Annotated in this window: 48 protein-coding genes, 3 tRNA genes and 3 pseudogenes (2 of these 54 cut by a window edge); 15 read left to right on the top strand and 39 right to left on the bottom strand. The window is 72.6% G+C overall.

Annotated elements, in window-relative coordinates:
* The 4 genes from ACIRPK_RS05695 to hrcA all read right to left on the bottom strand — a co-directional run.
* Positions 1-2,883, bottom strand: partial view of a PDZ domain-containing protein gene (locus ACIRPK_RS05695; protein ID WP_403033477.1) — the 5' portion only. Its footprint begins 309 nt before the window's first position; 2,883 of the gene's 3,192 nt are visible here — the first part of the coding sequence; the start codon lies at positions 2,881-2,883; the stop codon falls past the left edge of the window.
* 461 nt (positions 2,884-3,344) lie between these two features.
* Entirely contained in the window at positions 3,345-4,094 is a 750-nt protein-coding gene (locus tag ACIRPK_RS05700) for a 16S rRNA (uracil(1498)-N(3))-methyltransferase (RefSeq protein ID WP_403033480.1), read from the bottom strand.
* Positions 4,095-4,133: 39 nt separating this feature from the next.
* Positions 4,134-5,273, bottom strand: a complete 1,140-nt coding sequence (gene dnaJ, locus ACIRPK_RS05705; RefSeq protein WP_184919616.1) for a molecular chaperone DnaJ — start codon at positions 5,271-5,273, stop codon at positions 4,134-4,136.
* 57 nt (positions 5,274-5,330) lie between these two features.
* On the bottom strand, positions 5,331-6,362 hold the full coding sequence (gene hrcA, locus ACIRPK_RS05710; protein ID WP_403033483.1) for a heat-inducible transcriptional repressor HrcA: 1,032 nt from the start codon (positions 6,360-6,362) through the stop codon (positions 5,331-5,333).
* Positions 6,363-6,583: 221 nt separating this feature from the next.
* Between hrcA and htpX the strand changes: the two genes are divergently transcribed.
* Positions 6,584-7,501: a zinc metalloprotease HtpX gene (gene htpX, locus ACIRPK_RS05715; protein ID WP_403033486.1), complete on the top strand. Its 918-nt coding sequence runs from the start codon at positions 6,584-6,586 to the stop codon at positions 7,499-7,501.
* A gap of 15 nt (positions 7,502-7,516) precedes the next feature.
* Complete coding sequence (locus ACIRPK_RS05720) at positions 7,517-8,095, top strand: hypothetical protein (RefSeq protein ID WP_403033488.1); 579 nt, start codon at positions 7,517-7,519, stop codon at positions 8,093-8,095.
* 3 nt (positions 8,096-8,098) lie between these two features.
* Here ACIRPK_RS05720 and ACIRPK_RS05725 read toward each other — a convergent pair whose 3' ends face one another.
* Positions 8,099-8,776 (bottom strand): hypothetical protein, encoded by a 678-nt coding sequence (locus ACIRPK_RS05725; protein ID WP_403033491.1) that lies wholly within the window; start codon positions 8,774-8,776, stop codon positions 8,099-8,101.
* Between the two features lie 148 nt (positions 8,777-8,924).
* Here ACIRPK_RS05725 and ACIRPK_RS05730 point away from each other — a divergent pair, with 148 nt between their 5' ends.
* Entirely contained in the window at positions 8,925-9,755 is an 831-nt protein-coding gene (locus tag ACIRPK_RS05730; protein ID WP_403033493.1) for a DUF3097 domain-containing protein, read from the top strand.
* Here ACIRPK_RS05730 and ACIRPK_RS05735 read toward each other — a convergent pair.
* The 3 genes from ACIRPK_RS05735 to ACIRPK_RS05745 form a co-directional block, all read right to left on the bottom strand.
* Complete coding sequence (locus ACIRPK_RS05735; RefSeq protein ID WP_403033496.1) at positions 9,743-10,306, bottom strand: Uma2 family endonuclease; 564 nt, start codon at positions 10,304-10,306, stop codon at positions 9,743-9,745. The two genes, ACIRPK_RS05730 and ACIRPK_RS05735, sit on opposite strands and share 13 nt — an antisense overlap.
* Before the next feature lie 79 nt (positions 10,307-10,385).
* Positions 10,386-11,615 carry a radical SAM family heme chaperone HemW gene (gene hemW, locus ACIRPK_RS05740; protein ID WP_403033497.1) on the bottom strand — a complete coding sequence of 410 codons (1,230 nt, stop codon included), beginning with the start codon at positions 11,613-11,615 and terminating at the stop codon, positions 10,386-10,388.
* A 56-nt stretch (positions 11,616-11,671) separates the two neighbouring features.
* A complete protein-coding gene (locus tag ACIRPK_RS05745; RefSeq protein ID WP_403033499.1) occupies positions 11,672-13,567 on the bottom strand; it encodes an AMP-dependent synthetase/ligase in 1,896 nt (631 codons plus the stop codon).
* Between the two features lie 282 nt (positions 13,568-13,849).
* Between ACIRPK_RS05745 and ACIRPK_RS05750 the strand changes: the two genes are divergently transcribed.
* Both ACIRPK_RS05750 and ACIRPK_RS05755 read left to right on the top strand, forming a co-directional pair.
* On the top strand, positions 13,850-15,583 hold the full coding sequence (locus ACIRPK_RS05750) for an ABC transporter ATP-binding protein (RefSeq protein ID WP_403033501.1): 1,734 nt from the start codon (positions 13,850-13,852) through the stop codon (positions 15,581-15,583).
* 74 nt (positions 15,584-15,657) lie between these two features.
* Positions 15,658-17,556: an ABC transporter ATP-binding protein gene (locus ACIRPK_RS05755; RefSeq protein ID WP_403033744.1), complete on the top strand. Its 1,899-nt coding sequence runs from the start codon at positions 15,658-15,660 to the stop codon at positions 17,554-17,556.
* A gap of 145 nt (positions 17,557-17,701) precedes the next feature.
* On the opposite strand, the gene ACIRPK_RS05760 is transcribed toward ACIRPK_RS05755, so the two are convergent.
* Entirely contained in the window at positions 17,702-18,787 is a 1,086-nt protein-coding gene (locus tag ACIRPK_RS05760; protein ID WP_403033504.1) for an EamA family transporter, read from the bottom strand.
* 61 nt (positions 18,788-18,848) lie between these two features.
* Between ACIRPK_RS05760 and ACIRPK_RS05765 the strand changes: the two genes are divergently transcribed.
* From ACIRPK_RS05765 to ACIRPK_RS05775, 3 genes are read left to right on the top strand one after another with little or no spacing between them, the layout of a single operon-like run.
* Entirely contained in the window at positions 18,849-19,355 is a 507-nt protein-coding gene (locus ACIRPK_RS05765; protein WP_403033507.1) for a MarR family winged helix-turn-helix transcriptional regulator, read from the top strand.
* A 21-nt stretch (positions 19,356-19,376) separates the two neighbouring features.
* Positions 19,377-20,270 carry a sigma-70 family RNA polymerase sigma factor gene (locus tag ACIRPK_RS05770; protein ID WP_403033510.1) on the top strand — a complete coding sequence of 298 codons (894 nt, stop codon included), beginning with the start codon at positions 19,377-19,379 and terminating at the stop codon, positions 20,268-20,270.
* 55 nt (positions 20,271-20,325) lie between these two features.
* Complete coding sequence (locus tag ACIRPK_RS05775; RefSeq protein WP_403033513.1) at positions 20,326-21,399, top strand: NAD(P)/FAD-dependent oxidoreductase; 1,074 nt, start codon at positions 20,326-20,328, stop codon at positions 21,397-21,399.
* A 51-nt stretch (positions 21,400-21,450) separates the two neighbouring features.
* Here ACIRPK_RS05775 and lepA read toward each other — a convergent pair whose 3' ends face one another.
* Positions 21,451-23,322, bottom strand: a complete 1,872-nt coding sequence (gene lepA / locus ACIRPK_RS05780; protein ID WP_403033516.1) for a translation elongation factor 4 — start codon at positions 23,320-23,322, stop codon at positions 21,451-21,453.
* A gap of 188 nt (positions 23,323-23,510) precedes the next feature.
* Between lepA and ACIRPK_RS05785 the strand changes: the two genes are divergently transcribed.
* The 3 genes from ACIRPK_RS05785 to ACIRPK_RS05795 all read left to right on the top strand — a co-directional run bounded on the left by ACIRPK_RS05785 (position 23,511) and on the right by ACIRPK_RS05795 (position 25,240).
* Complete coding sequence (locus ACIRPK_RS05785) at positions 23,511-23,816, top strand: antibiotic biosynthesis monooxygenase family protein (RefSeq protein ID WP_403033519.1); 306 nt, start codon at positions 23,511-23,513, stop codon at positions 23,814-23,816.
* 135 nt (positions 23,817-23,951) lie between these two features.
* Positions 23,952-24,209, top strand: coding sequence for a 30S ribosomal protein S20 (gene rpsT / locus ACIRPK_RS05790; protein ID WP_057238597.1), 258 nt, complete (start codon positions 23,952-23,954; stop codon positions 24,207-24,209).
* A 287-nt stretch (positions 24,210-24,496) separates the two neighbouring features.
* Positions 24,497-25,240, top strand: a complete 744-nt coding sequence (locus ACIRPK_RS05795) for a hypothetical protein (protein ID WP_403033522.1) — start codon at positions 24,497-24,499, stop codon at positions 25,238-25,240.
* Between the two features lie 18 nt (positions 25,241-25,258).
* On the opposite strand, the pseudogene ACIRPK_RS05800 reads toward ACIRPK_RS05795, so the two are convergent.
* The 3 genes and pseudogenes from ACIRPK_RS05800 to holA all read right to left on the bottom strand — a co-directional run.
* Positions 25,259-25,954, bottom strand: a pseudogene (locus ACIRPK_RS05800) (VWA-like domain-containing protein); the annotation flags it as partial.
* 4 nt (positions 25,955-25,958) lie between these two features.
* A pseudogene (locus ACIRPK_RS05805) lies at positions 25,959-26,707 on the bottom strand (AAA family ATPase); the annotation flags it as partial.
* A 99-nt stretch (positions 26,708-26,806) separates the two neighbouring features.
* The gene (gene holA, locus ACIRPK_RS05810; protein ID WP_403033525.1) at positions 26,807-27,802 is read right to left on the bottom strand and encodes a DNA polymerase III subunit delta; all 996 of its coding nucleotides are present in this window, start codon (positions 27,800-27,802) and stop codon (positions 26,807-26,809) included.
* Positions 27,803-27,891: 89 nt separating this feature from the next.
* On the opposite strand from holA, the gene ACIRPK_RS05815 reads away from it, so the two are divergent.
* Positions 27,892-28,149, top strand: a complete 258-nt coding sequence (locus ACIRPK_RS05815) for a hypothetical protein (RefSeq protein ID WP_403033747.1) — start codon at positions 27,892-27,894, stop codon at positions 28,147-28,149.
* 160 nt (positions 28,150-28,309) lie between these two features.
* Here ACIRPK_RS05815 and ACIRPK_RS05820 read toward each other — a convergent pair whose 3' ends face one another.
* The 9 genes from ACIRPK_RS05820 to ACIRPK_RS05860 all read right to left on the bottom strand — a co-directional run bounded on the left by ACIRPK_RS05820 (position 28,310) and on the right by ACIRPK_RS05860 (position 39,861).
* On the bottom strand, positions 28,310-28,930 hold the full coding sequence (locus ACIRPK_RS05820) for a hypothetical protein (RefSeq protein WP_403033527.1): 621 nt from the start codon (positions 28,928-28,930) through the stop codon (positions 28,310-28,312).
* A gap of 49 nt (positions 28,931-28,979) precedes the next feature.
* Positions 28,980-31,439 (bottom strand): ComEC/Rec2 family competence protein, encoded by a 2,460-nt coding sequence (locus ACIRPK_RS05825; protein WP_403033530.1) that lies wholly within the window; start codon positions 31,437-31,439, stop codon positions 28,980-28,982.
* Complete coding sequence (locus ACIRPK_RS05830) at positions 31,436-32,212, bottom strand: helix-hairpin-helix domain-containing protein (RefSeq protein ID WP_403033533.1); 777 nt, start codon at positions 32,210-32,212, stop codon at positions 31,436-31,438. Before ACIRPK_RS05830 ends, ACIRPK_RS05825 begins: the two co-directional genes overlap by 4 nt.
* Before the next feature lie 103 nt (positions 32,213-32,315).
* Positions 32,316-33,161, bottom strand: a complete 846-nt coding sequence (locus tag ACIRPK_RS05835; RefSeq protein ID WP_403033536.1) for a DegV family protein — start codon at positions 33,159-33,161, stop codon at positions 32,316-32,318.
* A gap of 59 nt (positions 33,162-33,220) precedes the next feature.
* Entirely contained in the window at positions 33,221-33,922 is a 702-nt protein-coding gene (locus tag ACIRPK_RS05840; protein WP_403033538.1) for a hypothetical protein, read from the bottom strand.
* A 267-nt stretch (positions 33,923-34,189) separates the two neighbouring features.
* A complete protein-coding gene (leuS, locus tag ACIRPK_RS05845; RefSeq protein WP_403033540.1) occupies positions 34,190-37,078 on the bottom strand; it encodes a leucine--tRNA ligase in 2,889 nt (962 codons plus the stop codon).
* Positions 37,079-37,525: 447 nt separating this feature from the next.
* The gene (locus tag ACIRPK_RS05850) at positions 37,526-38,809 is read right to left on the bottom strand and encodes a hypothetical protein (protein ID WP_403033542.1); all 1,284 of its coding nucleotides are present in this window, start codon (positions 38,807-38,809) and stop codon (positions 37,526-37,528) included.
* Positions 38,810-38,908: 99 nt separating this feature from the next.
* Positions 38,909-38,981, bottom strand: a tRNA-Ala gene (locus tag ACIRPK_RS05855).
* A 61-nt stretch (positions 38,982-39,042) separates the two neighbouring features.
* On the bottom strand, positions 39,043-39,861 hold the full coding sequence (locus tag ACIRPK_RS05860; protein ID WP_403033545.1) for a hypothetical protein: 819 nt from the start codon (positions 39,859-39,861) through the stop codon (positions 39,043-39,045).
* Here ACIRPK_RS05860 and ACIRPK_RS05865 point away from each other — a divergent pair.
* Positions 39,817-40,119, top strand: a pseudogene (locus ACIRPK_RS05865) (transcriptional regulator); the annotation flags it as partial. The gene ACIRPK_RS05860 and the pseudogene ACIRPK_RS05865 sit on opposite strands and share 45 nt — an antisense overlap.
* A gap of 88 nt (positions 40,120-40,207) precedes the next feature.
* Positions 40,208-40,330 carry a hypothetical protein gene (locus ACIRPK_RS05870; protein ID WP_403033547.1) on the top strand — a complete coding sequence of 41 codons (123 nt, stop codon included), beginning with the start codon at positions 40,208-40,210 and terminating at the stop codon, positions 40,328-40,330.
* Positions 40,331-40,369: 39 nt separating this feature from the next.
* On the opposite strand, the gene ACIRPK_RS05875 is transcribed toward ACIRPK_RS05870, so the two are convergent.
* From ACIRPK_RS05875 to ACIRPK_RS05910, 8 genes are all read right to left on the bottom strand, one after another.
* Positions 40,370-40,442: transfer RNA gene (locus ACIRPK_RS05875), tRNA-Ala, on the bottom strand.
* A 37-nt stretch (positions 40,443-40,479) separates the two neighbouring features.
* A tRNA-Ala gene (locus ACIRPK_RS05880) sits at positions 40,480-40,552 on the bottom strand.
* Positions 40,553-40,654: 102 nt separating this feature from the next.
* Positions 40,655-41,302 (bottom strand): histidine phosphatase family protein, encoded by a 648-nt coding sequence (locus ACIRPK_RS05885; RefSeq protein ID WP_403033750.1) that lies wholly within the window; start codon positions 41,300-41,302, stop codon positions 40,655-40,657.
* Complete coding sequence (gene rsfS / locus ACIRPK_RS05890; RefSeq protein WP_403033549.1) at positions 41,299-41,736, bottom strand: ribosome silencing factor; 438 nt, start codon at positions 41,734-41,736, stop codon at positions 41,299-41,301. Before rsfS ends, ACIRPK_RS05885 begins: the two co-directional genes overlap by 4 nt.
* Positions 41,737-41,839: 103 nt before the next feature.
* On the bottom strand, positions 41,840-43,471 hold the full coding sequence (locus tag ACIRPK_RS05895; protein ID WP_403033552.1) for a LytR C-terminal domain-containing protein: 1,632 nt from the start codon (positions 43,469-43,471) through the stop codon (positions 41,840-41,842).
* Positions 43,468-44,097: a nicotinate-nucleotide adenylyltransferase gene (gene nadD, locus ACIRPK_RS05900; protein WP_403033554.1), complete on the bottom strand. Its 630-nt coding sequence runs from the start codon at positions 44,095-44,097 to the stop codon at positions 43,468-43,470. The genes ACIRPK_RS05895 and nadD overlap by 4 nt, the downstream gene beginning before the upstream one ends.
* A 67-nt stretch (positions 44,098-44,164) precedes the next feature.
* On the bottom strand, positions 44,165-44,323 hold the full coding sequence (locus tag ACIRPK_RS05905) for a hypothetical protein (RefSeq protein WP_403033556.1): 159 nt from the start codon (positions 44,321-44,323) through the stop codon (positions 44,165-44,167).
* 165 nt (positions 44,324-44,488) lie between these two features.
* Positions 44,489-44,635, bottom strand: a complete 147-nt coding sequence (locus ACIRPK_RS05910; RefSeq protein WP_403033559.1) for a hypothetical protein — start codon at positions 44,633-44,635, stop codon at positions 44,489-44,491.
* Between the two features lie 184 nt (positions 44,636-44,819).
* Here ACIRPK_RS05910 and ACIRPK_RS05915 point away from each other — a divergent pair, with 184 nt between their 5' ends.
* Positions 44,820-45,857, top strand: a complete 1,038-nt coding sequence (locus tag ACIRPK_RS05915; RefSeq protein ID WP_403033562.1) for a M48 family metallopeptidase — start codon at positions 44,820-44,822, stop codon at positions 45,855-45,857.
* Positions 45,858-46,191: 334 nt separating this feature from the next.
* Here ACIRPK_RS05915 and ACIRPK_RS05920 read toward each other — a convergent pair whose 3' ends face one another.
* The 9 genes from ACIRPK_RS05920 to ACIRPK_RS05960 all read right to left on the bottom strand — a co-directional run.
* Entirely contained in the window at positions 46,192-47,223 is a 1,032-nt protein-coding gene (locus tag ACIRPK_RS05920; RefSeq protein WP_403033565.1) for a hypothetical protein, read from the bottom strand.
* Between the two features lie 97 nt (positions 47,224-47,320).
* Entirely contained in the window at positions 47,321-47,902 is a 582-nt protein-coding gene (locus ACIRPK_RS05925) for a hypothetical protein (RefSeq protein WP_403033568.1), read from the bottom strand.
* Positions 47,903-47,999: 97 nt separating this feature from the next.
* Positions 48,000-49,313 carry a glutamate-5-semialdehyde dehydrogenase gene (locus tag ACIRPK_RS05930; RefSeq protein WP_403033570.1) on the bottom strand — a complete coding sequence of 438 codons (1,314 nt, stop codon included), beginning with the start codon at positions 49,311-49,313 and terminating at the stop codon, positions 48,000-48,002.
* A gap of 227 nt (positions 49,314-49,540) precedes the next feature.
* The gene (locus ACIRPK_RS05935; protein ID WP_403033572.1) at positions 49,541-49,993 is read right to left on the bottom strand and encodes a hypothetical protein; all 453 of its coding nucleotides are present in this window, start codon (positions 49,991-49,993) and stop codon (positions 49,541-49,543) included.
* Between the two features lie 64 nt (positions 49,994-50,057).
* Entirely contained in the window at positions 50,058-51,194 is a 1,137-nt protein-coding gene (gene proB, locus ACIRPK_RS05940) for a glutamate 5-kinase (protein WP_403033575.1), read from the bottom strand.
* Between the two features lie 143 nt (positions 51,195-51,337).
* Positions 51,338-52,819, bottom strand: a complete 1,482-nt coding sequence (obgE, locus tag ACIRPK_RS05945) for a GTPase ObgE (RefSeq protein WP_403033577.1) — start codon at positions 52,817-52,819, stop codon at positions 51,338-51,340.
* A gap of 106 nt (positions 52,820-52,925) precedes the next feature.
* Positions 52,926-53,183 (bottom strand): 50S ribosomal protein L27, encoded by a 258-nt coding sequence (gene rpmA / locus ACIRPK_RS05950; protein WP_057238555.1) that lies wholly within the window; start codon positions 53,181-53,183, stop codon positions 52,926-52,928.
* 12 nt (positions 53,184-53,195) lie between these two features.
* Positions 53,196-53,513 (bottom strand): 50S ribosomal protein L21, encoded by a 318-nt coding sequence (rplU, locus tag ACIRPK_RS05955; RefSeq protein ID WP_184919524.1) that lies wholly within the window; start codon positions 53,511-53,513, stop codon positions 53,196-53,198.
* Between the two features lie 218 nt (positions 53,514-53,731).
* Positions 53,732-56,396, bottom strand: the 3' portion of a protein-coding gene (locus ACIRPK_RS05960) for an Rne/Rng family ribonuclease (RefSeq protein ID WP_403033581.1). It continues 854 nt past the right edge of the window; the window shows 2,665 of its 3,519 coding nt (coding positions 855-3,519); its start codon lies off the right edge, out of view; its stop codon occupies positions 53,732-53,734.

Genomic DNA, 56,396 nt, shown 5'->3' on the forward strand with positions numbered 1-56,396 from the left:
GTCGCCGTCCGAGCCCGCGAACTCGTCGGCCAGCGCGACCACCGGGCCGCGCGGGGCGTCCGCCGGGTACGGGGCGGCGCCGTCCAGGTCGCGGCCGAGGTCCCAGCCGACGATCTTCCGGCTGAGCTTCTCGATGATCAGCTGCGAGGTGTGGCCGCCGCGGTTCTCCCGGAGGTCGACCAGGACGCCCTCCTTGGCCATCTCGACCCGCAGGTCCCGGTGCAGCTGGGCCCAGCCGACGCTCTGCATGTCGGGGATGTGCAGGTAGCCGAGCCGGCCGGCCGACAGCTCCCGGACGGCGGCCCGGCGTCCGGCCACCCAGTCGTGGTAGCGCAGCGCCTCCTCGTCGGCCAGCGGCACCACCACCGGGTGGCGCTCCGCGCCGTCCTTGGCCGCCACGGTCAGCTCGACCGGCTGGCCGGCGGTGCCCGCGAGCAGCGGCGCGGGGCCGGTCACCGGGTCCACCGGGCGGCCGTTCACGGCCAGCACCGCGTCCCCGGCCCGGACCGCCGCACCGGGCGCGGCCAGCGGCGAGCGGGCCCGCGGGTCGGAGGACTCGCCGGGCAGCACCCGGGCCACCCGCCAGACCTCGCCGTCCCGCACCAGGTCGGCGCCGAGCAGGCCCTGCCGACGGGCCGCCTCGGTGCCCCGCCCGGGCGGCATCACGTACGCGTGCGAGGTGCCCAGCTCGCCGACCGTCTCCCAGAGCACGTCCACCAGGTCGTCATGGGTGCCGGCCCGCTCGACCAGCGGCCGGTACCTGGCCAGCGCGCCGGCCCAGTCGAAGCCGCCGAGGTCGGCCCGCCAGAAGTTGTCCCGCATCAGGCGGCCGTTCTCGTCGAACATCTGCCGCCACTCGGCCGCCGGGTCCACGGTGGCCCTGATCCGCTCCAGATCGACCGTCAGGTCGTCGTCGTCACCGGCCTTGTGGTCGGCCGGGAGGATCCGCAGACCGCCCTCGTCGAGGACCGCGATCCGGCTGCCGTCGCCGCTGACCCGGAAGTCGTCCAGCGCCTCGACCAGCTGCTCGGCCTTGAGCTTCTTGAAGTCGAAGCGCTCCAGCGCCGGGCGCGGGTGCTCGTCCTCCAGTGAGGCGGCGTTGTCGCCGAGCATGCCGAGCAGCGGGTGCCTGGTCCACAGCACGCCGTCCTTGGCCGCCCGCAGGCTGCCGAACTGCCCGCCCTCGACCGGGAACGGGATGATCCGGTCGGCGATCCCGTCCAGGTCCACCCGGGTCTCGGGGACGGTGGGCTCCTCCGCCGCCTCCTCGTCCTTCTTCTTCGGCTCCTCGTCCTCGCCGGTGAGCGAGCGGCCGGCCCGCTGCGGGCCGAACGGTGACGGGGTGTCGGCGGCCAGCGTGATCAGGAACGGCCGGGCACCGGTCGGGAAGGACAGGTCGAAGACGTGCGCGTCGTAGACCGGGTCGAAGTTGCGCACCGACAGGAAGGCCAGGTGCCTGCCGTCCGCCGTGAAGACCGGCGAGTAGTCGATGAAGCGCTGCGGGGTGGCCTCGGCGACCGTACGGTCCGTCAGGTCGGCCAGCACGATCTGGCGCAGCGACTCCGCGCCCAGGGTCGGCTGGGACCAGGCCAGCCGCCGCGAGTCCGGCGAGAAGGCCAGTCCGGTGACCTCACCGTGGCCGCTCCTGGCCAGCTGGTGCAGGGTGCCGTCGGCCAGCGAGAGCAGCAGCACCCGGCCGTCGTGCGAGGCCAGCGCCAGCGTCCCGCCGTCCGGCGAGACGGCCAGGCCGAGCACCCGGCCGAGCTGCCCGGCCGCGAACCGCTGCCGCTCGGCGCCGAGCACGGCGGGGGCGTACTCCACCGCGTCGTCGCCCTCGGCGTCGGTGATCCACACCACGCCCTGCTCGCCGTCCTGCCCCGGCACGATCCGGGCCAGCCGGTGCCGGACCCCGGGGGTCTCGGCCAGCACCCGGGCCGGGCCCTCCTTGTGGGTCAGCCAGTGCACGCTGCCGCGCACCACCACCGCGCTGGCCCGGCCGGTCCGGTCCGGAGAGACGGTCTCCAACTGCCCGGTGGCCGAGGTCGGCCGGGGCTGACGGCCCGTCCGGGGGCCCGCGAGCAGGATCTCCAGGCGACGCGGCTCGGCGTCCGCCAGGTCGTCCAGGATCCACAGGTCACCCGCGCTGTGCCAGACGATCCGGGTGCCGTCGGTGGTGGCGTTCCTGGCGTAGAACTCGCCGTCGCTGTGCCGCCGCAGGTCGGTGCCGTCCGGCAGGCTGGAGTACAGCTGCCCGACGCCCTCGTGGTCGGAGAGGAAGGCGATCCGGCCACCGACCCAGAGCGGCGAGTCGATGTTGCCGTCCAGCCCGGCGTGCACCCGTTCGAACTCGTGCTCACCGATCCACAACTTGCCCGCCGTGCCGCCCCGGTAGCGCTTCCAGTACGCGGGCTCGGTGGTCAGCGGGGCCAGCAGCAGGGTCCGGTCGCCGTCCGGCTCCTGCGCCAGGCCGCCGATCGGTCCGTACGGCAGCCTGGTCGGCTCGCCGCCGTCCAGCGGGATCGCGAACGCCCAGCTGCGGCGCGGGGTCGCCTGTCCGGCGCTGGACACCGCGACCGGGCGGCCGTCCTTGGTCCAGCCCCGCAGCCGGGTGCGCGGCGCACCCCAGTACGTCAGCCGGCGGGCCTGCCCACCGTCGGTGGGCGCGACGTGGATCTCCGGCGCACCGTCCCGGGTCGAGGTCCAGGCGACGTGCCGGCCGTCCGGCGCGAACCTGGGGTGCCCGACCGGCACCTGATCGGCGGTCAGCCGCCAGGCCCGACCACCGCCCAGCGGCGCGAGCCAGATGTCGTCCTCGGCGACGAAGGTCACCAGGTCGCCGTGCAGGTGGGGATGGCGCAGATACGCGCTCGCAGAGGTCGTCACTGCGTCACTCTATGCAGCCCGGGCACTTCCGCACACGGGTTAGTTGCACTATCCCAGGGCTCGGGGCTGCACCTTCGGCAGACGCTCGGCGGTCGACCACCCAGGGGCCCGGGGGCTGCGCCACTGGCAGGGCGTCCACTTGCACCACCCAGGGGCCCGGGGGCTGCGCCGTAGGCAGGGCGTCCACTTGCACTACCCAGGGGCCCGGGGGCTGCGCCGTAGGCAGGCGCTCAGCGGTCGACTACCCAGGGGCTCGGGGAACTGCGAGGAGATCTGGCGCTCGGGTCACTGCGAAAGTGCCTGACCACCCACGCAACGGTGACCTTTTCCGAGGCCGGCGTCGCAGTTCCCCGAGCCCCTGACTCCGTAGCGGGCTGACCACCTGCCAAAAAGTCGGCGGCGCCCACATCAGCACAGCCCCGAGCCCCTGACTCCGTAGCGGGCTGAGCGCCTGCGGAAGGTCAGGTCCAGCGGCCGGTGCGGCCGAGGAGGAGGGCGCCTGCCGCCACGCCCGCTGTGGAGGTGCGGAGGACGGAGGGGCCGAGCCGGTACGGGGCGGCGCCGGCTTCGGCGAAGGTGGCGAGTTCGTCCGGGGAGACGCCGCCCTCGGGGCCGACGATCAGGACCAGGTCACCGCTCGCGGGGAGCACGGCGGTGGCGAGCGGGGCGGAGCCCTCCTCGTGCAGGACGGCGGCGAATGCCGCCGAGGCCAGCAGCGGGGCCAGCTGACGCGTCGTCATCGGCTCGCGGACCTCGGGGAACCGCAGCCGGCGGGACTGCTTGCCCGCCTCCCGGGCGGTGGCCCGCCACTTGGCGAGGGCCTTGGCGCCCCGGTCGCCCTTCCACTGGGTGATGCAGCGGGAGGCGGCCCAGGGGATCACCACGTCGACCCCGACCTCGGTCATGGTCTCCACCGCGAGCTCGCCGCGGTCGCCCTTCGGCAGGGCCTGGACCACCACGATCCGGGGGGTGGGCGCGGGCTCCTGACGGACGCCCAGCACGGTGACGTCCAGCGCGTCCTTGCCGTGCACGGCCGCCACGGTGCCCTCGACGCCGAGGCCGAGGCCGTCGGCGAGGGTGAGCGCCTCCCCGGGCTCCAGGCGCTTCACGGCGGCGGCATGCCGCCCCTCGGGGCCGTCCAGCCGGACCACCCCGCCGGGGGCGATCCCGGCGAGACGGTCGGTGTCCACGACGAACACGGGGGCGGTCATGCGCGTGCCTTACCTCGAAGCCTGGTACCTGGATCCGGCTCAGCGGCCGTTGAACGCGTCCTTCAGCCGGGAGAACAGACCCTGCTGGCCCGGTGCGAACGTCCCCGAAGGCCGCTCCTCACCGCGCAGCACCGCGAGGCGGCGGAGCAGGTCCTCCTGCTCGGGGTCGAGCTTGGTGGGGGTCTGCACCTCGACATGCACTATCAGGTCGCCCCGGCCGCCGCCGCGCAGGTGCGTGATGCCCCGGCCGTGCAGCGGGATCGACTGGCCGGACTGGGTGCCGGGCCGGATGTCGACCTCCTCCAGACCGTCCAGGGTCTGCAGCGGCACCTGGGTGCCGAGCGAGGCGGCCGTCATCGGGATGGTGACCGTGCAGTGCAGGTCGTCCCCGCGCCGCTGGAAGGTCGGGTGGCTGGTCTCGGCGATCTCGACGTACAGGTCGCCGGCGGGGCCGCCGCCGGGGCCGACCTCGCCCTCGCCCGCGAGCTGGATCCGGGTGCCGTTGTCGACACCGGCCGGGATCTTCACCGTCAGGGTGCGGCGGGCCCGGACCCGGCCGTCGCCCGCGCACTCGGGGCACGGGGTCGGGACCACGGTGCCGAAGCCCTGGCACTGCGGGCACGGCCGCGAGGTCATGACCTGGCCCAGGAAGGACCGGGTGACCTGGGAGACCTCGCCCTTGCCGCGACACATGTCACAGGTCTGCGCCGAGGTGCCGGGGGCCGCGCCCTCGCCGGAGCAGGTGGTGCAGGTGACGGCGGTGTCCACCTGGAGTTCCTTGGTGGTGCCGAACGCGGCCTCCTCCAGGGTGATCTCCAGCCGGATCATCGCGTCCTGGCCGCGCCGGGTGCGCGAGCGCGGCCCGCGCTGGCCGGAGGCCGCGCCGAAGAACGCGTCCATGATGTCGGAGAAGCCGAAGCCCGCCGCGCCCGCGCCGAAGCCGCCCGCACCGCCGCCGTTGGGCGACAGCGGGTCGCCACCGAGGTCGTAGACCTGGCGCTTGGCCGGGTCCGAGAGCACCTCGTAAGCGGCGTTGATCTCCTTGAACCGCTCCTGCGTCTTGGGGTCCGGGTTGACGTCCGGGTGCAGTTCGCGGGCAAGGCGCCGGAACGCCTTCTTGATCTCGTCCTGCCCCGCATCCCGTCGGACGCCGAGTACCGCGTAGTAGTCCGTGGCCACCAAATGCTCCGCTTGTTCCGCCTCTAGAAGTGCTGCGACTGGTCTGACAGTGCTCTGTTAGGACTCGGCCAGGATCTGACCCACGTACCGTGCCACCGCTCGCACCGCCCCCATTGTGCCCGGGTAGTCCATCCGGGTCGGTCCGATCACGCCCAGCTTCGCGACACTCTGATCGCCCGAACCGTAGCCGACCGAGACCACGGAGGTGGAATTGAGCCCCTCGTAGGCGTTCTCGTGGCCGATCCGGACCGTCATCCCCGCGTCCGCCGTCTCACCCAGGAGACGGAGCAGGACGACCTGCTCCTCCAGGGCCTCCAGCACCGGCTGGATGGTGAGCGGGAAGTCGTGGCCGAAGCGGGTCAGGTTGGCCGTACCGGCCAGCATGATCCGCTCCTCGTTCTGCTCGGCCAGCGTCTCGAAGAGGGTGGCCAGCACGGTGCTGACGGTGGGCCGGTCGGCGGGCTCGAAAGCCGCCGGCAGGTCCTCCAGCAGACCGGGCACCTCGGGCAGCGGCCGGCCGACCGCCTCGGTGTTGAGCTTGGCCCGCAAGTCGGCCAGCACCGTCTCGCCGACCGCCCCGGGGCAGTCGACCATCCGCTGCTCGACCCGGCCGGTGTTGGTGATCAGGACCAGCATCACCTTGGCCGGGGCCAGTGCCACCAGCTCGACGTGACGCACCGTCGAGCGGGACAGCGAGGGGTACTGGACCACCGCGACCTGCCGGGTCAGCTGCGCGAGCAGCCGGACCGTACGGGCCACCGTGTCGTCCAGGTCCACCGCGCCGTCCAGGAAGTGCCGGATCGCCCGGCGCTCGGGGGCGGTCATCGGCTTGACCTCGGCCAGCCGGTCCACGAACAGCCGGTACCCCTTGTCGGTGGGGATCCGGCCGGCGCTGGTGTGCGGCTGGTGGATGTAGCCGTCCTCCTCCAGGGCCGCCATGTCGTTGCGCACGGTGGCCGGGGAGACGCCGAGGTTGTGCCGCTCCACCAGGGCCTTGGAGCCGACCGGCTCCTCGGTGCCGACGTAGTCCTGGACGATCGCGCGCAGCACCGCGAGCTTGCGGTCGTCCAACGGCCGCTCGCTGTACATGGCCACGCACCTCCGTCTTCGCTTCCGTCCCGACCTGACCCGTCCCCTGGCACTCAGCTGGGCAGAGTGCCAGGACAGTACCTGCCAGTGTAAGGCCCGACCCCGGCGGCAGGAACGGCACCGCCTGGTGATCCTTCTCCCTGTCCCACCCGCGCCGCCCGTCGAATGCTCCCGGCAAGTGGCAGCATCGAAAGCGACAGATCCGGACATAAGGAGCAGCCATGTCGTCAGGTCAGCACTCCCGCTTCGCACCCGACCGCGGGCTGACCGGTCGGATGGTCACCACGATGTTCCTGATCGGACTGCTCTACGTCGGCTTCACCGGGCTGCTGATAGTGCTGCTCCGGGGGGCCTGGCCGCTGATCGTGCTGATCTCCGGCGGACTGTTCGTGGCCCAGTTCTGGTTCAGCGACCGGATCACCCAGCGGGCGATGGGCGCCCGCGAGGTGACGCCCGAGGAGTACCCGCAACTGCACGGCACCATCGACCGGTTGTGCGCGCTGGCCGACATGCCCAAGCCCCGGGTCGCGGTGACCGACACCGACATGCCGAACGCCTTCGCCACCGGCCGCAACCCCGAGCGCGCCGTGGTCTGCGTCACCACCGGACTGCTCCGGCGGCTGGAGCCGGAGGAGCTGGAGGGCGTGCTCGCGCACGAGCTCTCGCACGTGGCGCACCGGGACGTGGCGGTGATGACCATCGCCGGCTTCCTCGGCGTGCTGGCCGGGGTGATCACCCGGATCGCGCTGTACGGCGGCCTGATGAACGGGCGCGGCCGCAGCAACGACAGCAACGCCGCGCTGGCGATGATCCTGGTCCCGCTGGTCAGCATGGTGGTCTACGCGGCGAGCTTCCTGCTCACCCGGCTGCTGTCCCGCTACCGCGAGCTGGCTGCCGACCGGGCCGCCGCCCAGCTCACCGGGCGGCCCAGCGCGCTGGCCTCGGCGCTGACCAAGGTGACCGGCCAGATCGCCGCCATCCCGAGCGAGGACCTGCGCCGGGCGCAGCCGTACAACGCCTTCTACTTCGCCCCGGCGCTGAGCGCCCGGGAGGCCGCGAGCCAACTGATGTCCACCCACCCGTCGCTGGAGCGGCGGCTGGAGCAGCTCGGCCGGATCTCCGCCGAGCTCGGCCGCTGAGGAGGCACCGACCCGATGGGATTCCTGAACGCCCTGTTCGGCCGCAGCAAGCCGGTCCGGCCCGACCTCGACCAGCTCTTCGGGGTGCCCTCCGCGGCCCTCACCCTGGAGGCCGCCGCCGGCTTCCGCCCCACCGGCTTCGGCTCGGTCTGCTTCGCCGCCGTCGAGGGCGCCGCCTTCACCGAGGTGGCAGGACAGATCCGCGCCCTGCTGGACGCCGACACCGAACGCGGCGGCGTCCCGGTCGAGGTCTCGCAGGACTCGTACGGCTACTCCTGGCTGCTCGCCCGGCACACCCCCGAGGAGCTGCCCGACCTGGTCAACGACCTGCACGCGGTCAACAGCGAGCTGGAGGCGAACGGCTTCGGCCCCCAGCTGCTCTGCTCCATCGTCGGCTTCCGCAACGCGGCCGACCGCCCGCTCGGCCTGGTCTACCTGTACAAGCGCGGCACCTTCTACCCGTTCGCCCCGCTGCCGGGTGAGAAACGCGACAATCCGCTGGAGCTCCAGGTCAAGGCGATGCTCGGGAACGACCTGCGGGTGGAGCAGGACCTCACCCGCTGGTTCCCGGTCTGGGGCGCGCCGGGACTGTAGGGATCAGCCGGCCGCGCGGTAGGCCTCGACCGCCGGGACCAGGACGGCCCGCACACCGGCGGACGGATTCTGGGCGACCACCTGCTGCACCGTCAGGATCACGTCACCGATCCGCGCGAAGCCGGTCTCGGTGACGAACGGGTCGTCCTGGCCCGGGTGGGCCGAGACGATGCGGAGCACCAGGATGTCGTCGGCCGGCACCGCGGCCCCCGCCGTCGACACCACGTCCTGGACCGGGGTGCCGTCCCCGAGCGTGCGGGTGTAGGAGGCACAGCGCTGCGCGGCACCGCGGATGGCGACCATCACCTCGGCGGCCCGGCCGGACGGGTAGCGGTCGAGCACCTCCTGCCCGAACCACCCGTCCCCGGCACCGTCGGCCGGTTCCTGCTGCAGGCCCACCGCCACGTCCTCGGCCGGCGGGGCGTGGGCCGTCATGAAGGAGTCGACGCCGAGTTCGGAGCACGGCATCTCGGCGATCGGGACGGTGGAGGCGGGGCGGTGCGGGGCGCCGGTGGTCGTCGAGTCGATCTCGGCCGTCAGCAGCTCGAAGCCGGGCGGCAGCCGCTCCTGGGTCAGCAGACCGGCCCGCAGCGGCACCCGGGCGGACGCGGTCGCCTCCGCCGGGCGGGCGGCGGACGAGCAGGCCGGGACGGCCAGGACCGCCAGAGCGGCGGCAGCCATCACCGCAGGACGTGCACGCACTGGTTCCCCCAACGAATCCGAAGTCGCCCGCACTCTTTCACAGGGCCGTCCCGGGTCGGCCGGCAGGCCGGCGACCCGTCTCCCCCGGTCCGGGTGACGGCGGGTCAGCTCTCGTAGGATCGGTGCCATGCGCAGCAGGGAGTACGGCCCGGACCTCACCCCGCCGTGGAAGCGGCAGCAGCCCGCCCCCGAGGTGGCGGCCGAGCGGGATCTGGTGGTGGAGGAGGCGGCCACCGGGTTCTGCGGGGCGGTGGTGCGCTGCGAGCGGACGGCAGAGGGGTTCACCGTCACGCTGGAGGACCGGTTCGGCAAGCACCGGGTGTTCCCGCTGGTGCCGCGCGGCTTCCTGCTGGAGGGTCGGGTCGTCACCCTGGTCCGGCCGGTGGCGGCCGCCGCTCCGGCCCGGCCGAAGGTGACCGCCTCCGGGTCGGTCGCGGTGCCCGGCGCCCGGGCCCGGGTGGCCCGCGAGTCCCGGATCTACGTCGAGGGGCGGCACGACGCCGAGCTGGTCGAACGGGTCTGGGGCGACGACCTGCGGATCGAGGGCGTGGTGGTGGAGTACCTGGAGGGCATCGACGACCTGCCGGCCATCGTCGCCGAGTTCGGCCCGGGCCCCGGCCGCCGGCTGGGCGTGCTGGTCGACCACCTGCTGCCCGGCACCAAGGAGCACCGGATCGCCCAGCAGGTCACCGGCGCCGAGGTGCTGATCGTCGGTCACCCCTACATCGACGTCTGGGCGGCCGTGAAGCCGGGCAGCGTCGGCATCCCCGGCTGGCCGGACGTCCCGCGCGGCGAGGAGTGGAAGCTCGGCGTCTGCCGCCGCCTCGGCTGGCCCGAGGACACCCCCGCCGCCTGGAAGCGCATCCTCGCCTCGGTGAACTCCTACCGCGACCTCGACCCGGCCCTGCTGGGCCGGGTCGAGGAGTTGATCGACTTCGTCACGGATCAGGCGGCGTAGCCCTGGAAGTCCGCGGTATCCAGGGTCAGCCCGAGCACGTCGATCGGAATCGGGTCCCCGAACCGGCTGGTCCGCTCGCTCCGGTAGTCCGGCAGCCGTGAGAGGGCGCCGTCGTCGCTCGGTTCGGTGAGCAGCGTGCAGACGCTCTCGATCGGGTCGACGATGAGGTAGGCCTGGATGGCGCCTTCGGCGTACATCCTGCGCTTGGTCCGGTAGTCCCGGTCCACGCTGGTCTTGAAAACCACCTCGACGGCCAGCTTCACCGCAGGGGCGGGCAGCAGACGCCCCGACTCCTCCACGGCTCCCCGTTCGAAGACCACCAGATCCGGCTGCGGCTCGCTCCGGTCTCCCGGGATGGTGAGGTCCTGCGTCTGCAGTGCCCGCCACGCCGCGTAGGGGATCTGGTGCTGGATCGCGGCCACGATCAGGTTGTGCACCATGTCCGGCCCGGCCATCATCACGATTTCGCCCCTGATGAGCTCAGCTTTGAATCCCTCCGGAACCTCCAGGTTCTCGAAGATCCGTATGACCCGGTCATCCACGGCTGTCATCACTGGCTCCCTCGGACGGCTGTCACCAAGGTACCGAGAAACCCGCGCTGCCGGTCAGCCACTCAAGGGTGAACCGCCGTCAGTCCACCAGGTCGCGAACGACCCCGTCCGCCAGCAGCCGCCCGCGCAGGGTGAGGGCGGCCCGGCCGTCGGCGTACGCGTCGGCGTCCAGCAGGCCGTCGGCCAGGGCCCGTTCGGCGGCGGCCAGGCCGTCGGCGGCCAGCAGGTCCAGCGGGCAGCCCTCGCGCAGGCGGAGCTCCAGCAGGATCCGCTCGACCCGGCGGTCCTCCTCGGGGAGGACCTCCCGGCCCTGGCCCGGGGTGCGCTGCTCGGCCAGCGCCTGGGCGTAGGCGGCGGGGTGCTTGGCGTTCCACCAGCGGACGCCGCCGACGTGGCTGTGGGCGCCGGGGCCCGCGCCCCACCAGTCGGCGCCGGTCCAGTAGAGCTCGTTGTGGCGGCAGCGGCCGGCCTCGGAGGTGGCCCAGTTGGAGACCTCGTACCAGGAGAAGCCGGCGGCGGAGAGCGCCTGCTCGGCGATCAGGTACCGGTCGGCGTGCACGTCGTCGTCGATCATCGGCAGTTCGCCGCGCTTGACCCGGGCGGCCAGCTTGGTGCCGTCCTCGACGATCAGCGAGTAGGCCGAGACGTGGTCGGGCCCGGCGCCGATCGCGGCGTCCAGCGAGGCCCGCCAGTCGTCGTCGGACTCCCCGGGGGTGCCGTAGATCAGGTCGAGGTTGACGTGCTCGAACCCCTCCGCACGGGCCTCGGCGACGCACGCCTCCGGGCGGCCGGGGGTGTGGTGCCGGTCCAGCAGCTGCAGCACGTGCGGCTTGGCGCTCTGCATCCCGAACGAGAGCCGGTTGAAGCCGCCCGCGCGCAGCTCGGCCAGGTAGGCCGGGTCGACCGACTCCGGGTTGGCCTCGGTGGACACCTCGGCGCCCGGGGCCAGGCCGAACTCGTCCCGGATCGCGGCCAGCGCCTTCACCAGGTCGGCGGCGGGCAGCAGGGTCGGGGTTCCACCACCGAGGAAGACCGTCTCGACCGGCAGGTCGACGTCCCCGAGCACCCGGCGGGCCAGCCGGATCTCGGCCACCAGGTTGTCGGCGTAGGTCTCCTGCGAGGCCACCGCGCCGGAGGAGCGCAGTTCGGTCGCGGTGTAGGTGTTGAAGTCGCAGTAGCCGCAGCGGCTGGCGCAGTACGGCACGTGCAGGTAGAAACCGAACGGCCGCCCGCCCAGCCCGTCGAGGGCGGAGGCGGGCAGCGAACCGTCGGACGGCAGCGGTTCACCGTCGGGGAGTGCGGAGGGCATGCACCCATTGTCCGGTACGGCCCGGGCGGACCGTACCGGACCGGAGGGTCAGGCGATCACGCCTCGACGGTGCCCGCGTACATCTCGGTGACCGCGTCGGCGTAGGTCCGCTCGACCACCGGGCGCTTGATCTTCAGGCTCGGGGTCAGCTCGCCGTGCTCGATGTCCAGGTCGCGCGGGAGCAGGCTGAACTTCTTGATGGTCTGCCAGCGCTGCAGCTCGCCGTTGAGGCGCTGCACGAAGCCGTCGATCAGCTGGTTCACCTCCGGGGAGGCCACCACCTCGGCGTACGACCTGCCCGCCAGACCGTGCTCGGCGGCCCACGGCATGATCACCGCTTCGTCCAGGCCGATCAGCGCGGTGCAGAAGTTCCGGCCGTTGCCGATCACCAGGATGTTGCTGACGAACGGGCAGACCGCCTTGAACTTGCCCTCCACCTCGCTGGGCGCGACGTACTTGCCGCCCGAGGTCTTGAACATGTCCTTCTTGCGGTCGGTGATCCGCAGGAAGCCGCCGTCCAGCTCGCCGATGTCACCGGTGTGGAACCAGCCGTCGGCCTCCAGCACCTCCTCGGTCTGCTCGGGCAGGTTGTGGTAGCCGCGCATCACGCCGGGGCCCTTGAGCAGGATCTCGCCGTCCTCGGCGATCCGGACCTCGGTGCCGGGCAGCGGCTGCCCGACGGTGCCGACCCGGAAGTCCTCCTCGCGGTTGACCGTGGAGCCCGCGCTGGTCTCGGTCAGGCCGTAGCCCTCGAGCACCGGCACGCCCGCACCGGCGAAGAAGTAGCCGATCTCGGGGGCGAGCGCCGCGCTGCCGGAGACCGCGCCGCGCATCCGGCCGCCGAAGGCCGCCCGGATCTTCGCGTAGACCAGCTTGTCGGCGATCGTGTGCTGGAGGGTCAGACCGAGCGGGGCGGTGTTCTGCCCGGTGGCGATCCGGTTGGCCTGGGTGGTCCGGGCGTAGTCCCGGGCGACCTTGGCGGCCCAGAGGAAGATCTTGTACTTGGCGCCGCCCTGGGCCCGGGCCTTGCCGGCGATGCCGTTGTAGACCTTCTCGAAGATCCGGGGGGCACTGGCCATCATGGTCGGCCGGATCACCGGGAGGTTGTGGATGATCCGGTCCACCCGGCCGTCCACCGCCATCACGTGGCCGGTGGCGATCTGACCCGAGATCAGGGTCTTGCCGAACACGTGCGACAGCGGCAGCCACATGAACTGCACGTCGTCCGCCCGGAGCAGACCGCTCTCCTGCTGGGCCACGCCCTCGTACGCCCAGCAGTCGTGCACCAGGCGGACGCCCTTGGGGCGGCCGGTGGTGCCCGAGGTGTATATCAGGGTGGCCAGCTGCTCGCGGTCCAGTGCCTCGACGGCCTTGGACACCGCGTCCGGGTGCTCGGCAAGGTGGGCCTTGCCGCGCTGCTCCAGCTCGTCCAGGGTGAGGACGTCCAGACCGCCGGTCTCCAGCTCGCCCGCCGGGGCGTCGAACAGGATCACGGTGCGCAGCTCGGGCAGCTCGGCGCGGCGGGAGACCACCTTGGCGAGCTGGGCGGCGTTCTCCGCGAACATCGCGCGGCTGGCCGAGTTCGCCAGGATGAACGCGGTCTCCTCGGCGTTGGTGCTCGGGTAGACCGTGGTGGTCGCCGCACCGGCGCACATGTTGCCGAGGTCGGCGACGATCCAGTCGATCCGGGTGGACGAGGAGAGGGCGACCCGGTCCTCGGGGCCGATGCCGAGCGACATCAGACCGGCCGCCACCGCCGTGACCCGCTCCGCGGTCTGCGCCCAGGTCAGTGAGCGCCACTGCTCGGCGCCGGGGGCGCCGTCCGCCGCGTGCTCGTCCACGGGGACGGGGAACCGGTAGGCCTCACCGTTCGGGGTGGCCTCGACGCGACTGAGGAAGAGGTGGGCCACCGAGGGCGGACGCCGGTCGATCGTGGACTGCGCGGAACTCAACGAGGACCTCCGGGGGGCGCGGGTGGCCGAGGGTGTGGAGCACGGTGGCGTGGGGGCCTGCCGACCGGCTGTTGGTTAACCAGCGAGTAACAAGCTGGCAATCAGCAGCCTAGGGGCTCGGCGGCCGATCCGTAAGGGGGTGAAGGGAGCTGGCACCCTGACCTCCGCGCCGTGCAAAGACAGTACAAAACCGCTGGGTCGAGCCACCGTAAACCCCCACAGGGCGCGCCGGAACCCCGAAAATGGGGTGCGACTCCCCCGGCCGACAACGAAAGTGTCACGGTGCTGATCAAACTCCTGCGGGCCCACCTGGGCCCGTACTCCCGACCCATCACCCTGCTGGTGCTGCTCCAGCTCGTCTCCACCATCGCAGCGCTCTACCTCCCCGCCCTGAACGCCGACATCATCGACAACGGGGTGGTGAAGGGCGACACCGGTCACATCCTGGCCCTCGGCGGGGTGATGATCGGCGTCACCGTGGTGCAGGCGCTCTGCTCGGTCGCCGCCGTCTACTACGGCGCCCGGACCGCGATGGCGATCGGCCGGGACATCCGGGCCGCCGTCTTCGACCGGGTGCAGAGCTTCTCCGCCCGGGAGCTGAACTCCTTCGGCGCGCCCTCGCTGATCACCCGCACCACCAACGACGTCCAGCAGGTCCAGATGCTGGTGCTGATGGGCTTCACGCTGATGGTGGCGGCGCCGATCATGTGCTTCGGCGGCATCCTGATGGCGCTCCAGCAGGACGTCCCGCTGTCCGCCCTGCTGCTGGTGGTGGTGCCGGTGCTGGGTGCCGTGGTGATCGCGCTGGTGCGCCGGCTGCGGCCGCAGTTCCGCACCATGCAGACCCGGATCGACACCGTGAACCGGGTGCTCCGCGAGCAGATCACCGGTATCCGGGTGATCCGGGCCTTCGTGAAGGACCGTCACGAACAGGATCGTTTCGCCGGGGCCAACGCCGAGCTGACCGACGTCTCGCTCAAGGTCGGCCGGATGCTCTCCTTCATGTTCCCCAGCGTGATGTTCGTGGTGAACGTCTCCAGCGTCGCGGTGATCTGGTTCGGTGCGCACCGGATCGACTCCGGCGACATGGAGATCGGCGCGCTGACCGCCTTCATCTCCTACCTGATGCAGATCCTGATGAGCGTCATGATGGCCACCTTCATGTTCATGATGGTGCCGCGCGCCGAGGTCTGCGCCGAGCGGATCCAGGAGGTGCTGGCCACCGACAGTAGCGTGGTGCCGCCCACCGATCCGGTCACCGAGCTGCTGAGCCGCGGTCAGCTGGAGCTGCGCGCGGTCGAGTTCCGCTACCCGGGCGCCGAGGCGCCGGTGCTCCGCGGCATCGACCTGATCGCCCGGCCGGGGCAGACCACCGCCGTGATCGGCTCCACCGGCAGCGGCAAGTCCACCCTGCTCGGGCTGGTGCCCCGGCTGTTCGACGCCACCGGCGGCGAGGTGCTGCTCGGCGGCGTGAACGTCCGGGAGCTCGACCCGGTGCTGATCGCCGACACCGTCGGCCTGGTCCCGCAGAAGCCGTACCTGTTCTCCGGCACGGTGGCCAGCAACCTGCGCTACGGCAAGCCGGACGCCACCGACGAGGAGCTCTGGCACGCGCTGGAGGTGGCCCAGGCCAAGGACTTCGTCGAGCAGCTGACCGAGGGTCTGGACGCCCCGATCGCCCAGGGCGGCTCGAACGTGTCGGGTGGTCAGCGCCAGCGGCTGGCGATCGCCCGCGCGCTGGTCAGCCGGCCGCAGGTGTACCTGTTCGACGACTCGTTCTCCGCGCTCGACTACGCGACCGACGCCCGCCTCCGCAAGGCGCTGTCCCGGGAGACCGCCGAGGCGGCGGTGCTGATCGTGGCCCAGCGGGTCTCCACCATCCGGGACGCCGACCGGATCGTGGTGCTCGACGAGGGCGCCGTGGTCGGCAGCGGCACCCACCACGAGCTGATGGCCGACAACCCGACATACCGGGAGATCGTGCTCTCCCAGCTCACCGAGCAGGAGGCGGCGTGACAACCCCGAAGAAGCCCCAGGCGGACTCCCAGGCCGCCGCCGCCCGCCGCGGGCCTGCCGGTCCCGGCCGGTTCATGGGCGCCCAGGGCGCCGAGAAGTCGCTCGACTTCAAGAACTCCTCCAAGCGCCTGCTCGGCATGCTCCGCCCCGAACGCCCGCTGCTGACCGGCGTGCTGACGCTCGGTGTGCTCAGCATCGGCCTCGCGGTGACCGGCCCCCGGGTGCTCGGCAACGCCACCGACCTGATCTTCGCCGGCGTGGTCGGCCGGCAGACCCCGGCCGGGGTGTCGAAGGCCCAGGTGCTCGACGGTCTGCGGCAGTCCGGCCAGGGCGGCGTCGCCGACCTGCTCGGCGCGGTCGACTTCGTCCCCGGCCAGGGGATGGACTTCGGCGCGATCGGCACCGTGCTGATGTGGGCCCTGCTGCTGTACGTCGGCTCCGCCCTGTTCGGCATCCTGCAGGGCCGGCTGGCCGCCACCGCGATCAACCGCGCGGTGTACCGGCTGCGCGAGGACGTCGAGGCCAAGCTGTCCCGGCTGCCGCTGAGCTACTTCGACAAGCAGCCGCGCGGCGAGGTGCTCAGTCGGGTCACCAACGACATCGACAACATCGGCCAGTCCATGCAGCAGACCATGGGCCAGGTGGTGAACTCGCTGCTCACCATCGTCGGTGTGCTGGCGATGATGTTCTGGATCTCCCCGCTGCTCGCGCTGATCGCGCTGATCTCCGTCCCGGTCTCGGTGGTGGTCGCCACCAGGGTCGGCAAGCGGGCCCAACCGCAGTTCATCGCGCAGTGGAAGACCACCGGCACGCTGAACGCGCACATCGAGGAGATGTACACCGGGCACGCCCTGGTCAAGGTCTTCGGCCGGCAGCACGAGGCGGCGGAGACCTTCCGGGTGGAGAACGAGGCGCTGTTCGCGTCGAGCTTCCGGGCGCAGTTCATCTCGGGCATCATCCAGCCCGCGATGATGCTGATCGGCAACCTCAACTACGTGCTGGTCGCGGTGGTCGGCGGTCTGCGGGTGGCCAGTGGCGCGCTGTCCATCGGTGACGTGCAGGCGTTCATCCAGTACTCCCGGCAGTTCAGCCAGCCGCTCACCCAGGTCGCCAGCATGGCCAACCTGGTGCAGTCCGGCGTCGCCTCGGCCGAGCGGGTCTTCGAACTCCTGGACGCCCCGGAGCAGTCGGCCGAGCCGCTCGCCCCCGAGCGGCCCGAGGTGCTCCGCGGCCTGGTCGCCTTCGACAGCGTCTCGTTCCGGTACGACCCGGAGAAGCCGCTGATCGACGACCTGTCCCTGAAGGTCGAGCCCGGCCACACCGTCGCCATCGTCGGCCCGACCGGGGCGGGCAAGACCACCCTGGTCAACCTGCTGATGCGGTTCTACGAGACCACCGGCGGCCGGATCACCCTGGACGGCGTGGACATCGCCGCGATGTCCCGGGAGGAACTCCGGGCCGGCATCGGCATGGTGCTCCAGGACACCTGGCTGTTCGGCGGCACCATCGCGGAGAACATCGCGTACGGGGCCGAGGGCGCCTCGCGGGAGGCGGTGGTCGAGGCCGCGAGGGCGGCGCACGTGGACCGCTTCGTACGGACCCTGCCGGACGGCTACGACACCCGGATCGACGACGAGGGCACCGGGGTCAGCGCGGGCGAGAAGCAGCTGATCACCATCGCCCGGGCGTTCCTGGCGCAGCCGTCCATCCTGGTGCTGGACGAGGCCACCTCCTCGGTGGACACCCGTACCGAGGTGCTCATCCAGCGGGCGATGGCCCGGCTGCGGAGCGGTCGCACCAGCTTCGTGATCGCGCACCGGCTCTCCACCATCCGGGACGCGGACGTGATCCTGGTGATGGAGGACGGCTCGATCGTGGAGCAGGGGTCGCACGACGAGCTGATCGCGGCGAAGGGCGCTTACGCGCGCCTGTACGCGGCCCAGTTCAGCGAGGCGGTCGCCGAGGTCGACTGACGCCGCACTGTCGGCAGGCGTTCAGCCGTCTACTACCCAGGGGTCGGGGCTGCGCCGTAGGCAGGCGCCCGAGCATCTACGGTCAGGGGCTCGGGGAACTGCGAGGAGATCTGGCGTGCGGGTCACTGCGAAAGTGCCTGACCACCTACGCACGCGTGACCTTTTCCGAGGCCGGCGTCGCAGTTCCCCGAGCCCCTGACTCCGTAGCGGGCTGAGCAGTTCCCCGAGCCCCTGACTCCGTAGCGGGCTGAGCAGATCCCCGAGCCCCAGACTCCGTAGCGGGCTGAGCAGTTCCCCGGGCTCCCGGGGCCGCAGGCGGCTGAGCAGTTGCCCGGGCTCCTGGGGCCGCAGGCGGCTGAGCGGTTGCCCGGGACCGGGTGCCGACGAGGGCTCCGGCGGCGGTGCTGCCCAGGGCGATGGCCATGCCGAGGAGCTGAAGGGGTGTCAGGGCTTGGCCGAGGGCGATCCAGCCGATGGCGGTGGCCGAGACCGGGCTGAGCAGGCCGAGGAAGGCGACGGAGGAGGCGGGCAGCTTGCCGATGCCGCGGAACCAGAGCCAGTACGCCACCAGGGTGTTGGGCACCGCGAGGTAGAGGTAGCCGAGCAGGTTGGTGCCGGTCAGGGCCGGCGGCATGCCTTCGGCCGCCAGGGCGACCGGGAGCAGCAGCAGCCCGCCCGCCGTCAGCTGCCAGCCCGTCATGGCCAGCGGGCCGACGCCCTCCGGGCGACCCCAGCGCTTCGTCAGTACGGTGCCGACCGCCATCGTCCCGGCCCCGGCCAGGCCGGCCAGTACGCCGATGGTGTCGAGTCGGGCGGTGGCCTTGAGGACCACCAGCGCGACCCCGAACACTCCGGCCAACCCTGCCAGGAGTGCCCGCCCGCCGGGCCGCTCCCCGAGCAGTGGGATCGCCAGGCCGGCCGCCAGCAGCGGCTGCACGGCGCCGAGCACCCCGGCCACACCCCCGGGCAGTCGGTAGGCCGCGACGAAGAGCAGGGCGAGGAAGAGGCCGATGTTGAGCGCGCCGAGCAGCGCGACCTTCGCCCACCAGCCGCCCTTCGGCAGGCGCCGGGTGACGGCCAGCAGGACCAGCCCCGCGGGCAGCGCGCGGAGCGTGGCGGTGAGCAGTGGCCGGTCCGGCGGCAGGTACTCGGTGGTGACCAGGTAGGTGGAGCCCCAGGCGAGCGGGGCCAGCGCGGTGAGGGCCAGGGCACCCCGAGATGTCGAAAGCATGTAAGCAACTTAGCACTAAGCTACTTGCCGTCAAGCTTCTTTCCTGTGGCAGACTTTTGTCATGAGCCAGAGCCCCACGCCCCCCGACGCAGTGGACGCGATCGCCGCACAGTGGAACGCGGTCCGCCCCGACCTCTCCACCGACGCGATGGAGGTGTTCGGCCGGATCTTCCGGCTCTCCCGCGCCATGACCGACCGGCTCGGCCAGGCCCACGCCGCGTTCGGCATCGGCACCGGCGAGTTCGACGTGATCGGCACGCTGCGCCGCTCCGGCGCCCCGTACGCGCTCTCCCCGCGCGAGCTGACCGCCACCCTGATGCTCACCACCGGCGGCATGACCGGTCGGCTGGACAAGCTGGAACGGGCCGGCCTGGTCACCCGCTCGCCCGACCCGAACGACCGCCGGGGCCTGCGGATCACCCTCACCCCCGAAGGCCTGGACCTGGCGGACCGGATGATCGGCTCCAACATCGACGTCTACGGCGGGGTGCTCGCCACCCTCACCCCCGAGGAAGCGGCCGCCTTGAACGCCCTGCTCCGCCGCCTGCTCGCATCGGCCGGAAACTGACCGGGTACGGTTCCTGATGTGATGGACGACGCATCAGGGGTGGATGTCTTCGAGTCGCTGCGGCGCTACCTGGGTTCGGTGGCGTACCGGCTGCTCGGCTCGGTGACCGACGCCGAGGACGTGTTGCAGGAGGCGTGGCTGCGCTGGCGGACCACCGACCGGAGCACCGTCGAGGAGCCACGGGCGTACCTGACCACGGTCGTCACCCGGCTCTGTTACGACCAGCTGGGCTCGGCCCGGGTGCGCCGGGAGGCCTACTACGGCGAGTGGCTGCCCGAGCCGCTGGTCACCGAGGAGAACGCGCCCGAGCGGCTCGCCGAGCTGGGCGAGGAGGTCTCGATCGCGCTGCTCGCGGTGCTGGAGGAGCTCACCCCGGCCGAACGGACCGCCTTCGTGCTGCACGACGTGTTCGCGGTCGGCTTCGAGGAGATCGCCTGCTCGCTGGACCGCACCCCGGACGCCGCCCGGCAGTTGGCGTCCCGGGCCCGCCGCCGGGTGCGGACCGGCGGTCGGCGCGGGCCGGTCGACCGGGCGGCGCACCGTCAGGTGGTGTCCGCCTTCGCCCTTGCGGCCACCGGGGGCGACCTCCAGGGCCTGGTCGCCCTGCTCGACCCGGACGTGGTCTGGCACTCGGACGGCGGCGGCATCGTCTCGGCCGGCGTCCGCCCGATCCTGGGCGCGGACAAGGTCTCCCGCCTGGTGGCCGGGCTCTACGCCAGGTTCCTCGGCCCGGCCGACGTCAGCGCCAGCCCCGCCCTGGTCAACGGCGAACCGGGCCTGCTCTGGCACGACGCCGAGGGCAAGGTGCTCGGCGTGGTCGCCTTCGCGGTCGCGGACGGCCGGATCACCGAGGCGTACGTCGTGGTCAACCCGGAGAAGCTGACCCATGTGACGCGGCTCACTGTCACAAGCTGACCGGCTGCGTCGTCCACCTCCCGAAAGCAGCACACCCGCTTCGCAGGAGGACGAGATGACCGGTCAGCAGCAGCACATCGTCGTGATCGGCGCCGGCTACGCGGGCCTGGCGGCGGCCACCCGGATCGGCAGGCGGCACCGGGTCACCCTGGTCGCGCCGGAGAGCCGGTTCCTGAACCGGGTCCGCCAGCACGAGACCGCGGCCGGCCTGGCCGAGCACCGGCCGGAACTGGCCGAGGTGCTGCGGGGCCGTCAGGTGACCCACCGCCAGGCCCGGGTCACCGAGCTCGACCTGGCCGGGCGGAAGGTCTTCCTGGACTCCGGCGAGGCGCTGGGCTACGACACCCTGGTGTACGCGCTGGGTAGCCGCACCGCCCTGCACGGCATCCCCGGTGCGGCCGAGCACGCCTACCCCGCCGAGCGGGCCGCCGAACTGGCCGAGCGGATGCGCACCGCCGCGCAGCCCGGCACCGTCGCGGTGGTCGGCGGCGGCCCGACCGGCATCGAGCTGGCCGCCGAACTGGCCGAGGCGCACCCCGCCTGGCAGGTCCGGATCGTGGCGGCCGGCCAGGTCGGCGGCTGGCTCTCGGACAAGGGCCGGGCGCACGTCCGGAAGGTCTTCGGGCGGCTCGGGGTCCAGGTGCACGACCAGGCGGCCGTCACCGCCGTGACCGCGGCCGGACTCCGCACCGACCAGGGCACCATCGACGCCGACCTGGTCGCCTGGGCCGCCTCGATGGAGCCGCGCGAGCTGGCCGCCGAGGCCGGACTGACCGTCACCGCCGACGGCCGCGCGGTGGTGGACGGACACCTGCGCTCGGTCTCGCACCCCGAGGTGTACGTGATCGGCGACGCCGCCCAGGTGGTGGTCGAGGGCGTCGGCGAGCTGCGGATGAGCTGCGCCACCGCCCAGCCGATGGGCATCTACCTCGGCGGGCTGCTGACCGGGAAGACCGACAAGCCGTTCGGGTACGGCTACGTGGTGCACTGCCTGAGCCTGGGCCGCAAGGACGGCCTGGTCCAGCTGGTCCGCAAGGACGACTCGATGAAGCCGAGCGCCCTGACCGGGACCGCCGCCCGGCTGGTGAAGAGCCTGATCGTCACCGGCGTCGTCTGGCAGCTGCGCTGACGACACGCCGAAGGGCCCGGTCCGGCCGGACCGGGCCCTTCGGCGTACCGACTACTTCTTCTCGCCCTTGGGGGCGTCCGCGTCGGTGGACAGTGCGGCGATGAAGGCCTCCTGCGGGACCTCCACCCGGCCGACCATCTTCATCCGCTTCTTGCCCTCCTTCTGCTTCTCCAGCAGCTTGCGCTTACGCGAGATGTCACCGCCGTAGCACTTGGCGAGGACGTCCTTGCGGATCGCGCGGACCGTCTCACGGGCGATCACCCGGGAGCCGATGGCGGCCTGGATCGGCACCTCGAACTGCTGACGAGGGATCAGCTTCTGCAGCTTGCCGGCCATCATGACGCCGTAGTTGTACGCCTTGTCCTTGTGCACGATCGCGGAGAACGCGTCCACCGGGTCGCCGTGCAGCAGGATGTCGACCTTGACCAGGTCGGCGGTCTGCTCGCCGATCGGCTCGTAGTCGAAGGAGCCGTAGCCGCGGGTCTTGGACTTCAGCATGTCGAAGAAGTCGAAGACGATCTCGGCCAGCGGGAGGGTGTAGCGCAGCTCCACCCGCTCCTCGGAGAGGTAGTCCATGCCCTGCATGTTGCCGCGGCGGCTCTGGCAGAGCTCCATGACGGCGCCGACGAACTCGTTGGGCACCAGGATGGAGCCGCGGACCACCGGCTCGTGCACCTCGGAGATCTTGCCGGTCGGGAACTCGCTCGGGTTGGTGACGGTGTGCTCGCTGCCGTCCTCCATCACCACGCGGTAGACCACGTTGGGGGCGGTGGAGATCAGGTCGAGGTTGAACTCGCGCTCCAGCCGCTCCCGGACGATCTCCAGGTGCAGCAGGCCGAGGAAGCCACAGCGGTACCCGAAGCCGAGCGCGACCGAGGTCTCCGGCTCGAAGACCAGGGCGGCGTCGTTCAGCTGGAGCTTGTCGAGGGCGTCGCGCAGCAGCGGGTAGTCGCTGCCGTCCAGCGGGTACAGGCCGGAGAACACCATCGGGCGCGGGTCCTTGTAGCCGCCCAGCGCCTCGGTCGCACCCTTGTGCATCGAGGTGATGGTGTCACCGACCTTGGACTGCCGGACGTCCTTCACACCGGTGATGATGTAGCCCACCTCGCCGACGCCGAGGCCGTCGGAGACCTTCGGCTCGGGCGAGATCACACCGATCTCCAGCAGCTCGTGCGTGGCACCCGTGGACATCATCTGGATGCGCTCGCGCTTGGTGAGCTCGCCGTCGACCACCCGGACGTAGGTGACCACGCCGCGGTAGGTGTCGTAGACCGAGTCGAAGATCATCGCGCGGGCCGGGGCGTTCTTGACGCCGACCGGCGCGGGGACCTTCGCGACCACGTGGTCCAGCAGGTCCGCGACACCCAGGCCGCTCTTGGCGCTGACCTTCAGGACGTCCTCGGGCTCGCAGCCGATGATGTGCGCGATCTCGGCGGCGTACTTCTCCGGCTGGGCGGCCGGCAGGTCGATCTTGTTGAGGACCGGGATGATCGTGAGGTTGTTCTCCAGCGCCAGGTACAGGTTGGCGAGGGTCTGCGCCTCGATGCCCTGGGCCGCGTCCACCACGAGGATGGTGCCCTCGCAGGCGGCGAGCGAACGGGACACCTCGTACGTGAAGTCCACGTGGCCCGGGGTGTCGATCATGTTCAGGATGTGGGTCTTGCCCGCACCCTCGCCGACCGTCGGCGCCCACGGGAGGCGGACCGCCTGCGACTTGATGGTGATGCCGCGCTCGCGCTCGATGTCCATCCGGTCGAGGTACTGGGCACGCATCTGCCGGGGGTCCACCACGCCGGTGATCTGGAGCATCCGGTCGGCGAGGGTGGACTTGCCGTGGTCGATGTGGGCGATGATGCAGAAGTTGCGGATCAGCGCCGGGTCGGTACGGCTGGGCTCTGGCACATTGCTGGGGGTCGCGGGCACCTTGGTCCGATTCTCCGTTGGTCCGGGGGCCGGGCGCTCCGGCTCGGCACTGACGGCGCCGAGCGGCTTCCCGGGGACCGGACGGTCTCGTCCGATCGAAATGGTTCCTGCCATCTTCCCACGAGCCCGGACCGGCGCGGTGTCCAGCTCTTCCGCTGCGCGCCCCGGGTGCGGCAGGATCGGCTTCCATGATCTTGGAGAGTGCGCTGCTCGACGTCCGTCCCGGCCTGGAGGAGGACTTCCTGGCCGCCTTCACCGAGGCCCGGCCGCTGATCGCGGTCCAGCGCGGCTTCCGCTCACTGGAGCTGCGCCGCTGCCTGGACGAGGGGCGCGGCTCGCGGTTCCTGCTCCAGGTGGCGTGGGACACCCTGGCCGACCACACCGAGGGCTTCCGCGGTTCCGCCGAGTACCAGCAGTGGCGGGAGCTGCTGCACCACTTCTACGAGCCGTTCCCCGAGGTCGAGCACTACGGCGAGCCGCTGCTCAGGGCGTAGACCCTCCGGGCCGGTTTGGGCCCGGGCTGTCGGCTTTGGTAGCGTTGGCCGCTGCACCTGGCACCGGCATGCCTTCTCAGCCCGCCGAGCTCGGTGCGACCCGTTCAATTCTCGACTCAAGACTGAGGCTATTTCGTGGCGAACATCAAGTCCCAGATCAAGCGCAACAAGACCAACGAGAAGGCGCGCCTGCGCAACAAGGCCGTCAAGTCCTCGCTGAAGACCGCTGTCCGCAAGGCCCGCGAGGCCGCCGCTGCCGGCGACACCGCGAAGGCCACCGAGCTCGCCCGGGCCGCCTCCAAGGCGCTCGACAAGGCCGCGAGCAAGGGCATCATCCACAAGAACCAGGCCGCCAACAAGAAGTCCGCGGTCACCAAGCTCGTCTCGGCCTGATCCCAGGCCGACCCGGTCGACGGGCACGGCGGCCCTCTACCCGCCTCCGACGACCACCCCTCACGTCAACTTTCCGGCCCTCTACCCGGAACTCGTGAGACGTAGAACTCCGTACCGCACGCGGCCTGCGTTCGCCACGCGGGTGCGGTACACGACAGGCGTCGTAGCTCCGGCTACGGCGCCTGTCGGCGTCTGTCCGGGGGTGACCTCACCCTCTGCCACCTTGCGTTCACCGATAGGGTTCGCTCCGACGTGGCCAGCACGCATCCCGGTTGGGGGCTCATCAGATGTCGCACCAGCGGCCGGCACCGACGGACACCGGTCCGGCGTTCCCCGGCGTCCCCACGCCGCCCACCCCGCTGCCGTACGGGCCGCCGCCCCGGGCCGCCACCCGGTCCCGCCGTCGGCCGCTGCTGTGGGGGGTGCTGAGCGCGCTGCTGACCTCGGCGATCTGGGTCGTCGCGGTGCTGACCGTGCCGGGCGTGGTCACCCTGCCGGACGGGCCCGCCCCCGAGATCGGCGACTACCGGGTGGTCGACGACCTCTGCGCCACCGCCCGGCTGAGCCGCTTCACCCAGCTGTACCCCGCCCAGTCCGGCACGCCGTACCACTACTCGACCCGGCACGCGGCGCTGGACGACATGTACTGCAGCAAGTACCTGAAGAAGAGCGCCGGGGAGACCGAGTACTCCTCGCTCTACATGCAGGCGCAGCTGCACCGGAAGGTGAACCCGCGGGCCGAGTTCGACGCCCAGCAGTCCGGGCTGCGGCAGCGGAAGTACCTGATCACCGACGTGCCCGAGCTGGGCGACCAGGCCTACGTCGGGTACCTGGACGACCGGAGCAGCTCGGACCGGACCTGGCACTACCTGACCCAGGTGCTGTACGTCCGGGACGGCGGGCTGACGTACTACCTGAGCTGGTCCGGCTCGTACCAGGAGGGCAAGGGCGTCGCCCCCGACCGGGAGACCGTCCGGCAGGCGCTGCTGATGGACAGCCGGGACGTGCTCCGCGCGCTGGCCGGGCTCTGACGCACCGTCCGGCCCCGCTCAGCGCATCCGGAAGACCGGGCCGCGCGGGGTGAACGGGAGACCGGCACCGAGCGGGACCAGGTAGGCGTGCTCGCGGCGGACCCGGAGCACGTCGCACTCGCCGTCGGTGATCAGCAGGATCGGGGCCCCGGGCGGGAAGTCCTCGGCCCGCTCCAGCAGGTCGACGCCCGGCTGGAGCACGGTGCCGCCCCGGCCGCGGACCTTCACCCGGGCGGCGATCTCGGCGGTGGGCAGGAAGCCCGCGTCGTGCGGGGCCGCGTCGCAGAACACCACCCGGGCGGCGGTGACGTCCCGGGCTGCGGCGTAGGAGGCGATCGCGCCGAGCGCCTTGCCGAGCAGCTGACGGCTCATCGACCCCGAGGTGTCCAGCACCACGCCGAAGGTGCAGCGGGCCACCTCCTCCGGCGGGTGGTAGCGGCCGGCGCGCGGGACGCCGGGGGTGGCGGCCTGCCGGCGGGACGGCCTGGCGTAGCTCCGGACCGGCTGCGGGGAGGGCACGAACTCGTCGAACCAGCGCGCCAGTCGGGCGTCCCAGGGCAGCGGGGGCTGGGCCAGCGCGCGGATCTCCTCGACCAGTCCGGCGGGCAGCAGGCCGCGGTCGCGCTGGTGCAGCTCGAAGCCCTGCTGGAGACCACGCCGGTAGAAGTCGTCCAGGTCGACGTAGTCGCGCGGGCGGCCCAGCGGTTCACCGATCAGGTCGGACCCGGAAGGCGGTCTGCCGGAGGGAGTTGGAGGCGTGCTCCTTGCGGGCCGGCAGCTCCTTGACCAGCCGGCCCCTGAAGGCGTCGGCCAGGTAGTAGAGCAGGTCGCGGTCCTCCAGCCGGTGCGGCCAGCGGGCGTCGCCCTTGAGGATCGCGTCCAGGCCGTAGGAGTTGCGGACGATCTTCGCGTAGCCGCAGAACGACACCGCTAGTCCTGCACCCACGGGTGGATGCCGTTGGCCCCGGCCCAGTCGAGCCAGTCGGTGGCACTGGCCCGGAGGTGGACGTGGACCAGACGGTTGACCAGTGCGGAGGCCATCGGCCGGGCCAGCGCGCCGTCGGTGGCCCGGTTCCCGGCGCCGATCACGATCGAGCCGGGCGGCAGCTCGTACGAGCCGATCCGGCGGTCCAGGATCAGCGAGTAGAACGCCTTCTGCACGTCCGGGGTGGCCGCGTTGAGCTCGTCCAGGAACAGGCAGTAGGGCTCGTCCCGGGCGATCGACTCCGGCGGGCAGAACCGGGACCGGCCCTCGGGGGTGATCTGCGGGACGCCGATCAGGTCCTCCGGCGCCAGCTGGGTACCGATCAGGCTGACGCACTCCAGGCCCAGTGACTCGGCGAACTCCCGTACCAGGGAGGACTTCCCGATCCCGGGCGCGCCCCAGAGGAACACCGGCCTGACGGTGGCCAGGCCCAGCAGCAGCTCGGGGACCTGGGACGGCGAGACGGTGACGGCACCCTGCAAGACGGGGACTCCTTCGGAGCTTCGGGGGGATTCCGCGTCAGTCTGCGGGACGCTCCGAAGGGCCGCACCTGGTTTTCCGGGCTCCCGCCCGGGGGCCGGTCAGTACGGGCGGGCGCCCGCGCGGGACGCCTTGGCCACCGCGACCACGGCGCGCTCCAGGGCGTAGGCCGGGTCGCCGGAGCCGCCCTTGACGTCGGCGTCGGCCCGGGCGATCGCGGTGAGGGCGGCGGCCACGCCGTCGCCCGTCCAGCCGCGCATCTGCTGGCGGACCCGGTCCACCTTCCACGGCGGCATGCCCAACTCCCGGGCCAGGTCGCCCGGGCGCATGTTCCGGCCGGCGCTGGCGAGGCGGCCGATGCTGCGGACGCCGGAGGCGAGCGCGAAGGTGATGCCGGCCGGCGGCTGGCCTACCGCAAGTGCCCAGCGCAGCCGCTCCAGCGCCTCGGCCGTCCGGCCGGTGACGGCCAGGTCGGCCACCTCGAAGCCGGTGGCCTCGGCCCGGCCGCCGTAGTAGCGGGCGACCACGGTCTCGTCGATCGCGCCCTCGACGTCGGCGGTCAGCTGGTTGCAGGCGGCGGCCAGCTCGCGCAGGTCGCTGCCGAGCGCGTCGAACAGCGCCTGGCACGCCTCGGGGGTGGCCGACCGGCCCAGGGTGCGGAACTCGCCCTTGACGAAGGCGAGTTTCTCGCCGGCCTTGGTGAGCTTGGGGCAGGCCACCTCACGGGCACCGAGCTTGCGCCCGGCGTCCAGCAGGCCCTTGCCCTTGGCGCCGCCCGCGTGGACCAGCACCACCATGACCTCCTCGGCGGGCGCGTCGAGGTAGGCCCTGAGCTCCTTCACCGAATCCGCGCCGAGATCCTGCGCGGCCCGGACCACGATCACCTTGCGCTCGGCGAACAGTGAGGGCGTGGTCAACTCGGCCAGGCTGCCGGGCTGCAGGGCACCGGGCGCGAGGTCGCGCACGTCCGTGTCCGGGTCGGCCGCCCGGGCGGCGGCGACCACGGCGGCGACCGCGCGGTCGAGCAGCAGCTCCTCCTGGCCGACCACCAGGGTCAGCGGGGCGAGCAGGTCGTCGGGTGCACTCTTCCTGGCCATCGCCCACCAGGATCGCACGTGCCGCGGACAGTGCTCCGCAGCCGGTGCCCGGCGGCCGGCGGCCGGTGTGCAGAATGGTGTCCGTGACCATGAACCTCACCCGCCAACTGCTCGTGTTCCCCGACCGTGACGCCGCCGAGGAGGTGGCGGAGGAGCTGTCCGCCCGCTGGCCCGAGCTGGGCGGCATCGAGCTCGTCCGGGACGCCCTGGCGGGCGAGGACGACGCGGAGGACGCGCAGTGGCTGGTGGTCCTGGAGGCCCCCGAGGAGGGCGGCTGGACGCCGGAGCGGCTGACCGCCCTGGACCGGCTGAGCGCCGAGCAGGACGGCTGGCGCGAGGAGGGCTGACCCCGGGCCCCGCGTACACCGGACTGGGATCGGCAGTCCCTGGCCGGGCATCGGCTCCGGTGGGATCACGATCCGCGCCGGAGCCGCTCCGGGTGCTCGGCACCGAGCGGTTCGGCCGGGCGGGCGGGCCGGTAGGGCCCGCTCCGGCGGTCCGCGTCGGTCAGCGGAGCAGGGCGAAGGTGAGCGCCGCCACGCTGCCCAGTGCCGTGCCGGCCAGCACCTGCGGCAGGGTGTGCGCCTTCAGGACCAGCCGCGACCAGCCGATGGCGGCGACCGCGGCGGCGGAGAGCGCGAGCAGCGGGCCGAAGACCAGCATCAGGATCAGGGCCGCACCGCCGGCCACCGAGTTGTGGATCGAGATCTGCCACCAGACCGTCACCAGCAGCGAGGTGACCAGCCCGACCAGCATCGCGACGGCCAGCGCGAACACCTCGGCCGGCGCCCCCAGGGCGTGCAGCGCGGTCACCCCGGCCACCACCGAGACCAGGCTGGCACCCATCGGGATCATCCGCTGCCGGCGGACCCGGATGTGCTTGTCCGTCAGCGCCCCGCGCCGCACTCCCAGCAGGATGATGCCGAGCGGGATGACGCCGCAGAACAGCGCGGCCAGCAGGCCCCAGCCCAGACCGTCCCAACTGTGGCTGCCCTGCCAGCCGACGAGCAGCAGCAGACCGATCACCAGGTTGGCCGGGGCCAGCACGTCGGTGACCACCTTCGCCGCCTTCTCGGGTGGCGTGGCGGCCCGGAAGGCCGGCGGCTCGGGTGCGGTGAAGGTGCTCATCGGGGGTGCTGCTCCTCGGCTCGGACGACGACCAAGGCATTAGATACGATCACCCGCTCCCTTGGGTAACCGCGTCCAGGGCGGCCGGGGTGCCGAGCACCGCGATGGACCCCGCGCGGTCGGTGCGCAGCACCGTCGCCCCGAGCGAGCGGAGCCGGTCGACGGTGGCCGGGGACGGGTGGCCGTACGGGTTGTCGGGGCCGCAGGAGATCAGGGCCAGCCGGGGGTGCAGGGCGTCGGTGAGCTCCTCGTCCTGGTGGGCCGAACCGTGGTGGGCGACCTTCAGGACGTCCACCCGGGGCGGCGTCCACCTGGCCCGCAGGGCTGCCTGCGCGGGTGGTTCGAGGTCGCCGAGCAGGGCGATCCGGAGGGTGTCGGGCGGGCGGCCGACGGTGGCGATCAGCGCGATGCTGGCGTTGTTGGCCCCCGAGGCGGCCGGATCCAGCGGGTCGGTGGGCCAGAGCAGCTGCCAGGAGAGCTCGGGGCCCACGCTGCGCTGCTCGTCCGGCCGGGCCGGCAGCACCGGGACCTGTGCGGCGGCGGACCAGGCCAGCACCCGGGCCCGCTCGCCGGGCGGCGTGTCGAGGGTGGTGACCTGGACGGCGCCGACGGTGCGGCCGCGCAGCACGCCGGGCAGGCCCTCGACGTGGTCGGCGTGGTAGTGGCTCAGGATGACCAACGGGACGGTGGTGATGCCCAGTTGGCGCAGGCAGCGGTCGGCGGCCAGCGGGTCGGGCCCGGTGTCCACCACGATCGCGCTGTCGGCCGGGGTGCCGACCGGCAGCACGGACATGTCGCCCTGGTCGACGTCGCACATGACGAACCGCCAGCCGGGCGGCGGCCAGCCGGTGACCAGCCGGGCCAGCGGTGCCGGCCGGAGCACCGCCAGCACCAGGGTCAGCCCGAACACGGCCGCGAGGACCGGGCGCAGCCGGCTCGCGGCCCGCAGCGGCCGGGCGGACCAGACCAGCGCGAGGGTGGCCAGCGCGAGCAGTGCGGCGCCGAACAGCCCTCCGGGCCAGTCGAGTTGGGCTCCCGGGAGGGCGGCCCCGCGCCGGGCCACGGTGACCAGCCAGCCGGTCGGGACGGCCGCCAGATCGGCCAGCAGCCGGGCGGCGGGGCGGGAGATCGGATCGACCGTCAGGGTGGCGAAGCCGAGCAGGGTGGCCGGGGCCACCGCCGCCTCGGCGAGCAGGTTGCAGGGGACGGCGACCAGGCTGATCCGGGGCGCCAGCAGGATGGTGGCCGGGGCACAGAGCGCCTGGGCGGCCGCGGTGGCCCCGGCCGCGCCCGCCAGGTACTCGGGCCAGCCCCGGGCCCGCAGGGCGGCGGACCAGCGCGGGCCGAGCGTGAGCAGACCGGTGGTGGCCAGGACGGAGAACAGGAAGCCGAAGGAGCGGGCCAGGTACGGGTCGAACAGGAGCAGCAGCAGGACGGCGGAGCAGAGCGCGGGCAGCGCCTGCCGGGGGCGGCCGGTGGCGAGCGCGAGCAGGCCGACCAGCCCGGTGGCGGCGGCCCGCAGCACGCTGGGCTCGGGCCGGCAGACCGTCACGAAGGCCACCGTGAGCGCCGCCCCGACCAGCGCGGTGGTACGCAGCGGCAGCCCGAGCAGCCCCGCCAGGCCGCCCCGGGCCTCGCTGCCCGCCCGGCTGGGCGTACCGAGCAGGACGGCCAGCACGATCGCCAGATTGGCACCGGAGACGGCGGTCAGGTGCCCCAGGTCGGTGGCCCGGAACGCCTGGTCGAGGTCGGCCGGCAGCCGGGTGGTGTCGCCCACCACCAGCCCGGGCAGCAGGCCCCGGGAGTCGGGGGTGAGATGGTCGCTGGCCGTCCGCAGGCCGGCCCGCAGCCGGGCGGCCACCTGCTGGGCCCGGCCCGGTGCTTCGAGCTGACGGGGCGGGCCCTGGGCCAGCAGGGCCGCGGCGGTGCTGCGGTACTCCTCGGTGGCGGGCAGCAGCCGGACCTCGGCCCGCAGCCGGGTGGACGGGATCACCTCCCGCCAGGCGGCGACGTGCTGGGCCCGGACCACCACGGTGACGGGCGTCGTGGTGGCCGCCTCCGGGCCGTCCGTGCCCACCACGCCGACCCGGTCGACGGTGGCGGTGAGGGTGAGCATGGCCTGCCCGGGCGCGGTGCCCCGAGCGTGCGAGGTACGGGGTTTGGGGTCGCCGGTGACGGTGAGTTCGACGGTCAGCTCGGGTGGGGCCTCGGACCGGGCGAGCGCGGGGATCGGCCCCCGGTGCAGGTCGGCGGTGTGCAGGGTGGTGCCGACCGTGGCGGCGGCCGCCGCCAGCAGGGTGGCGGCGAGCAGGGCGCCGCCCGGCCGGGCCCGGCGCAGCAGGAGCAGGGCGGTGCCGGCCAGCCCGGCGGCCGTGGCCAGCAGCAGCGGCCGGTGCTCCGCGCCGACGCCGAGCAGGGCGGCGGTGACCGCCCAGACCGCGACCGTGGGCACCAGCAGCCGGAGATCGGCCGGCTCGTCCCGGCGGGCCGGAGCCGGGTGGGGTGTCACAGCGTCAGCAACGCCTTGAGCTCGGCGTACTTCCGGTCGCCGATGCCGCTGATCTGGCGGAGCTGGTCGAGCGAGCGGAACGGGCCGTGCTCCTGACGGTGCTGCAGGATCCGCTGCGCGAGCGTGGGCCCCACCCCGGGCAGGGCGTCGAGCTGCTCCCTGGTGGCCAGGTTGAGGTTGACCGGCCCGGCCCGGGCGCCCGGGGCGGCAGCGGCGACGGCTCCCCCGCCGACCAGGATCTGCTCGCCGTCGGTGAGCACCCGGGCGAGGTTGAGCCCGTCGGTGGTGGTGTCGGGCAGCGGACCGCCCGCCAGCACCAGGGCGTCCGCCACCCGGGCCCCGGTCGGCAGCGTCCGCAGACCGGGGCTGCGGACCTTCCCCGCGACGTCGACCACCACCGTCGGCCCCGAGGACGCGCCCGCCGGTGGCCCCGCACCCGAACGCGGCCCGGCCGGGGGCGAGGCCGACGCCGCCGCGAGCGTGGCCGGGACGGCGATCCGGTCGGGGCGGCCGAGCCAGAAGTGCTGCACGGCGTACCCGACGGCCAGCAACAGCAGCACCGACAGGCCGAGCACGGCCCGCCGGTCGAACAGCAGACCGGGCACCAGCGGGGCGGGCTCGGGCGGCGGCACCACCACCTCGGCCGGCTCGGGAGGTAGGGGCCCGATCGGTGGAGGTGCCTGAGCCGGGGTCAGGAAGAGATGGGTCAGCCGCCCGCGGACGGTCTCGGCGGTCTCCTGGCGACGGGCTGCGCCCGGGGTCATCGTTCTCATGCCGAGGACGGTACGAGCCCCGGCCGGACCACCCGGGGAGCGGCCAAAAGCTGTGGAAAACCCGGGGGTTGTGGACGGCCGAGGTCCCTCGAAGGAGCGAGTTTCAGCGCGGTGCGACCACCACGGCCAGCAGTCCGGGCCCGACGTGCGCACCGATCACCGCACCCACCTCGACCACCGACAGCTCCCGCAGCCCGGGCACCCGCGCCCGCAGCCGCTCCGCCAGCGGCTCGGCCCGCTCCTCGGCGGCCAGGTGGTGCACGGTGATGTCGACCTGGTCGGTGCCCGCCTTCTCGACCGCGATCTCCTCCAGCCGGGCGATCGCCCGGGAGGCCGTCCGGACCTTCTCCAGCGGTTCGATCCGCCCGCCGGCCAGGTGCAGCAGCGGTTTGACGGAGAGCGCAGAGCCGAGCAGGGCTTGGGCCGCGCCGATCCGGCCGCCCCGGCGCAGGTACTCCAGGGTGTCGACGTAGAAGAAGCCGCTGGTGCGCTCCGCCCGGGCGGTCGCGGCGGCGGCCACCGCGTCCAGGTCGAGCCCGTCCTCGATCGCCTGAGCCGCCGTCAGGACGCTGTGGCCGAGCGCCATCCCGACCAGCCGGCTGTCCACCACCCGGACCGGGACGCCGGCCTCGGCGGCGGCCAGCCCGGCCGCCTCCCCGGTACCGGACAGTTCGGCCGAGATGTGCACCGAGACGATGCCGGTGGCGCCCGCCTCGACGGCGGCCCGGTACGCGGCGGCGAAGGTCTCCGGGCCGGGCCGGGAGGTGGTCACCCGCTGCCTGGCCCGGAGCGCCTCGGCGACGTCCTTCGGGGAGATCTCGACGCCCTCGGTCAGCGGCGTGTCCCCGACCACCACACTGAGCGGGACCACCGTGATCCGGTGCCGGTCGATGGCCTGCTGCGGCAGGTAGGCCGTGGAGTCGGTGACGAGCGCGAGACGGTGGGACATGTGCCGGAGGGTACTCCCCGCTCGTCGGGTACGGGCAACACGGGTCGGGCCGGTCGGTCTCAGGCGGACCGCTTGCGCAGCCGCTGGGCCAGGTCGGCCAGCCCGAGCAGCTCCTCGGCGCTCACCCCGCGCCTGGCCGTGAGGCCCGGGCGTTCGGTCTGCGGGGCAGCAGCGGCAGCGGCCGGGGCGGCGGTCGGCGACGACCCCACGGAGTCCCAGTGCCGGAGCGCCCCCGCCTCGCTCTCGCACTCCTCCGCGAGCCGCGCGAGCTCGTCGTCGGCGAAGCGCTGCATCCGGTCCTGCGCCGCCCAGCGCATCGACTCGGCCGCGTGCGTGATCCGGTCGGCCCGCTCGCGCAGCTCGGGCAGCTTGGCGGCCACCCGGGCGGCCTCCGGCTCCAGCTCCAAGGTCCGCAGTTCGCCGTCCAGCTCGGCGGCGTGCGCGTCCAGCCGGTTCAACAGCTGGAGCGACTCGGCCAGTTGGGAGTCCTCGGCGAGCCCGGCCGCGAGCACCTTGCGGGTGCTGTCGAGCGAGGAGCGCAGCGCCAGGCGGACGGTGGAGATCTGACCGTGCGCGCCCGGCTTGGCGAAGGACTTGGCCTTCAGCGCGGTGTTCTCGAAGGCGCGCCGGGCCTTGGCCTCCTCCTGGGAGATCTTGGCGGCGGCGGCCTTGCCCACCTTGACGGCTCCGACCCCGAGCATGACCAGCAGCCCCACTCCGAACAGCAGCACCAGTCCGAGAACCACGCCGAGCACGTCCATCACGAGCCGCCTTCCGCCACACCACGCCGGCCACCGCAGCCGTACGCCCACCGCACCCCCGGAGAACGGCGGTACGACCACCCAGGGTTCCAAGGTAGCCGCACCGATCGCCCGAACGGCCTGCCAAAGCGGTCCCGCAGGCCGGAATCAGGCAGAGATAGGGGGCGCGTCTCAGGGTTGTCCCCGAGACCCGCCCGCAGCGGTCCCCGCAGAACGCGAGCGGCCCCGCCCGGGTGGGCGGGGCCGCTCGGCCGGTCCGATCCGCCGTCAGCCGGTGACGATGTTCACCAGCTTCGGCGCCCGGGCGATCACCTTGCGGACCGGGGCGTCGCCGATGGCGGCGATCACGGCCGGGTCGGCCAGGGCCAGCGCCTCCAGCTCGGCGTCGGAGATGGCCGGCGAGACCTCCAGGCGGGCCTTCACCTTGCCCTTGATCTGGATCACGCAGGTGACCGCCTCGTCCACCGCGTAGGCCGGGTCGGCCACGGGGTAGTCGACGTAGGTCAGCGAGCCGTCGTGGCCCAGCCGGCGCCACAGCTCCTCGGCGATGTGCGGGGCCAGCGGAGCCACCATCAGCACGATCTGCTCCGCGACCGAACGCGGCGTGGAGCCGCGCTTGACCAGGAAGTTGTTCAGCTCGATGGCCTTGGCCACCGCCGTGTTGAAGCGCAGCCCGGCCATGTCGCCGCGGATGCCGTCGATCGCCTTGTGCAGCGCGCGCAGGGTCGCCTCGTCGGGCTCCTCCTCCGTCACCACCAGCTCGCCGGTGGCCTCGGAGACGATGTTGCGCCACAGCCGCTGCAGGAAGCGGTACGAGCCGACCACCGCGCGGGTGTCCCACGGACGGGAGACGTCCAGCGGGCCCATCGACATCTCGTACAGGCGCAGCGTGTCGGCGCCGTACTCGTCGGCGATCTCGTCGGGCGCGACCGCGTTCTTCAGCGACTTGCCCATCTTGCCGGCCTCGCGCTTGACCGCCTCGCCGTTCCAGAAGTACTGGCCGTCGCGCTCCTCGATCTCGGCGGCGGGCACCGGGAAGCCCCGCTCGTCGCGGTACACGTCGGCGGTGATCATGCCCTGGTTGAACAGCTTGTGGAACGGCTCGACCGAGGAGACGTGCCCCAGGTCGTGCAGCACCTTGTGCCAGAACCGCGCGTACAGCAGGTGCAGCACCGCGTGCTCGGCCCCGCCGACGTACAGGTCGGCGCCGCCGCCCGGCTTCTGCGCGGTCGGGCCCAGCCAGTACTGCTCGTTGGCGGGGTCGACCACCTTCTCGCCGTTGGCCGGGTCGATGTAGCGCAGCTCGTACCAGCAGGAACCGGCCCAGTTGGGCATGGTGTTGGTCTCGCGGCGGTACGTCTGCGGGCCGTCGCCCAGATCCAGCTCGACGTTGACCCAGTCCTCGTTCCGGGACAGCGGGGTCTTCGGCGAGGAGGTCGAGTCGAACGGGTCGTAGGTGTGCGGCGAGTAGTCCTCCACCACGGGGACCTCGACCGGCAGCATCGACTCGGGCAGCGCGTGCATCACGCCGTCGGCGTCGTAGACGATCGGGAACGGCTCGCCCCAGTACCGCTGACGGCTGAACAGCCAGTCGCGCAGGCGGTAGTTGACGGTGCCCTCGCCGATGCCGCGCCCGGCCAGCCACTCGGTGGCGGCGGCCTTGGCCTCGACCACGCTCAGCCCGTCCAGTGACAGGTCGTCATGCGCGGAGTTCACGATCACCGAGTCGTAGGTGTCGAACGCGTCGTCCCAGGTCGACGGGTCGTCACTCCGGCCGTCGGTCGGCCGCACCACGCAGCGCATCGGCAGTGCGAAGGCGCGGGCGAAGGCGAAGTCGCGGTGGTCGTGCGCGGGCACGGCCATGATCGCGCCGGTGCCGTAGCCCATCAGCACGTAGTCCGCGATGAACACCGGGACGGGCTCACCGCTGACCGGGTTGGTCGCGTACGCGCCGGTGAAGACACCGGTCTTCACCTTCGCCTCGACCTGGCGCTCGACGTCCGACTTGGCGGCGGCCTCGGCCCGGTACGCCGCGACGGCCTCGGCGGGGGTGGCGGCGCCGCCCTTCCAGTCCTCGTGGGTCCCGGCCGGCCAGGCCGCCGGGACGATGCCGTCGACCAGCGCGTGCTCGGGCGCCAGCACCATGTAGGTGGCGCCGAACAGGGTGTCGGGGCGGGTGGTGAAGACCGTGATCGCGGCGTCAGGGCCGACCGCGAAGTCCACCCGGGCGCCCTCGGAGCGGCCGATCCAGTTCCGCTGCTGCAGCTTGATCGCCTCGGGCCAGTCCAGCAGGTCCAGGTCGGCGATCAGGCGGTCGGAGTACGCGGTGATCCGCATCATCCACTGGCGCAGGTTCGACTTGAAGACCGGGAAGTTGCCGCGCTCGGACCGGCCGTCCGCGGTGACCTCCTCGTTGGCCAGCACGGTGCCCAGCCCGGGGCACCAGTTGACCGGCACCTCCTTGGAGTACGCCAGCCGGTACTCGCCCAGCAGCTCGTCCCGCTCGGCGGCGGACAGCTCGGCCCAGGCCCGGCCGTCCGGGGTCGGGCGGGTGCCGTCCGCGAACTGCGCGATCAGCTCGGCGATCGGGCGGGCCTTGCCGCCCTCGCCGGCCTCCTGGTCGTACCAGGAGTTGAAGATCTGCAGGAAGATCCACTGGGTCCAGCGGTAGTACTCCGGGTCGATGGTCGCGATCGACCGGCGCGGGTCGTGGCCCAGGCCCAGGCGGCGCAGCTGCTGCCGCATGTTCGCCATCGCGGCCTCGGTGGTGATCCGGGGGTGCTGGCCGGTGGCCACCGCATGCTGCTCGGCCGGCAGGCCGAACGCGTCGTAGCCCAGGGTGTGCAGCACGTTGTGACCGTTCATCCGCTGGTAGCGGGCGTAGACGTCGGTCGCGATGTAGCCCAGCGGGTGACCCACGTGCAGACCCGAACCGGACGGGTACGGGAACATGTCCATGATGAAGCTGTGCGGCTTCGAGACGACGTCACCGGCGTTCGGGCCGGCCAGCGCACCGGTCGGGTTGGGGGCGTTGAACGTCCCTTCCTTCTCCCAGACGTCCTGCCAGCGGGACTCGATCTCGGCGGCCAGCGTCGCGCCGTAGCGGAAGGGCTCGGTGGCAGCGGCCTCGGCCGCGGCGGGGGTCGTCTCGCTCATGGTCCTTCGGGCTCCATCTGAATGTCAGTTCGCGAACGGCGGCGGGAAAACAAAAAAGCCCCTCGCAGGAGGGGACGCCACGCCGACTCCGGCCCTCGGCCGGTCCTGGTCAGCGCGGCCGGCTAAGAAGCAGGCGCACGGTTCGCATGGCCACAGGGTACCGCACCTGCTGTCGGCAGATGCTTCGGAAAACAAGGGCCCGGGGCTCTGCTGTCGGGCGGCTCCGCCGCGCGGGCGACGCCGGCCCCGAGGCGGGGCAGAGTGCGGGATTGGCCAACGCGGGGCGCGGATCGTGTTGCCCGGCGTGCGGGTCCAAGGGCGCCTGACCCTGCACGCGGCGATCACGCACCGGAGGCCGGCGTCGCCCGCGCGGCGGAGCCGCACAGCAAGCAGCGCCCCGAGCCCGTGGACCGTAGCTGCCGGGCCACCTGCCGAAAGCCGGGCGCCTCAGCGAGCCGCCGCGTCGAACTCGCGGAGGGCGCGGGCGACTCGGGCCGACTGCATGCCCGCCGCGAGGAGCCGGGCCTGGTCGGCGACCCGCGCGGCTTCGTCGCGTTCGCCGGTCCGCAGGTACGAGTCCGCCAGTCGGACCATCAGGAGGGCCTTGGCCCGGGCCCGTTCGGGGGAGAGCGCGGCGACCGCGCCGACGAGCAGCTGCTGGGCCCGTTCGTGGTCGCCGAGGAAGAGGTAGCCCTCCCCCACCATGCCCTCCAGATCGGCCCGTTCCTGACTGTGGTCCTGGTCGCCCTCCAGGGCCTGAAACGCCCGCTCCGCGACGGCTTCGGCGCTGATCTGCTCGCCCTTGCGGCCGTGCGCCCGGGCGATCCGGCCGAGCTGGAGGGCCCGCTCACGGGGGGTCAGGACCTCGTCGGCCGCCCGCAGTGCGGTGGAGAGCATGGCGACCGCGTCCAGCCCGCGCCCGCCGGAGTTGTGGGTGGCCTGGACGGCGAGGCAGCCGACCACGCTGACCCCGAGCCGGGGGTCGCCGGAGACGTGGGCGGCCCGCAGCGCGGCGACGAAGGCCCGCTGGGCGGCCGCGTCGTTGCCGAGGTCGTAGTTGGCCCAACCGACCAGCCGGGCCAGCCTGCTGGCCGCGCCGTACAGCTCGCGGCCGAGCGGCTCGTCATAGGCGCCGAGTTCGAGCAGCTTGCCGATCATGGCGAGCTCGGCCTTGGCCAGGTCGAGGATCAGGCCGCCGCCGTAGGCCCGCTCCAGCCGCTGCTTGCTGTCGTAGCTGAGCCGAAGGTCGGCGAGCTGGGCGCCGGCTATCCGCAGCGCGCCCTCGCCACCGGTCAGTTCGGGTGCCGGGGAGGCCCAGTGCCGGGCGGCCTGCTGGAGCTCGTCGCCGCGGAACAGGTCGGTCAGCCGGACCGGGGCGGCGTCCGCCCCGGCCTCGCGCAGCGCGGTCTGCGCGGTGTCGGCGGTCCAGGGGTCGGTGAGCAGCCGGGGCGAGAGGATCTTGGCCCCCCGGCCGCTGCCCATCTGCCCCCAGAGCTGCTCGTACGTCACCGCGATGCCGACGGTGCGGCTGAGCACCTCACAGACCGTCTGGTCGTGCGGGCTGCGCGGCACCATGCCCCGGTCGCGCCACTTGTACGGGGCGGTGGAACTGATCGCCAGCGCGGGCGGGAGCGCGGCGTTGAGCTCGCGGGCCAGCCGCTCCGGGCTCCAGCCGAGCTGGTGCAGGATGCGGGCCAGCTCCTCGTTCCTTCTGCGCTCCAGATCGGCCATGGCACCGACCGTAGCGGGCCGCTCCGGCGGCCGGAAGCCGACCCCGCAAACGGAAGAGGGCCCCTCCCGTTACCCGGGAGGGGCCCTCTTCACCAACTGTGGAGCTACGGAGAATTGAACTCCGGACCTCTTGCATGCCATGCAAGCGCTCTACCAACTGAGCTACAGCCCCGCGTCATCCGGCGTTTCCCCCGGCGACGTCGTTCACTTTACACGGTCCCCGGCCTACTCCCCTAATCCCTTCCGGCGGCCGTCACACGCCGGGCGCGGAGCGCGAAGAGGGCGGCCGGCAGCAGGGCCAGGGCGATCGCCGAGAGCGTCACCAGCAGTGCACGGCCCGAGTCGGCCGGCGGGGCCGGCTGCGCGGCCCGGCCGAGGAAGCGGGTGCCGAGCAGCGCCACCCCGACCACCTGACCGAGTTGGATCACCGTCACCAGGACACCGCTGCCGTCCGCGGCGGCGGCCGGGTCCACCCGGCCGAGGGCGGCGGCGAACAGCGGGCTGTACGCGCAGCCGACCGCCAGACCGCCGACCGTGAGCGCCGGTTCGACGCCGAGGCCGATGTCCGCGCCGTCGGCGGCCAGCACGCCGAAGAGCAGGTACGCACCGGCGGCCGCAACCAGGGCCGGCGGCGGCAGGCGCCGGTGCAGCCGCTGCGGAAGCCGCTGCCAGTACAGGCTGGAGAGGCCGAAGCCGAGCGCGGCCTGCTGGTGCAGGGCGAACGCCACCATGATCAGGAAGATCGCCCCGGCCGCGGGCAGCAGGCCCGGCGCCCGGAGCACCCGACCCGGCACCAGCGGCTGGCCGCCCCGGGCCGCGATCCGGCGCTCCACCACCACGAACACCCCGAGCAGGTGCTGGAGGCGGTGGCCCGGACGCTGCGACTGGACGGCACCGAGCGCCACCACCTGTTCCGGCTGGCCGGGCTCAGCACCGTCCGGGCCACCGACCCGGCCCTCCCGTCCCTCGACCCGGCCACCCAGCTGATCCTGGATCAGCTCAGCCCGCTGCCGGCCGCCGTCGGCAACGGCCGCCAGAACCTGCTGGCGCACAACGCCGCGTACGACGCGCTGTTCCCCGACGCGACCCGCCCGAAGCCGCCGTGCGGGCACCGGAACAGGAGGTGGAGCGCGTTCACCGTGCCGGCCTGCTGCAACCCGTTCGTGCACCGGGAGGCCGAGCTGCCCCGGATGGTCGGGGTGCTGCGCGGGGCGTACGGGCCGCACATCGAGGAGCCGGCCTGGGAGGAGTACATCAGGGACCTGGCGGCGGCCGGCCCGGAGTTCCGCGAGCTGTGGGCCCGTCAGGAGGTGGCACCACCCCGGACCTCGCTCAAGGTCTTCCGGCACGCGGCCGTCGGCGGTCTGCGGTCTGCGGTTCCAGGCGTCCTACCTGACCATGCCGAGCGCGCCGGAGTGCTACCTGGTGGCCTACACCCCGGAGGCACCGGCCGACCGGGGCGGCGTCGAGTGGCTGACCGCCCACCCGGGCACCCCGCCGGCCGACCACCGGCACGACTAAAGGCCGCCTCCCCTGGGGGAGACGGCCTTCGGTGTGTTGTGGAGCTACGGAGAATTGAACTCCGGACCTCTTGCATGCCATGCAAGCGCTCTACCAACTGAGCTACAGCCCCGCGTGCCGCACGGTCCTGACGGACCGCCGAAGCGGAGTGGAGCTACGGAGAATCGAACTCCGGACCTCTTGCATGCCATGCAAGCGCTCTACCAACTGAGCTACAGCCCCGCACCCGAGGATTTTCCCGCCTGCCTTCCGGCCTGCGTTCTTTCCTGCGAACGAGGAAGACTCTAGCTGGTCAGGGCCGGAACTGCGAAATCCGGGCCCCGCTCAGGTCTCGTCGCCGATCACCGGCTGCGGGAGGGTGCCCGCGTTGTGCTCCAGCAGCCGCCAGCCGCGCGCGCCCTGTCCGAGCACCGACCAGCAGCAGTTGGAGAGACCGCCGAAGCGCTCCCACTGGACCGGCTCCAGGTCGAGCAGCCGCCCGAGCATGGTGCGGATCGTCCCGCCGTGGCTCACCACCACCAGGGTGCCGTCCTCCGGCAGCTTCTCCACCGCCGCCAGCACCACCGGGACGGACCGGTCCGCCACCTCGGTGCTCAGCTCGCCGCCGCCGCGCCGGACCGGCTCGCCGAGCGCCCAGGCGTCGTACTGCTCCGGGAACCGGGCCCGGATCTCCGCGTTGGTCAGCCCCTGCCAGTCACCGGCGTAGGTCTCCCGCAGGCCCTCGTGGTGGTCCACCTCGAGGCCGGTGACCTTGGCCAGCTCGGCGGCGGTCCGCCGGGCGCGCTTGAGGTCGGAGGAGATCAGCAGGTCCGGCCGGAGACCGGAGAGCAGCTTCGCCGCCCGCTGGGCCTGGAAGACACCCTGGTCGGTCAGCTCGATGTCGGTGCTGCCCTGGAACCTCGACTCGAGGTTCCAGGAGGTCTGGCCGTGCCGCCAGAAGACGATGCGCGGACCCCGCGCCTTGCCGCTCAGCTCTCGTCCTCGGAGAGCGCGTTGCCCGCGGCGTCGGTGACGGCGTTCTCCGGACGGTTCCGGGTGGCCATCGCCTCGGCCGGCACGGGCAGCTCGGGGCAGTCCTTCCACAGGCGGTCGAGCGAGTAGAAGGAGCGCTCCTCGGAGTGCTGGACGTGCACCACGATGTCCAGGTAGTCCAGCAGGATCCAGCGACCCTCGCGCTCGCCCTCGCGGCGGACCGGCTTGATGTCCAGCTGCTCGCGCAGCTGCTCCTCGATCTCCTCGGCGATCGCCTTCACCTGGCGGTCGTTGTTGGCCGAGGCGATCAGGAAGGCGTCGGTGATCGACAGCACCTCGCTGACGTCGAAGGCGATGATGTCGTGGGCCAGCTTGTCGGCCGCCGCGAGGGCGGCGACGTTGATGAGGTCCTGGCTGTGCTCGGTGGCAGTCACGGTGTTCTTCCGGCTCGTCCTATGAGATTCGCCTTCCAGGATCTCACGAACCCGCCCGGGCCCCGGTCGGTCGGATCGGGGCCCGGCTCCGGCACACCGTCCGCTACTGCGGCTTGGGCGGCTGGTAGTCCTTGCCGAGCACCACCACGAGGTCCGCGTTCTGCGCGGTGGTGACCTTCTTCACCGCGGTGTCCTTGAGCCCGAGGCTCAGGGCCAGCTGCTGGGCGACCGGCAGCTTGGCGTCGTCGGTGTAGCGGATCTCGCTGGCCGCCTGGGCCGGGGCCTTGGCGCCGCTGGGCAGCAGTTCCAGGCCCGCGTTGGTGACCTGGCTGCCGGCCGTGTTGGCCGCCTCGTCGACCCCGGAGCCGTTCAGCACCGAGACCCGGGTGACCTTGTTCGCGGCCGCCGCGTTCTTCACCGTGCCGCCGAGCACGTCCTTGACCTGCTTGCCGGCGGTGGCCTCGTCCAGCGTGCCGTCAGGCTGCACCGAGAGGGCACCGGTGGTGAGGTGGTTCTCCTTGGCGTACTGGGCCAGCTGCACCAGCACCCCGGCCAGGGCCGGCTCCGGCAGCGAGGGGTCGGGCACCGCGCCGACCCGGTGCACCAGGTCCTGCGCCTCCTTGAGGTCCGTCGGCATCACCCGGAGCACCGCGTCCAGCACCTGCCCGAACCGGGCCAGCTGGGCGTCGGTGGTCTCCCCCGGCGCCTGGTAGGTGGCGTACGCCACGGCGGCCTGCGCGGTCAGCGAGACGGCCTTGCCGGCCGGGGCAAGCTCCTTGCCCGCGGGCTGGTTGCCCTCCCGGACCGCCGCGTTGGTGTCCACCTTGATCCCGCCCAGCTGGGCCACCAGCAGCAGCAGGTACGGGGTGTCCAGCCGCCAGGTCCCGGCGACCGGGGCGCCCAGCACCGTGGTCAGGCCCTCCCGGGTGCCCGAGGCGCCGGTGGCGTCCAGCGACTTGCCGAGCGTCTCGGTGGCCGAGATCCCGGAGCTGGGCAGCTTGAGGCCGTCCGGCAGCAGCAGCACCGAGGCCTTCCGGCCGGACTGGTCGTTCACCAGCAGCGCGCTGGTGACCTTGCCCTGAAGGTCCCTCAGGTGCACCACGTTCACCGTCCGGCCACCGGCCGCGACGGCCGCCGAGCCGGGCCCGCCCAGATCGCCCTGCCACCAGAGGTAGCCCGCCGTGCCGCCCGCCACCAGCACCAGCGCGAGCCCGGCACCGAGCAGCCGGTTGCGCAGCTTGCGGCGGCGCTCGTCCCGGCGCTCGGTCCTCGACTCGGCGAACTTCAGCCAGTCGATGACGTCCTCGGACTGCTCCGCCTCCTCATCCACGAAGGTGAACTCACCGGTCGGGTAGTCCTGCTCCGGGGCGGCGGCCTTCCGGGCCTGCGGAGGCACGGCGGCCACCGGCGGCTCGGCCACGGGGGGCCGGACCGGCTGGACGGGCTGCACCTGCACGGGCTGCACCGGGGCAAGCGGCGGCGCGGGCTGCTGGTACGCGGGCTGCTGCTGGTACGGGTCCTGGACGTACTGCTGCGGCCGGCCGTAGGCGTCGTAGTACACCTGGGGCTGCTGCGGCTGCTGGTAGTACTGCTGCTGGTAGGGGTCCTGGACGTACTGCTGCGGCTGACCGTAGGCGTCGTAGTACACCTGCGGCTGCTGGTACTCCGCCGGCTGCTCCTGGTAGGGCTCTTGCGGGTACCACTCCTGGTTGCCGTGCTCCTCCGGACCCGTCACGCCGTACCTCCCCGCGCGTACAGCGCCCGCTTGTCGATGTACCGGACCACACCGTCCGGGACCAGGTACCAGACCGGGTCGCCCTTGGCGACCCTGACCCGGCAGTCGGTCGAGGAGATGGCCAGCGCCGGCACCTCGACCAGCGAGACCCCGCCGGCCGGCAGACCGGCGTCGGAGAGCACGTGGCCGGGGCGGGTGCAGCCGATGAAGTGGGCCAGCGAGAACAGCTCCTCGGAGTCCCGCCAGGACAGGATCTGGGACAGCGCGTCGGCGCCGGTGATGAAGAACAGGTCCGCGTCCGGGTGCAGCGCCCGCAGGTCGCGCAGGGTGTCCACGGTGTACGTCGGGCCCTGGCGGTCGATGTCGATCCGGCTGACCGAGAACTGCGGGTTCTCCGCCGTGGCGATCACCGTCATCAGGTAACGGTCCTCGGCCGGCGTCACCACGCGGTCGCTCTTCTGCCACGGCTGCCCGGTCGGCACGAAGATCACCTCGTCGAGGTGGAACGCGCTCGCCACCTCACTGGCGGCGACCAGGTGCCCGTGGTGGATCGGGTCGAAAGTGCCACCCATCACGCCGAGGCGCTTACGTGCCCGCACTCCGGGGGTCTCGGCCTGCTGTCCCATGCCGCCACACCTTACGCGAACCCCGTTGCGGCCGGGCAAGCCCGCCCGGCCGCCGGAACGGCGCTGCTCAGCGGTCGCGGTTGAAGCGGGTGGTGATCCAGAGCAGCAGCAGCAGGATGCCCAGGCCGGCGCCGCCGGTCAGGTACGGGCTGAGGCTCTCGTGGTTGCCGCCCTCGGAGGCGCCTTCGGCCAGCTTGGTCAGGAGGGGCAGTGCGGAAGTGCTCATGGTCGGCAGGACCTTCTCGACTCGGTGAGGGGGCTGGGGCCGGACCCGACGCGAATGGCCGGACCGATCCCGAGGCTTGTCTGCGCGCTCATCGTACGGGGGTGGCGCACGCAACCGCGCGGCGCCCCACCGCGTCTGACTCCGCGTGGGCGCTCGGACGCGGTGTCAGTTGTCGCGCCCGGCCCGGGCCAGTACCCAGACCAGCAGGCCGATGCCGACCACGGAGCCGATCAGGACGAGCCGCAGGAACAGCCCGGGCCCCGGCTCGGTGGAGACCGGTCCGGCCAGCTGGGCGAAAGTGGCGGGGTTCATCAGCGGTCTCTCCTCGGTCCGATCGGCTCGGCCCCAGCGTAGACCCGGACGTTCCGGACATCGGACGGCGCCCCCGGGCGTACGGTGGCCGGCGGGGACGAGTACGCGCCAACGGACGTTGTAGCGAACAGCAGCGGGGGCCGGGCAGAGCCGGTGCCGGCGTCGAGCAGGAGGTACTCAGCACATGACGGACATGACCAAGGACAACACGCCGAGCCGCCGCCGTGAACGCTTCCCCGGGATCTCCACCCGGGCCTGGGAGCACCCGGCCGACCGCTCGGCGCTGGTCGCCCTGCGGAAGCTCTCCGGCTTCGACGAGATCCTGAAGAAGCTGGCCGGCCTGGTCTCCGAGCGCAGCGTCCGGCTGATGTTCCTGGCCACCGCCGTCCGCACGTCGGAGCGTCAGTTCCCCGAGCTGCACGCGATGGTGCGGGACGCGGCCTACATCCTCGACCTGGAGCAGGTCCCCGACCTGTACGTCACCCAGGACCCGACGGTCAACGCGATGTGCATCGGGATGGACGCCCCGATCATCGTGGTCACCAGCGGCCTGGTCGACCTGCTGGACGAGGAGGAGCTCCGCGCGGTGATCGGCCACGAGGTCGGCCACGCGATGTCCGGCCACGCGGTCTACCGGACGATGCTGCTGATCCTCACCAACATCGCCACCCGGATCGCCTGGATCCCGCTCGGCACGCTGGCGATCACCGCCGTGATCACCGCGCTCAAGGAGTGGTTCCGCAAGGCCGAACTCTCCTGCGACCGCGCCGGTCTGCTGGCCGGTCAGGACCTGCAGGCCTCGATGCGCGGCCTGATGAAGCTGGCCGGCGGCCACAACCTGGCCGAGATGAACGTCGACGCCTTCCTGGAGCAGGCCGAGGAGTACGACAAGGCCGGCGACCTCCGGGACGGCGTGCTCAAGCTGCTCCAGGTCCTCCCGCAGACCCACCCCTTCGCGGTGGTCCGGGTCGCCCAGCTGAAGAAGTGGGCCGACAGCGACGACTACCGCTCCATCCTGGCCGGGGCCTACCCCCGCCGCACCGACGACCCGGACACCTCGGTCGGCGAGCAGTGGAAGGCGGCGGCCGACTCCTACGCCAAGTCCATGAAGGAGACCAAGGACCCGCTGATGGGCCTCATCCGCGACGTCGCCGGCGGCGCAGCCACCGTCGGCGGCAAGCTCCGCGACACCTTCACGGGGCCCCGCACCCCCAGCGAATAGCCGCTGGCAGGTGCCCAGCCCGCTACGGACTCAGGAGCTCGGGGCTCTGCTTTTGGCAGGCGGCTCGGGAGAGTCCGGGGCTCGGGGCTCTGCTTTTGGCAGGCGGCTCGGGAGAGTCCGGGGCTCGGGGCTCTGCTTTTGGCAGGTGGCTCGGGAGAGTCAGGGGCTCGGGGAACTGCGACGCCGGCCTCGGACAAGGTGATCGCCGCGTAAATGGTCAGGCACTTTCGCAGTGACCCGCACGCCAGATCTCCTCGCAGTTCCCCGAGCCCCTGACCTAGCTGCCCGAGCACCTGCCCAGAGCGCGGCCCCAAGCCCACCGCCGAGCGCCTGGCTAGGGCTTGAGCGCCGCGCACACCGCCCAGGCCGCCCGCGAGTGGTCGCCCGGGTCGGTGACGGCGGCCGAGGCGGTGCCGCCGAGCATCGGCTGGAGGTAGGCCGCCAGCCGGCTGTTGCACGGGGTCGGTCCCGCCTGGACGACCGAGTCGACCAGGCGGAGCCGGCCGGCCGCCAGGTCGGCCCGGTCGAACTCGAAGCGGAGCGCCCGCCGCACGGTGTGCAGCGTGACCGGCCCGCCCGGTGCGTCGGCGGGCCGGAGCGCGTAGACCAAGGTGTGGTCGGTGTCGATCTCCAGAACGCCCGCGTCCGCCTCGTCGATCGTCATCGCGCCGACCGCCTTCACGGTGTCCGTCGCCAGCGCCACCTTCGCGGGGTCGAAGCGGACCAGCCAGCCGGTGGCCGCGTGGTGCTGGTCGTCGCTGGGGGTGGCGGTGCTCTGGTCGTACTGGCTCTGCTGGCCGGGGGTGACCAGCCGGCGGGCGTCCGCCGTCTGGCCGTGCACCAGGGTGTTCGGGGCCAGCGAGGAGATGCTCAGGTAGCGCTGGACGGTGTCGAGCGCCCGGAGCACGTCGGCCCGGGTGAAGTGCACGGTGGCCGAACCGCCCGGGGTGCCGAGGCCGACGATGCCGTCCCGGTAGCTCGCGGGCAGACCGGCGAACGGGGCGTTCGGGTCGGCGACCGGGACGACGTCCGAACTCGGGGCCAGCGCCACCAGGCTGACGGTCAGTTGGCTGCCGCTGGGGCGGCCGGACTGCGGCTGGGGCGTGGCGACGCCGAAGTACACCGCCGCCGCGAAGGCCAGCACCACCAGCAGCAGCAGGGCCAGCGCCTGCCGCGACAGCGTGCCGAACAGCCCGCGTCGGCGCACCGCACGAGGGTGGTTGCCCCCCAGACGCTCCCGGGCCGAGAACTCCTGGATCCGGGCAGCTCGGACGAACGACTCGTCGAAGACGACGGATCGGTACTCGTCCTCGTTACCGGAACCACCGTCGGGCGTACCCTCCGGAGGCTCGACCGGGTCACCCATGACTCCAGGGTAGAGCCGGTGTTGGCGCGCCACGAGAGGCTGTACGTAACTTCTTCGTAGCTGCCGGTGAGCTGCCGCCGGACCGCCGGCCGCCGGCTCAGCGGCTGATCGAGACCGTCACCGGCGGTGCCTGCGAGGATTCGCCACGTGGCGGTGCCCCGCTGGTGCTGGTCCCGGTCTCCGGGCGGCTGGCGGGCTGCTCCCCGCCGCCGGTGCCCCGGTAGATCGCGGCCACCGCGACGGCCACCACGCTGACGCCCATCACCACCGCGAGCACCCAGGCGACCGGGCGGTGCCAGCGCTGCTGGGCGACCTGCCGGCCGCCGGCCGCGCGGCCGGGGTCGAAGCCGTCCGCCCGGCTCCAGCGCAGCCGCCGGGCGGCCCGGCCCGCCGACCAGGGGTCGGTGTAGAGCCGGTCGTCGTCCAGACCGCTCGGGTGCGGGCGCAGCTCCAGCGGCAGCCCGTCCGTCGCGGTGAACTCCGGGACCCGGCCGAGGGCCACCGTGTCGGGCTCGAACCTCGCGTCGGCGGCGGCCAGCTGCCGCTCCTCGGCGCTCGGCTCGTGCACGGCGGCGGACCGGATGAATGCCTCGTCAAGGACCACGGTGGCGAACTCGTCGTCCGCACCACCGTGGTCGGCGCCGTCGGAGTACGGCGAGCCCCCCACGTCCTCAGCCACGGATTCAATGTATTACCGGGCGGGGGTTTTGTCTGTGGGTCCCGATAGTTCATCCGGGGACGGCCGCCCCGGGGGCCCGGCCGCCGGCCGGCCGGCGTCAGCCGTTCGTACCACCCACGGTGGGCGTAGCGCCGCCCCGGACGTGGCCGTCACCGGTGACGATGTACTTGGTCGAGGTCAGCTCGGGCAGTCCCATCGGACCGCGCGCGTGCAGCTTCTGGGTGGAGATGCCGATCTCGGCGCCGAACCCGAACTCACTCCCGTCGGTGAACCGGGTCGAGGCGTTGACCGCCACCGTGGTGGAGTCGACCAGCTGGGTGAAGCGGCGGGCGGCGGCCTGCGAGGTGGTCACGATCGCCTCGGTGTGGCCCGAGGACCAGCGGCGGATGTGCGCGACGGCGGCGTCCAGCGAGGGCACCACGGCGGCCGCGATGTCGTACGAGAGGTACTCGGTCTCCCAGTCCTCCTCGGTCGCCGGCAGCACCGTGGCCGCCGAGCCCTCGGCGGCCTTGAGCACCGCGTCGTCGCCGTGCACGGTGACCCCGGCCTCGGCCAGCGCGGCCAGCGCGAGCGGCAGGAAGGCGTCCGCGACGTCCTGGTGGACCAGCAGGGTCTCGGCGGTGTTGCAGACACTGACCCGCTGGGCCTTGGAGTTCAGCAGGATGCCGACCGCCATCGCCAGGTCGGTGTCGGCGTCCACGTAGACGTGGCAGTTGCCGGTGCCGGTCTCGATCACCGGCACGGTGGAGCCCTCGACCACGGTCTTGATCAGCGAGGCGCCGCCGCGCGGGATCAGCACGTCCACCAGGCCGCGGGCCCGCATCAGCTCCTGCACCGACTCCCGGCTCTCGCCGGGCACCAGCTGGATCACGTCGGCCGGCAGCCCCGCCCCGGCTACAGCGTCCCGGAGCACCCCGACCAGCGCGGTGTTGGAGCGGTAGGCGGAGGCCGAACCGCGCAGCAGCACCGCGTTGCCGGACTTCAGGCAGAGCGCGGCGGCGTCCACCGTGACGTTGGGCCGGGCCTCGTAGATGATGCCCACCACGCCCAGCGGGACCCGGATCTGACGGACGTCCAGACCGTTCGGCAGCGTGCAGCCCCGGATCACCTCACCGACCGGGTCGGGCAGGCCGACCACCGAGCGGACGTCGGCGGCGATCGCCGCGATCTGCTCGTCGGTGAGCGTGAGCCGGTCGATCACCGACTCCGCGGTGCCGGCTGCCCGGGCCTTCGCCACGTCCTCGGCGTTGGCGGCGGTGATCTCCCCGGCCCGGGCGAGCAGCGCGTCGGCGATCGCCAGCAGCGCGGCGTCCTTCACCGAACGCGGCAGCGGGGCGAGCGCGGCGGCCGCCTCACGGGCACGGCGCGCGACGGCGAGGACGGGGCTGTCGGTGGTCTGGTCGCTGGTCATGCGGCAAGCGTAGCGACTGCGCCCGCCCGCCCGGAGCTGCCGATCGAGCACTGAGACACCGCCAGGGCCGGTCGTCAGACTCCCGCCTGCCCCACGACGCCCGGCACGCACTCTCGCCGCACCGGACGAAAGCCCGAGTACGACCCATCCCGCCCGGCACGCCGAGAGCACGCACCAGACGCCGCAGGACCGCCCTTCGGGCGACGACAAGAGCTTGACCACAGCCCCTAGTACGGGTGCACCCCGCCCAGGTGCGGCGGCGGATCACCGAAGCCCTCCGCGATCCGCTTGTGGTAGGTCGGGCGGTCCACCACCTCGAGGCCGACGATCTCCCACGGCGGTAAGTTCGCGGTGCTCTTGTGCTCGCCCCAGAGCCGGAGCGCGATCGCGGCGGCGTCGTGCAGGTCCCGGGCCTGCTCCCAGTAGCGGATCTCGGCGTGGTCGGCCGCGTAACGGGCCGTCAGGAAGAACGAGTGGTCGTGGGCCAGCTGTTCGAGCCCGGCGCGCAGCTCGGCGAGCGGGATGACTTTGCCCGCGACGCTCAGCACGACGTGCCAGAGCCGCGGCTGCTCGTCCTCCGGGAGCTCGGCCCGGTCGTGCAACTGGCGTACGGTGGCCCGGGGTTCCTCGGGTACCTGTTCGCCCCGGCCGCCGTCGATGCTGGTCAGCCTTCGTCCCACCGGCGGCCTCCTGTTCGGCGACGTCGTGTCGTGGCCGCTGCGGACGGCCTAGGGGTCGGGCCCGTCAGCCGCGCAGGATGACCAGGTCGTCGCGGTGGATGACCTCGCGCTCGTACGCGGCACCGAGCTCCTGGGCCAGCTCCCTGGTGGACCGGCCGAGCAGACGGGGCAACTCCCTCGCATCAAAGTTGACCAGCCCACGGGCGACGATGTGGCCGTTTTCGCCAAGAAGGTCCACCGGATCACCGGCGGAGAAGTCGCCGTCCACCCGGGTCACCCCGGCGGGCAGCAGTGACTTCCCGCCCGTCACGACCGCCTCGACCGCGCCCGGGTCCAGCTGGAGGGCACCGCGCGGGCTGCTGGCGTGCTCCAGCCAGAGCAGCCGGTCGGCGGACCGGCTGCCGGTGCGCAGGAACAGGGTGCCGGTCGGCCGGCCCGCCAGCGCGTCGGCGGCCTGGCTGGCGGCGGTCAGCACCACCGGGATGCCGGCGCCGGTGGCGATCCGGGCGGCCTCCACCTTGGTGACCATGCCGCCGGTGCCGACGCCGGCCTTGCCGGAGCTGCCGATCTCGATCCCGTCCAGGTCCTGCGGGCCGCTGACCTGGTCGATCCGGCTGGTGCCGGGCTTGCTCGGGTCGCCGTCGTACAGGCCGTCCACGTCGGAGAGCAGCACCAGCAGGTCGGCCCGGACCAGGTGGGCGACCAGCGCGGCCAGCCGGTCGTTGTCGCCGAACTTGATCTCGGCGGTGGCCACCGTGTCGTTCTCGTTGACGATCGGCATCGCGCCCATCGCCAGCAGCTGGTCCAGCGTCCGGTAGGCGTTCCGGTAGTGCGCCCGGCGGCTGGCGTCCTCGGCGGTCAGCAGCACCTGGCCGACCCGGACCCCGTACCGGGCGAACGAGGCGGTGTACCGGGCGACCAGCAGGCCCTGGCCGACGCTGGCGGCGGCCTGCTGACGGGCCAGGTCCGGCGGGCGGCGGTCCAGCCCGAGCGGGGCCAGACCGGCCGCGATCGCGCCGGAGGAGACCAGCACGATCTCGGGGGCGGCGGGCTGGCTGCGGGCCTTGGCCAGGGTGTCGACCAGTGCGTCCACCCGGTCCGCGTCGAGCCCGCCGGCAGCGGTGGTGAGCGAGGAGGAGCCGACCTTGACCACGATGCGGCGTGCGGTCAGCACCTCCTGACGCAGGGTCTGGTCCGTCATCGGGCATTGCCTCCACAGGAGAATCGACGGGTCGTAATCTACGCGATCCGACCCCTCGCCCCCGACGGCTTTTCAGCCCGTGGACACGCCACAGGGGCGTGGGCGGCCGGTCGGCTGCCCACGCCCCTGTGGCGGCGCGGGAGTTACTCCTCGTCGCCGGAGTCGTCCACGTCCAGCGCCGGGCGCTTGCTGGAGAGCGCCTCGAAGGCGAGGAACTCGTCCTCGGCCGAGTCGCGCAGCTTCTGCTTGTCGCGGCGGCGGTCCAGCGCGGGGCGCTGGGTGTCCAGACGGTGGTCCTCGCCACGGCGGCCGAGCATCTCGGCACCGGCGGCCAGGGTCGGCTCCCAGTCGAAGACCACGGCGTTCTCGTCCGGGCCGATGATGACGGTGTCGCCCTCGGTGGCACCGACCTTCCAGAGCTGGTCCTCGACACCGAGCCGGGCCAGCCGGTCGGCCAGGTAGCCGACCGCCTCGTCGTTGGAGAAGTCGGTCTGCCGGACCCAGCGCTCGGGCTTGAGGCCGCGCACGCGGAACGCGCCGTCCTCCTCGGTGACGGTGAAGCCGGCGTCGTCCACGGCGGTCGGCCGCAGCACGATCCGGGTGGCCTCCTGGAGCGGCTTGGCGGCCCGCGCCTCGGCGACGATCTGGGCCATCGCGTAGTTGAGCTCGCGCAGGCCCGCCCGGGAGGCGGCGGAGACCTCGAAGACGCGGTAGCCGCGCTCCTCCAGCGAGGCCCGGGTCAGGTCGGCGATGTCCTGGCCGTCCGGCACGTCGATCTTGTTGAGCGCGACCAGGCGCGGGCGGTCCTCGAGACCGCCGTACTGGGCGAGCTCGGCCTCGATGGTCTCGAGGTCGGTGAGCGGGTCACGGCCCGGGTCCAGGGTCGCGCAGTCCAGCACGTGCACCAGGACGGTGCAGCGCTCGACGTGGCGGAGGAACTCCAGGCCCAGCCCGCGGCCCTGGCTGGCGCCGGGGATCAGGCCGGGGACGTCGGCGACGGTGTAGACCGTCTCGCCCGCGGTGACCACGCCGAGGTTGGGGATCAGGGTGGTGAACGGGTAGTCGGCGATCTTCGGCTTGGCGGCCGAGATCACCGAGATGAGCGAGGACTTGCCCGCGCTCGGGTAGCCGACCAGGGCGACGTCGGCGACGGACTTGAGCTCCATCACGATGTCGCGGGCCTCGCCGGGCTCGCCGAGCAGCGCGAAGCCGGGGGCCTTGCGGCGGGACGAGGCCAGGGCCGAGTTGCCGAGACCGCCGCGGCCACCGGCCGCGGCGATGAAGCTGGTCCCGTGGCCGACCAGGTCGGCCAGCACGTTGCCCTGCTTGTCCATCACCACGGTGCCGTCCGGCACCGGCAGCACCAGGTCGCCGCCGGTCGAACCGGTGCGGTGACCGCCCGCGCCCGGCTTGCCGTTGGTGGCCTTGCGCTTGGGCGAGTGGTGGTACTCCAGCAGGGTGGTGACCTGGGCGTCGACCATGAGGATGACGCTGCCGCCCTCACCGCCGTTGCCGCCGTCGGGCCCGCCGAGCGGCTTGAACTTCTCCCGGTGAACGGAGGCGCAGCCGTGGCCCCCGTTACCCGCGGCGACATGCAGTTCGACGCGGTCCACGAAGGTGGTCATGGGGTGTGCCTCCAGATAGGGAAAAACGTTCTCTGCTTCAAAGCATGGAGGGTGGACCGGAAAATTCCGGTCCACCCTCCATGTGAATTCCGACGCAGGGTCAGAATCAGGCCTCGACGGCCACGATGTTCACAACGCGACGACCGCGGTGGGTGCCGAACTGCACCGCACCGGCGTTCAGCGCGAACAGGGTGTCGTCGCCGCCGCGACCGACGCCCGCACCCGGGTGGAAGTGGGTGCCACGCTGGCGGACCAGGATCTCGCCGGCGCTGACGACCTGACCGCCGAAGCGCTTCACGCCGAGGCGCTGGGCGTTCGAGTCACGGCCGTTCCGGGTAGAGCTTGCGCCCTTCTTGTGTGCCATCTCGCTATCCCCTTACTTGCTGACGGAGTCGATGCTGGTGATCCGGACAGCGGTGTGGCGCTGACGGTGGCCCTGGCGGCGACGGTAACCGGTCTTGTTCTTGTAGCGCAGGATGATGATCTTCTCACCCTTGGTGTGGTCGACCACCTCGGCGTGAGCCTTCACGCCGGCGAGGACCCACGGGTCGGAGGTGACATCGTCACCGTCGACGACCAGGATGGTCGAGAGCTCCACCGAGTCACCCGGCTTGACGTCAACACGGTCAATCTCCAGCACGTCGCCGACGGCGACCTTGTGCTGGCGGCCGCCTGCGCGAACGATCGCGTACATGCGGTACCTGCTTTCTCTAACTCGATCGGAACTCTCGATGCCAGCCACCTGGGTACGGACACAGGCAGCCTCCCTCGAAACAAGTTTCGAGAGGTGATGTGCTCGGGAGCGCGGCGTCAGACACGCCAAGGGTCAAGAATACGGACCGGCACCCACTTGGGCAAACCGGGCCCTACCGGGGTCGGGGCGGCCCGTACGGACCGCCCCGGCCCAAGGGCTTACTCAGCCGCCGAATCACCCTCGGCGGCCGCGGCCTTCTTGGCCGCCGCGCTGGTCCGCTTGGTGGCGGTCTTGCGGGCGGTGGTCTTCTTCGCGGCCACGGTCTTCTTGGCCGCGACGGCCTTCTTGGCCGGAGCCTTGCGGGCCGCGCGCTTCTTCGGCGCGGGCTCCTCCTCGGCCGCCGGCTCCTCGACAACGGGCAGCTCGGCCTCGGCCGGCGACTCCTCGACGACGACCTCGGCCACCGGCTCGGCGACCGGCTCCGCGACTGGGGTGGCGGCAGCCGTCAGGGCGGCCTCCATCGCGGCCTCGGCGCGGGCCTGCAGCACCACGATCTCGGCCCCGCCCGGCGCACCGGCCGGAGCGGTCGCCTTGCGGACCGCCCGACGGCGGGTCCGGCCGGCCGGAGCGGCCGGGGCCGCCTCGATCTCGACCAGGTCGACCTGCGGCGCGGGCTGCTCGGCGACGACCGGCGCCTCGACCACGGTCTCGACGACCTCGACGGCCTCCGGGACGGCGATCTCCAGCTGCTCGGAGCCGTTCGGGATGACCTCGAACTCCTCGTGGTCGTGCTCGTCCTCGACCGACTCGACGGCCTCGGAGACCTGGTGCGACTCCTCCTGCGAGGTGCCGCCCTTGCCCCGGCGACGGCGCTTCGAGGCACCCGCCGCAGCGGCCTCGCCCGAGGTGCCGACCGGGCCACCGCCGCCGCCCACCGAGGTGGGCTGCTCCATGTGGACGATCACGCCGCGGCCGTTGCAGTGCACGCAGGACTCGGAGAAGGACTCCAGCAGGCCCTGGCCGACCCGCTTGCGGGTCATCTGCACCAGGCCGAGCGAGGTGACCTCGGCCACCTGGTGCTTGGTCCGGTCCCGGCCCAGGCACTCCAGCAGCCGACGCAGCACCAGGTCCCGGTTGGACTCCAGCACCATGTCGATGAAGTCGATCACGATGATGCCGCCGAGGTCACGGAGCCTCAGCTGACGGACGATCTCCTCGGCCGCCTCGATGTTGTTCCGGGTGACGGTCTCCTCGAGGTTGCCGCCCTGGCCGACGAACTTGCCGGTGTTGACGTCGACCACGATCATGGCCTCGGTCCGGTCGATCACCAGCGAACCGCCGCTGGGCAGCCAGACCTTGCGGTCCAGCGCCTTCATCAGCTGCTCGTCGATCCGGTAGGTGGCGAACACGTCCACGTCCGAGGTCCACCGCTGCAGACGCTCGGTCAGGTCCGGCGCCACGTTGGTGACGTACTCGTGGATGGTGTTCCACGCCTCCGAGCCGGAGACGATGACCTTGGTGAAGTCCTCGTTGAAGATGTCGCGGACGACCCGGACGGTCATGTCCGGCTCGCCGTACAGCAGCGCCGGGGCGTTGCCGGTGGCGGCCTTCTTCTGGATCTCCTCCCACTGCGCCTGCAGGCGCTGCACGTCGCGGGTCAGCTCGTCCTCGCTGGCGCCCTCGGCGGCGGTGCGCACGATCACGCCCGCGTCGTCCGGGACGATCTTCTTGAGGATCTGCTTGAGGCGCGCGCGCTCGTTCTCCGGGAGCTTGCGGCTGATGCCGGTCATCGAGCCCTCGGGCACGTAGACCAGGTAGCGGCCGGGCAGCGAGATCTGGCTGGTCAGCCGGGCGCCCTTGTGGCCGATCGGGTCCTTGGAGACCTGGACCAGCACGGACTGGCCGGACTTGAGCACCGACTCGATCCGGCGCGGGCCGCCGTGGCCGCCCAGCGCACCGAAGTTGACCTCACCGGCGTACAGCACCGCGTTGCGGCCCTTGCCGATGTCGACGAAGGCGGCCTCCATCGACGGCAGCACGTTCTGGACCTTGCCCAGGTAGACGTTGCCGACGTACGAGGTGGCCTGCTCCTTGTTCACGTAGTGCTCGACCAGCACGTTGTCCTCGAGGACACCGATCTGGGTGCGCAGGCCGTTCTGACGGACCACCATGACCCGCTCGACCGACTCCCGGCGGGCCAGGAACTCGGCCTCGGTGATGATCGGCACCCGGCGGCGGCCCAGCTCGCGGCCCTCGCGGCGGCGCTGCTTCTTGGCCTCCAGACGGGTGGAGCCCTTGATCGACTGCACCTCGTCCGGGTCGAAGGCCGGCTCGGTCGAACGGCGGCGCGGCTCGCGGACCTTGACGACGGTTCGGACGCCGTCCTCGGTGGTCTCGGCGGCCAGCTCGACGCCACCACCGCTGTCACCACTGCGGCGACGACGGCGACGGCGACGGCGGGACGAGGCCAGGCCACCGGCCAGGTCGTCCTCGTCGTCCTCCTCGGCGTCGTCCTCGGGCTCCTCGACGGGAGCGGCGGCCGGCTCGGTGCCCTGCTCGCCCTCGAACTCCTCGGCCTCACCGCGACGGCGGCGACGGCCGCCCCGGCGGCGACGGCGGGACGGACGGTCGTCCTCCCACTCGCCCTCGGCCTCGGGGCCGGCGGTCACCTCGACGGGCGCCTCCTCGACCACGGCCGGGGCCTCGGCCTTGGGCACCTCGCGGACCGGCTGCGGCTGCTCGACCCGGGCCTGCTCGACGCGGGGCTGCTCGACGCGCGGCTCCGGGCGGCTCTCCTGACGGGCTTCCTGGCGGGCCTCGTGGCGGCCACCTCGGGACTGGCGGGACGGGGTCTGCACCCGGACCTGCTGGCGGGTGCGACGG

This window comes from Kitasatospora sp. NPDC101801 (assembly GCF_044766665.1).
Classification (GTDB): domain Bacteria; phylum Actinomycetota; class Actinomycetes; order Streptomycetales; family Streptomycetaceae; genus Kitasatospora.

Bases quoted from the DNA above. Each gene is read 5' to 3' on its own strand.
- ACIRPK_RS05700 (WP_403033480.1), bottom strand. From the start codon at position 4,094: ATGACCGCCCCCGTGTTCGTCGTGGACACCGACCGTCTCGCCGGGATC.
- hrcA (WP_403033483.1), bottom strand. From the start codon at position 6,362: ATGTACAGCGAGCGGCCGTTGGACGACCGCAAGCTCGCGGTGCTGCGC.
- htpX (WP_403033486.1), top strand. From the start codon at position 6,584: ATGTCGTCAGGTCAGCACTCCCGCTTCGCACCCGACCGCGGGCTGACC.
- ACIRPK_RS05720 (WP_403033488.1), top strand. From the start codon at position 7,517: ATGGGATTCCTGAACGCCCTGTTCGGCCGCAGCAAGCCGGTCCGGCCC.
- ACIRPK_RS05725 (WP_403033491.1), bottom strand. From the start codon at position 8,776: ATGGCTGCCGCCGCTCTGGCGGTCCTGGCCGTCCCGGCCTGCTCGTCC.
- ACIRPK_RS05730 (WP_403033493.1), top strand. From the start codon at position 8,925: ATGCGCAGCAGGGAGTACGGCCCGGACCTCACCCCGCCGTGGAAGCGG.
- ACIRPK_RS05735 (WP_403033496.1), bottom strand. From the start codon at position 10,306: ATGACAGCCGTGGATGACCGGGTCATACGGATCTTCGAGAACCTGGAG.
- hemW (WP_403033497.1), bottom strand. From the start codon at position 11,615: ATGCCCTCCGCACTCCCCGACGGTGAACCGCTGCCGTCCGACGGTTCG.
- ACIRPK_RS05755 (WP_403033744.1), top strand. From the start codon at position 15,658: ATGGGCGCCCAGGGCGCCGAGAAGTCGCTCGACTTCAAGAACTCCTCC.
- ACIRPK_RS05760 (WP_403033504.1), bottom strand. From the start codon at position 18,787: ATGCTTTCGACATCTCGGGGTGCCCTGGCCCTCACCGCGCTGGCCCCG.
- ACIRPK_RS05765 (WP_403033507.1), top strand. From the start codon at position 18,849: ATGAGCCAGAGCCCCACGCCCCCCGACGCAGTGGACGCGATCGCCGCA.
- ACIRPK_RS05770 (WP_403033510.1), top strand. From the start codon at position 19,377: ATGGACGACGCATCAGGGGTGGATGTCTTCGAGTCGCTGCGGCGCTAC.
- ACIRPK_RS05775 (WP_403033513.1), top strand. From the start codon at position 20,326: ATGACCGGTCAGCAGCAGCACATCGTCGTGATCGGCGCCGGCTACGCG.
- ACIRPK_RS05785 (WP_403033519.1), top strand. From the start codon at position 23,511: ATGATCTTGGAGAGTGCGCTGCTCGACGTCCGTCCCGGCCTGGAGGAG.
- ACIRPK_RS05795 (WP_403033522.1), top strand. From the start codon at position 24,497: ATGTCGCACCAGCGGCCGGCACCGACGGACACCGGTCCGGCGTTCCCC.
- holA (WP_403033525.1), bottom strand. From the start codon at position 27,802: ATGGCCAGGAAGAGTGCACCCGACGACCTGCTCGCCCCGCTGACCCTG.
- ACIRPK_RS05815 (WP_403033747.1), top strand. From the start codon at position 27,892: ATGAACCTCACCCGCCAACTGCTCGTGTTCCCCGACCGTGACGCCGCC.
- ACIRPK_RS05820 (WP_403033527.1), bottom strand. From the start codon at position 28,930: ATGAGCACCTTCACCGCACCCGAGCCGCCGGCCTTCCGGGCCGCCACG.
- ACIRPK_RS05830 (WP_403033533.1), bottom strand. From the start codon at position 32,212: ATGAGAACGATGACCCCGGGCGCAGCCCGTCGCCAGGAGACCGCCGAG.
- ACIRPK_RS05835 (WP_403033536.1), bottom strand. From the start codon at position 33,161: ATGTCCCACCGTCTCGCGCTCGTCACCGACTCCACGGCCTACCTGCCG.
- ACIRPK_RS05840 (WP_403033538.1), bottom strand. From the start codon at position 33,922: ATGGACGTGCTCGGCGTGGTTCTCGGACTGGTGCTGCTGTTCGGAGTG.
- leuS (WP_403033540.1), bottom strand. From the start codon at position 37,078: ATGAGCGAGACGACCCCCGCCGCGGCCGAGGCCGCTGCCACCGAGCCC.
- ACIRPK_RS05850 (WP_403033542.1), bottom strand. From the start codon at position 38,809: ATGGCCGATCTGGAGCGCAGAAGGAACGAGGAGCTGGCCCGCATCCTG.
- ACIRPK_RS05870 (WP_403033547.1), top strand. From the start codon at position 40,208: ATGCCGAGCGCGCCGGAGTGCTACCTGGTGGCCTACACCCCGGAGGCA.
- nadD (WP_403033554.1), bottom strand. From the start codon at position 44,097: ATGGGACAGCAGGCCGAGACCCCCGGAGTGCGGGCACGTAAGCGCCTC.
- ACIRPK_RS05905 (WP_403033556.1), bottom strand. From the start codon at position 44,323: ATGAGCACTTCCGCACTGCCCCTCCTGACCAAGCTGGCCGAAGGCGCC.
- ACIRPK_RS05910 (WP_403033559.1), bottom strand. From the start codon at position 44,635: ATGAACCCCGCCACTTTCGCCCAGCTGGCCGGACCGGTCTCCACCGAG.
- ACIRPK_RS05915 (WP_403033562.1), top strand. From the start codon at position 44,820: ATGACGGACATGACCAAGGACAACACGCCGAGCCGCCGCCGTGAACGC.
- ACIRPK_RS05920 (WP_403033565.1), bottom strand. From the start codon at position 47,223: ATGGGTGACCCGGTCGAGCCTCCGGAGGGTACGCCCGACGGTGGTTCC.
- ACIRPK_RS05930 (WP_403033570.1), bottom strand. From the start codon at position 49,313: ATGACCAGCGACCAGACCACCGACAGCCCCGTCCTCGCCGTCGCGCGC.
- proB (WP_403033575.1), bottom strand. From the start codon at position 51,194: ATGACGGACCAGACCCTGCGTCAGGAGGTGCTGACCGCACGCCGCATC.
- obgE (WP_403033577.1), bottom strand. From the start codon at position 52,819: ATGACCACCTTCGTGGACCGCGTCGAACTGCATGTCGCCGCGGGTAAC.
- rpmA (WP_057238555.1), bottom strand. From the start codon at position 53,183: ATGGCACACAAGAAGGGCGCAAGCTCTACCCGGAACGGCCGTGACTCG.
- rplU (WP_184919524.1), bottom strand. From the start codon at position 53,513: ATGTACGCGATCGTTCGCGCAGGCGGCCGCCAGCACAAGGTCGCCGTC.